The organism is Isoptericola sp. 178 (assembly GCF_030586525.1).
Lineage (GTDB): Bacteria > Actinomycetota > Actinomycetes > Actinomycetales > Cellulomonadaceae > Isoptericola > Isoptericola sediminis.
This window is the reverse complement of the sequence record NZ_JAUQYN010000002.1, coordinates 56,590-113,670: the sequence shown is the minus strand read 5'-3', so window position 1 is coordinate 113,670 and position 57,081 is coordinate 56,590. Positions and strand designations below refer to the sequence as shown.

Here is a 57,081-nt window from a genome sequence, read left to right as displayed (position 1 = left end):
GACGGCCGGTACCGCGGAGGCGAGGAAGAACAGCGCCGCCAGGGTCAGGAACACCAGGTGGGGGCGGAACATGATCGAGCTGCGCACGATCGCCCGGGCGGACCGCCCCATGTGCTGCCAGATGTTGCGGAACAGCCGCGACTCGCGGGTCTTGGCGTTGGTGACCACCGGCACCGAGACGATCCGCAGGTGCTTGTTGCCCGCCTGGATGATCGTCTCCATGGTGTAGCTGAACTGCGTGATGACGTTCAGGCGCAGCAGCGCGGCGCGCGAGTAGGCGCGGAACCCGCTGGCGGCGTCGGGCAGCGAGGTGTTCGCGGCGGCGCTGACCACCCGCGACCCGAGGCGCTGCATGCGCTTCTTGAACGGGCTGAAGTGCTCGATGGTGGCGGTCTGGCGGTCGGCGACCACGATGTCGGCCTCGCCGGCGAGGATCGGCGCGGCGAGGTCCCCGACCCGGTTCGAGGGGTACTGGTTGTCGCCGTCGGTGTTGACCACCACGTCGGCGCCGTGGGCCAGGGCGAAGTCGACGCCGTCGCGGAAGGAGCGGGCCAGCCCCATCGTGGCGGTGTGCCGCAGCACGTGGTCGACGCCGAGGTTGCGCGCGACGTCGGCGGTGCCGTCGGTGGAGCCGTCGTCGATGACGAGCCACTCCACCTCGTCGAACCCGTCGACCTCGCGCGGCAGGGTGGCCAGCACGAGCGGGAGGGTGTCGGCCTCGTTGAGGCAGGGAATCTGCACGACGAGCTTCATCGAGCCCTCTCCGGTCCGACGGCGGTGGGCAGCGCCGGGGCGCTGACGTGCGCGAGTCTAGCCACGCGGGTCCCGCGCGGCGGGGTACCACCGCCACGCGGCGACCAGCCCGGCGACGAACCCGAGGACGACGACCACGAGCGCGACGGCGATCACGGTGCCGCTCAGCGGGCTCCACGCGGCCCAGCGCTCCCACGCCTGTGCCGCGGACTCCCCCGGCCCCCGGTACATCGCCCCGAACGCCCACACCAGTCCCGCGGCACCGGCCACGGCGGCGAGCGTCGTGAACCCAGGGACGACGACGGCGGTCCAGCGTTCGCGGCGCAGGCACAGCTGCCACAGGGCGACGGCCAGCAGCGTCGCCAGCGCGGCCAGCCCGCCGAACACGTAGCGGCCCTGCAGGGCGACGAGCACGCCGGTCTCCGACCAGCCCTGCAGGGCGTTGCCGACGACGCCCACGGCCAGCGCGAGCGGCAGCAGCGCGACGGTCACGGCCCCGCGGCGCGCCCCGGGCAGCGCGACCGCGACCAGTGCCGCCACGACCAGCACCGTCGAGCCGACCGCGACGAAGGTGCCGGGCAGGTGGATCTCCAGCCAGGACAGGTTGCCGAAGAACGCCTGGGCGGTGCGGCCGACCGCCTCCTCCAGCACCTGGTCCGCCGGCACCCGGGTCATGCCGTCGTAGTCGCGCGGCAGCCCGACGGGCTGCACGGCGCCGTCGACGATCCAGTTGCGGGCCCACCACCAACCCCCGACGACGAAGGCGACCGCCAGGGCGACGAGGCCCCGCCCGCTGCGGGCGAGCACCGACGGGCCGGCCCGCGGGCGGGATCGCGGCCCCGGGGCGAGCAGGTAGGCGGCCACGACGGTCGGGATCGCGAACGCGAGCATCACCTTGGTCAGCAGGCCGACCCCGAGCACGAGCCCCAGGCCGACGGCGGTGCGCCAGCGTTGGTCCCCGGTGACGACGCGGGCGGACAGGTAGGTGACGCCGGCGCCGGTGAGCACCACGAGGGCGTCGTTGTTCGCGGCGCCCAGGATGTGCCCGACCTGCGGGATCAGCAGCGGGAACGGGGCGGCGAGCAGCGCGGCGGAGCGGGACCCCGTCAGCCGGCGGGTGGTCGCGGCGGCGAGCGGCACCGTCGCGGTGAGCAGGGCGACGTCGAGCAGGCGCAACGCGAGCAGGGCGACGTCCCACCGGGCGTCGGCCGTGCCGGTGAGGCGCAGGACGCCGGCACCGAGCACGTAATAGGCGGGCGGGTGCTGCGTCATCTGGTCGACGGTGGCGCTGCTGCCGGGCGGGGGCAGCGCGTTGCCGACGTCGATGCGGACGCGCTCGTCGGCCGGGACGGGTGTGAGGTCGACGAACTGGGTCTCGTCGGGGCGGTACCGCCAGCGTCCGGGCAGGTCGGCCGGGTAGGCGGCCTCCTCGACGGCCTGCTCCGTCACTGGCGCGAACCGCGCCTCCCCCGGCGCCGGCCAGCCGCCGCCGTAGGCGATGCGCACGGCGCTGTTGAGGTGGTTCTGCTCGTCGGGCGACCGGAAGCCGGGGGTGAGCACCGCCCAGGCCACCGACCACAGGGCGACGACGAGGGTCAGCAGGGCGAGGGTGCGGCGGTAGGCACGCTCGGCCGACGGCGTGTCTCGCGTCACACGGTCATTGTGGCAGGTGGCCTGCCTCATCACCTACGTGTCACCGGCCCGCTCCCGCAGCTCGGCGTCGACGATCGCCTCGAGCTCGACCTCGCTGGGCAACGCCGCACGGGCATCGGCCGGCAACCCGCGGTAGTCGGCGACGGCGACCGGCACCGCCGTGGAGGCCAGCGAGTACTGGACGGTGGCACCGCTCTTGCCGGTGCACAGGAGGATGCCGACCGTCTGCGCGTGGATCCGAGGATCGCGGAGCTGGTCGTCGACCGCGGCGACATAGGCCCCGAGCTGCCCGAGGTGCCCCGGCTCGAACGACGAGACCTTGAGCTCGACGACGACGTAGCGGAGCTGCCGGGTGTGGAACAGCACGAGGTCCATGACGAACTCGGCGCCGTCGTCCAGCAACAGCCGGTACTGCCTGCCGACGAGGGCCATGTGGCGCCCGAACTCCAGGAGCGTGTCCTGCAGACGGTCCATCAGGGCCTGTTCGATGTCACGTTCCCGCTGCGACGAGGCGAAGGCGAGATGCTCGAACACGTACGGGTCCTTGACGAGCTGCTGGGCGAGCTCGGAGTCCGGCCCGTCGAGGGCGTCCGCGACGTGGGACGGCGCTGCTCCGAGGGCACCGCGCAGGTCCATCGCGATCTGGTGCTCGAGGACGGCGCGGGACCATCCCTCGGCGCCCGCTCTCTCGGCATACCAGTCGCGCTCCTCACGTGTGGCGAGGCGGTCCAGCAGCACGGCGAGGTGCCCCCACGGCAATCGTGCAACGGCCTGTTGCACAAATTCGGTCTCGGTCGGCCAGACCTCTGCGGCCCTGCGCATGTAGAGCAGGTTGCGGCGTGACCAGCCTCTCTGCTCGGGGAACTCGCGCTTGAGGTCGGCGGCCAGGCGATCGACGACCTTGCTCCCCCACCCGGATTCCTGCTGACGTTGCAGGATGTCGCGACCGATCGACCAGTGCAGCCTCAGCACCTCCGTGTTGGCGGCACGCGCCGCTCGGAAACGTGTCCCGCGCACCCGCGCCTTGAGATCGGCGAGCAGCTCCACGTATCCCGGTGGGTCGTTGTCCATCTCGGTTCCGGTCACACGCTCACCCTTTCGGCAGCCACCGACAGGGAACGCACCGCCGCCCGGGCGGCGGCGATCGTCGCGGCGCGCGGCGGGTGCGCGGAGGCCGCCGCGGCCTCGGCGCGCAGGCGTTCCTGGACAGGCGAGGGCCGTCGGCGGGCGCCCGACCACGGGGGCGCGGCGGCGGGGCCGGGTTCCGCCGCCCGGCGGGGTAGGCCGGCCCCCCGGGGTGGGTGGGGGCGCGCCGGCCGGGGGCGCCGCCCGGCCGGGCGGCCCGACGTCGGGCGCGGGCGTCCTTCGCACATCGGGCGGCGGGCAGCAGCGCGACCAGGACCCGCTTGGTCACCCGCAGCAGGGACGGCACGCCGCGCAGCCCCTGCCGTGCGCCGCGGCGCAGCATCACGACGACGCCGCGATGCTGGAGCCACCGGCGGGCACGGATGACGGTCCGCACCGAGACGCCCGCGCGTTCGGCCGCCTGGGCGTCGGTGGTCTCGACGACGGCGGTGCGCGGGTCGGCGAGGCGGGCCAGGGCGAGCAGGTAGCTGCGCACGCTCTGCGGGGCGTCGCGCAGATCGCCCCAGCCGGCGGCGGCCAGGGCGTCGACGAGGCGCCACAGCGGCGCGTGGGCGTTGAGGCGCACCGGGGGTGGCGGGGGCGCGCTGATATCGTCGGCCGTAGCCATCAGAGAGGTCCTATCTCTCGTGGTGGTCAGGCCCGGTCAGAGGTTGCCGCCTCTGGCACGGGCCGTTTTCGGTTGTGGTGGGCGTCACGCTAGCGCACGACGCCGATGGTCCGGCAGGGGTCGGGGCACGCCGACTCGTGACGGCGCCACTTACCTATACTTCGCGCCTCCCGACTGCCTCTCCTATAATTAACACACCTGTTAATTATGATCGAGGTGAGCGGGGCCCGATGAACACACTCTTCGACGACAGCCCGGTCCAGATCGCCGTGCGTTCGATCCTCGACGCCCTCGACGACGGCCGCCCCGTGGACGAGAGCGTCGAGCGACAAGTCGTCGATCTCAAGGAGGAACACGGCCGCCGGGACAAGAGCGGCGCGGTCGGACCCGGACTAGCGAACAACGAACTGGCAGCCAGGGAGCTGGCCGCTGCGGCCGCCTGCATGGCCAACACTCCCGGCGGCGGAGCACTCATCGTCGGCGTCTCCGACGATGGCGACCTGATCGGCACCGAGCTCGATGCCGACTGGCTGCGCCATCGGCTGTGGGAACTGAGCAGCCGGTCTCTCACCGTTGACATCGGGGTCCGCACCTGTCGCGGCACCAGGCTGCTGGTGGTCCTTGCGCCTCAGGCGTTGGAGCCGATCCGCGTCGACGGCCGGATCCGATGGCGCGTGGGTGCCAACTGCGTCGACGTCGATCCCCACACCTGGCATGCGAAACGGATGGCCGCCCTGCACGACGACTGGTCTTCCGACCCGTCGACCGTCACCGCCGATCAGGTCCGACCGGGCGCCGTGCAGCAGGCTCGGGACATGCTGCAGGCTTCGACAGAGCCGCACGCAGCGGAACTCGCACGACAGCCGGACCTCGACCTGCTCCGCCGGCTGAATGTCGTGACCCCGGACGGATACCTGACCAACGCCGGCGTCATCGCGTTCGTCGGCCGCGGAGACCCGTGTCTCGACTACGTCAAGCGTGAGCACCAGGGCGGCGACAGCCTGACCCGAGTGCGACGCCGCGACCGGTCGCTGCTCGAAGAGCTCGGCGAGCTGCTGGCAGCCCTCGAGGCCAACACGCCGGCTGTGCACGTCCGACGAGGGCTCGTGATCGGGCAGCAGCGAGAGATCCCCCTGCGCGCCGCACGCGAGGCGGTCGTCAACGGTGTCGCCCATCGCGAGTGGGCAAGCCCGGAGCCCACCCTGGTCGAGCAGGTCGGCCGGTCTCTGCGCGTGACGAGCCCCGGCGGCTTCGTGGGTGGCGTGACGCCGGACAACATCATCACGCACCCGTCCAGGTCACGGAACCGTGCCCTCAGCGAGCTCCTCGCGGCACTCCGCGTGGCTGAGAGAGAGGGCGTGGGCGTGGACCGGATGATCGGCGAGATGATTCGACGCGGCCACCCCCGGCCGCAGATCGAGGAGATCGGCGGACCGAATGTTCGCGCGTCGCTGATCGCCGAGGAGGTGGACGAACCGTGGGTCGCCTGGCTCGACGAGGTCGAACCGATCGAGCAGTCCGACGACGTCAACACTCTGCTCGTCCTGCGACAGCTGGTCGATCGTCGATGGACCGACCCGCTACAGAGCTCTCGTCTCATCCAGGACACCGTCGAACGGGCTTCAGGAGTCCTCGCCCGACTCTCACGCGCTTCCGTCGGAGGACGACCGTTGGTCCAGAGGCTCAACGGTGTTCCTGACTCCGCAGACCCTGTGTGGACACTGACGTCCGCCGCGCGGGAGCGCCTCTCCGACCTCGACCAGGAACTGGCGTACACCCGGCCGATACCCCGCCGCGAGACCATCGCCCGGGACTACGTGAGGGAGCGCGGACGCATCAGCTCCACCGAGCTCGGAGGGCTCGTCGACGCATCCCCTACCAACGTCGGGGGAACCCTCCGCATCCTCGAGGACGAGGGCCTCGTGGAGCCCGCCTGGCCCTCTCGCCGGGGCAAGGGGTTTCACTACGTGCTGTCGGCACCCTCACGGAACGCCTCCCGCTGACGACCGGGATCGCGGGACGACGGGGGCCCCCTTGGGAACCACCTACTCCTCGAGGATCTGACGTACCAGCTCCGGTGTGTGCCCCTTGGTCTGGATGGCACCCCGGCGCATCCGCGCAAGTGTCATCACCCGTGCGGCACGCAGCAGCTGCACCTGCTCGAAGAACTCCGTCATCGACCGGTGGGACGTGAAGTTCACGTCCTGGTAGTAGCCCAGCCCCTTGCCCTCGCCGGCATAGGAGGAGAGCTTGAACGCGGTGACGAGCCACTTCCAGCGCTCACCCCACCCGTTCAGCTCCGGTTCGGCCACGATGGCGTTGGCGACGAGACGTTCGCCCTGTCGAGACCGAACCTCGAAGACTGACAGGACGTCCAGCCCATAGACATGCACCCGGGCCAGCTCACGGCCGAGGGTGTTGTCCCGCCGGGCCCGCGGCAGCGGCTCGACGCTCCAGAACCGACCTGCCGTAGCTTCGGGAGCGATCACCGCTGACCGGACGAAGGTCGACAAGAACGCCCTGATCTCCGGCCAGTCCTCGCGGTCCAACAGGCGTCGCAGCTTGGTCGAAGGCGCATGCTCCGAACCGACGTCGGCGTTCCCCTGCACGCCCGACGAGACCTCGCCCCCTCGTACCCATGCGTCCTGATCCTCCGGTCTGACGACGTCGTTCAGTGCGCAGCCCTCACCATCGGAGAGCGTCATCAACAGCTTGTTGCGCAGGTTGCCCGCGCCCTCGAAGTACCAGACCGTCTCCAGCTCTCGCTGGCTCAGGTCCTCCCGCTTCTCGACGCGGAAGTCGAGGCCCACGATCTCCAGCGGATGCCAGTCCTTGACGTGCTGCTTGTACCGCTGGACGACATCGATCGCCTGACCGACATAGGCCGTCCCGTCGGCGAAACGCAGACGGTAGATCCCGCACTTGCTCCGCGAGCCCAGAGCATCCACGAGACTGCGGCTCGACGAAGCCTCCCACTTCACACCGAAATACCCCGGCGAACGACGCACCATCGACGTGCTCCCTCACGCTCAGACCTCAGAATGGCAGCAAGCAGGAATGACGCTACCAACGGGCGCGCGTCCATCCGCTTCCAGGAGTGGGCGAATTCCAGAGGACGTCAAGGTATTCGTGAGATCACGCGTGACATCATCGGCACCATGCGCGGCATCATCCTGGCCGGTGGGTCCGGCACGCGGCTGCACCCGATCACGCTCGGGGTCAGCAAGCAGCTCGTGCCCGTCTACGACAAGCCGATGATCTACTACCCGCTGTCGACGCTGCTGCTCGCGGGCATCCGGGACATCCTCGTCATCACCACCCCGCACGACGCCGAGCAGTTCCGGCGGCTGCTCGGGGACGGTTCGCAGTTCGGTATCTCGCTCGAGTACGCCGTGCAGGAGGAGCCGAACGGGCTGGCGCAGGCGTTCGTGCTCGGCGAGAAGTTCCTCGCCGGCGGGCCGGCCGCGCTCGTGCTGGGGGACAACATCTTCTACGGCCAGGGCCTGGGCGATCAGCTCCAACGCTTCACGGACGTCGACGGCGGCTCGATCTTCGCCTACCGCGTGGCCGACCCGACGGCGTACGGCGTCATCGAGTTCGACGACGACGGGATCGCCCGGTCCATCGAGGAGAAGCCGACCCGGCCCCGCTCGAGGTACGCGGTGCCGGGCCTGTACTTCTACGACGCCGAGGTGGTCGACGTCGCCAAGGACCTCACGCCGTCGGCCCGCGGCGAGTACGAGATCACCGACATCAACCGGCACTACCTGGACCAGGGACGCCTGCACGTCGAGGTGCTCCCCCGCGGCACCGCGTGGCTGGACACCGGCACGTTCGACTCGCTCATCGACGCCAGCGACTTCGTCCGGACGGTGGAGCAACGCCAGGGCCTCAAGATCGGCGCCCCGGAGGAGGTGGCGTGGCGACGCGGGTTCCTGTCCGACGACGAGCTCCGCGTGCGGGCCGAGCCTCTCGTGAAGTCCGGCTACGGCACCTACCTGCTCACGCTGCTCGACGGATAGCCGACCTGCTGAGCCTCGCGCACATCGGCGATCCCCGCGAGGACCGACGGCGCGGCGACGTCCCACCGGTCGGCCCAGTCCCCGATCGGTTCCACCCCGACGCGGCGCAGCGCGTCGTGGCCGAGCACGGAGAACTGGGGGCGGCGCGCCGGTCGCGGGAACGCCGCGCTCGGGACCCGGTCGACCGGGACCGACGACCCGGCAGCCGCCAGGACGCGTCGTGCGAACCCGTGCCACGACGTCCGGCCGGACGCGGTGCCGTGATACGTGCCCGCCGGTGCCCGGGCGCCGACCAGCCGCACGATCAGCTCGGCCAGGTCCCGGGACCACGTGGGCTGGCCGACCTGGTCGTGGACGACCGCGAGCCGGTCGCGCTCGGCGGCCAGCCGGGCGATCGTGCGGGGGAAGCACCGTCCGTGGGCACCGTAGAGCCAGGCGGTCCGCACGATGAGGTGGTCGAAGGCCTCGTCGCGCACGGCCCGCTCCCCCGCGGCCTTCGAACGCCCGTAGATCGACTCCGGCGCCGTGGGCGCGTCCTCCGGGTACGGGGCGGCGTGGTGGCCGTCGAACACGTAGTCGGTGGACAGGTGGACCAGCCGCGCACCGGCCAGCCGGGCGGCCCGGGCGACGTGAGCGGCGCCGACGGCGTTGACGGCGATCGCCTCGGACTCGTGCGTCTCGGCCGCGTCGACGTCGGTCCAGGCGGCGGCGTTGACCACGACGTCGGCCCCGGCGAGGGCGCGCCGGGTGGCGTCGGCCTCGGTGATGTCCAGGTCGGCGTGCGTAAGCGCCCGCACCGCGGCACCGGCGTCCGTGAGGACGTCGACGAGGTCGCGGCCGAGCATGCCGCCCGCCCCGACGACGGCCCAGCGCTGCGCCTGCTCGAGAGGAGCCATGCGTAGCATCCTAGGGTCGGGACCATCGACACCGGGAGGCCGTCCGTGCAGTTCAGTGAGCTGGGAGTGCCCGGCGCGTACGAGATCACGCCCCGTCAGCACGGCGACCCGCGCGGCGTCTTCCTGGAGTGGTTCAAGGCGTCGACGTTCGCCGATCACCTGGGCCACGAGCTGGACCTGCAACAGGCCAACTGCTCGGTCTCGGCGGCCGGTGTGCTGCGCGGCATCCACGTCACCGACGTCCCGCCCGGGCAGGCCAAGTACGTCACGTGTCCGCGCGGCGCGGTGCTCGACGTCGTCGTCGACCTCCGGGTCGGATCCCGGACGTTCGGCCGCTGGGACTCCGTGCTGCTCGACGACGTCGACCGGCGCGCGATCTACGTCGGCGAGGGCCTGGGCCACGCCTTCCTGTCCCTGGAGGACGACTCGACGGTGATGTACCTGTGCTCGGCGGGCTACGACCCCGCGGCGGACCACGGGGTGCATCCCCTGGACACGGCGATCGGCATCGCGTGGCCGACGACGGCCCGCGACGGGTCGCCGATCACCCCGCAGCTCTCTGACAAGGACGCGGCGGCTCCGACGCTGGCCGAGGCCCAGGAGCAGGGCCTGCTGCCCGCCGTCGAGGTCGTCGAGGACTACCTGGCGACCCTCCGGCGCCGCTGACCCCTCACTGGCCGGTCCGGGCGTACTTCGCCTCGACCGCGGCCTTGCGGGGACGCCACCACGCCTCGTTCTCGCGGTACCAGTCGACGGTCGCTTCCAGGCCGGAGCGGAAGTCGGTGTACCGGGGCGTCCAGCCGAGCTCGTCGCGCAGCGTGGTCGCGTCGATGGCGTACCGCAGGTCGTGGCCGGGCCGGTCCGCGACGTGGTCGAAGTCGTCGGCGTCACGGCCGAAGATCTCGAGCAGCGTTTGCACGACCTCGAGGTTGTTCCTCTCGCCGTCCGCACCGATGAGATAGGTCTCGCCGATGCGGCCCCGGTCGATGATCGCCCACACGGCGGTGTTGTGGTCCTCGACGTGGATCCAGTCGCGAACGTTCAGCCCGGCGCCGTAGAGCCGGGGCCGCACCCCGTCGAGGAGGTTCGTGATCTGGCGCGGGATGAACTTCTCGATGTGCTGGTACGGCCCGTAGTTGTTCGAGCAGTTCGAGATCGTGGCCTGCACGCCGAAGGACCGCACCCAGGCGCGCACGAGGTGGTCGGAGCCGGCCTTGGTCGCCGAGTACGGGCTCGACGGGTCGTACGGTGTCTCCGGCGTGAACTTCGCGGGGTCGTCCAGCGACAGCTCGCCGTAGACCTCGTCGGTCGAGACGTGGTGGAACCGCACGTCGTGCCTACGCACGGCCTCGAGCAGGGTGAACGTCCCCACGAGGTTGGTCTGCACGAACGGCGTCGGGTCGTCCAGGGAGTTGTCGTTGTGCGACTCCGCCGCGAAGTGGACGACGACGTCCGCGGCCCCCACCAGGCGATCGACCAGGTCGGCGTCGGTGACGGAGCCGTGCACGAACTCGATCTGCGCGGCCACCGGCTCCAGCGAGCTCCGGTCGCCCGCGTAGGTCAGGGCGTCGAGCACCGTCACCTCCGCGTCCGGGCGGTCCCGGAGGGTCTGCAGGGTGAAGTTCGCGCCGATGAAGCCAGCGCCGCCGGTGACGAGTACCCGCACGCGTCCACTCCTCACTGCTGGTGTGGAGCCAGGCTAGCGGTCGACCGAGGGCGAATCGTGACCATCTCGTTGACCACGTGGCGGCATCGGAGGGGATCCGGTCACGCCATACCCTCTAAGATGCACGCGATGAGTGCCCCGGTCCCCACACCGCAGCCGACGTCGTCCGCGACGTCGGCCGATGTCGCGGATCTCTACAAGGAGATCTTCACGGGGCAGCAGAAGGCGCTCGAGGTCGTGTCGACCGACCGTCTCACACAGGTCGGAGCGCGTCCACCGATCTCGAGATACCTGAGCCAGCTCTGGGGCCGTCGACACTTCCTGTGGGCCGAGGCCCGCGCCAAGGTCACCAGCGGAACCCGGGAGACGCTGCTCGGCCAAGCGTGGCTCGTCATCAACCCCATCCTCAACGGCCTCGCCTACTACCTGATCTTCGGGCTCATCCTGGGCACTCGTGACGGCATCCCGAACTTCCTCGGCTACCTCATCGTTGGGGTCTTCCTCTTCCAGTTCACCACGCAGTGCGTGACGAACGGTGCGAAGTCGATCCAGAGCGGACGCAACCTCATCCGCGCCTTTACGTTCCCCCGCGCCTCGCTGCCGATCTCGGTGGTGCTGCGGAGCATCCTCAACCTCGTGCCGACGCTGGCAGCGATGCTTCTCATCATCGCTCTGGCCCCGCCCGGGGAGGCGTGGACCCCGGCCGCTCTGCTCTTTCCTGCCGTGATCGTGCTGCAAGTCATGCTGGCGACGGGGCTCGCACTTTTCTTCGCCCGGATGACCACGGTGGTGCCCGACCTCGGTCAGCTACTCGGCGTTGGCATGCGGATCTGGCTCTATGCCTCCGCCGTCTTCTTCTCCATCGACCGGTTCGAAGAGTATCCGTGGATCGTCGGAATCATGGAGACCAACCCGATGTACTTGGTCCTGGACGCAGCCCGGGACTGCCTGCTCTATGCGACCGTGCCCGACGCTGGCACGTGGATCGGACTCGCGGCCTGGTCGGTCGGCGCGCTCGTCCTCGGGTTCCTCTTCTTCTGGCAAGGAGAGGAGTCCTATGGTCGTGTCTGACGTCGACCCCTTCGCGCACGCGACGGTGGCGGTGCAGGACGTCCATGTCCGCTACCGCGTCCCGTCGACGGATGCCGCCGAGCGGCGCCGGGGGGCCAACTTCGTCAAGCGCGCGGCACGCACGATGCTCGGCAACGACCCCAAGGTGCTCGTCCGCGCACTGTCCGGCATCTCGTTCGTCGCCAAGTCCGGGGAGCAGATCGGGCTGGTCGGCCAGAACGGCTCCGGCAAGAGCACGCTGCTGCGCATCATCGCCGGTCTGGAGAATCCCGCCAAGGGCCGCGTCCTCGCGGAGAGCACGCCGGTTCTCATCGGCGTCAACGCCGCGCTGGTGCCGGACCTCTCGGGTGAGCAGAACATCCGCCTCGGTTGTCTGGCGATGGGGCTCACCCCCGAACAGGCGGAGGAGGCCGTGCCGGACGTCACGCAGCTCGCGGGCCTCGGCAAGTCGATCTATCTGCCGATGAAGACCTACTCCTCCGGGATGGGTGCCCGCCTGCGGTTCGCCATCGCGACCGCTGCCAATCCGCACATCCTGCTGATCGACGAGGCCCTGGCCACGGGTGATGCCGCCTTCCGTGAGCGGAGCGAAGCTCGTATGCAGCGTCTCCGGCAAGGAGCCGGCACCGTATTCCTGGTCAGTCACGCCGCCCAAACGATCGAGGAGACCTGCACCCGGGCCATCTGGCTCAATCATGGACGCCTGGTCCTCGACGGCCCCGCGGAGGACGTCGCGCTCCGCTACCGCAAGTGGGCGTGGGCCGTCGCGAAGCAGAAGCCCGAGGAGGCGAAGCAGATCATCGAGACGGCCTTCTCCGAACGCGAGCAGACCTACGTCCAGGTGGAGGAGAGCGTGCAACCTCGGCTCTATACCCCTCGCCACGTCCGATCACGGCGGACCTCCACGCCGTCAGACGATCGAAAGGGCCAGTGATGCTTCCACGCATCATGACCGTCTACGGCACCCGCCCAGAGGCCATCAAGGTCGCCCCCGTCATTAAGGCGTTGGAGGCCAGCGAGGTTCTCGATTCGGTCACCGTCGTGACCGGCCAGCATCGCGAGATGCTCGACCAGGTCAACGAGGTCTTCGACATCTCACCAGACCACGACCTCGACATCTTCCAGCACGGCGCATCACTCTCGACCATCGTGGCGAGAGTCCTGGAGCGTCTTGACCCGGTCCTCGAGGCCGAGCGACCGGCCGCCGTCATCGTCCAGGGTGACACCTCCACGTCGACAGCGGCGGCGCTAGCCGCATTCCACCGCGGGATCCCGGTCGTCCACGTCGAGGCCGGCCTGCGATCGGGGAACATCCTGTCGCCGTTCCCCGAGGAGGCGAACCGCAAGATCACGTCACAGATCGCAGCCCTTCACCTGGCGCCGACCGCCAGGAGCAAGGACAACCTCCTTCGGGAGGGCGTGTCGGAGCGCGACGTCGTGATCACCGGCAACACCGTCATCGACGCGCTCCTCATGACTGTCGAGAAGAAGACGCCGTTCACCGACCCGGCGCTGGAGGATCTCGCGGACTCCGGACGACGCGTTCTGCTGGTGACGACGCACCGCCGGGAGAACTGGGGCGACGCCATGGAGGGTGTCGGCCGTGCCCTGGCACGCCTGGCGCGGTCTTTCCCGGATGTACAGATCGTCCTGCCAGCCCATCGAAACCCCATCGTGCGCGAGGCGGTCCTTCCTCACGTCGCAGGACTGGGCAACGTCACCGTGACGGAACCGGTTCCCTACGGAGAGTTCACACGCATGGTCTCGATCGCCACCGTCGTCCTCACCGACTCGGGTGGCGTGCAGGAGGAGGCTCCGAGCCTGGGGAAGCCCGTGTTGGTCATGCGCGAGAACACCGAACGACCAGAAGCTCTCGACGCCGGGACCGTCCAGCTCATCGGCACCGACGAGGAGCGGATCTTTCGATCTGTCGAGAAACTCCTCACTGACGCCGAAGCGCACAACGCGATGGCTCGTGCGGTCAACCCCTACGGCGACGGAAATGCGGCTGCAAGATCAGTCTCAGCCATCAAGGGCATGCTCCGCCTGGATTCTCGACCCGCAGACTGGCACACAGAAGGAATCAAATGAGTAAGACCCGCGTCTTCATCTATGGATCATGCGTCTCCCGAGACACCTTCGACTACCTCCCCTCCGAGGATTTCGAGTTGGCGCAGTACGTCGCACGTCAGTCAGCACTCAGCGCCTATACAAATCCCGTCAGCCTGATCAGCCCGCCGGAACTCGCATCCTCGTTCCAACAACGCATGATCAGCGGGGATTTCTCTTCGAACCTACGCTCCGTCATCTCGGGTCTGCAGGACGTCGATCTCGTCCTCATGGACCTGACCGACGAGAGACACGGCGTCTACATCCTCCCGGACGGGACCGTGGTCACACGGTCCATCGAGCTCATCGAGTCCGGACTCGAACACCACCTCCCGCCCGGGAGCGCACATATCCCGTTCGGCACACCCACGCACTTCCAGTACTGGAGCGACGCGATCGACCAGGTCGCACAGATGTTCGCAGCGCACCTCCCCAGAACAGGCATCGCGTTGCTCGACATTCCCTGGGCGACCGTGTCCGACACCGGACAGGTGACGCCGGCAAGTTTTGGAGTCTCCGCGGAAGACGTCAATCCCGTCATGGCCGAGTATGTCGACCATGCGACTCGCGCATTGTCGGCACAACGGGTCTCGGTTGACCGGAATGTTGTCCACTCCGGAAGCGACCATCCGTGGGGAGAAGCTCCGTTCCACTACAGCCGGGGCGTCTACCAAGAAGCCGTGCGACAGCTTCTTGGAGGATCACCGGACGGCGACCGACTGGGAGCCTCCGGACCGCTCCCGGCAACCGAGGTTCGTAGCCGGGACGACGAGGCACCCGCGCCCGAAGTGCCAGCAACGCGTATGAGCATCGGACCTAACATCATCCTGGCCGGGACACAGAAGGCTGGGCTGGAATGGCTGAAGAACAACATTGCCAAGCATCCAGAAACATTCGCCGAAACGAGCAAGGCGTCGAATCTCTTCAGTAAACCTCTCCCTGCTGCAGTGAAGGAACTTCGCGAGGCGGAAGAACTCTACGCTGAAGGAGCCGAAAAACGATACCGCATCGAATGCTCTCCCAGTTACTTCCGCCATGGTGACGGTACAGCTATCTCAGTCCCCGAGAGCGCGACAGCTGAGATGATCCGGGATTTCGCCCCTATTGATTCGCGGATCGTACTCGTCTTGCGCGATCCGATCGAACGAGCGGCGACTGCATTCTGGTCTCAATTCGCTGCCGGAAAGTTTGACCTACCGCAGAGCATCTTCACTCTGGATCCGAAGCTCGGAATCCTGGACTATGGATTCTACGAACGTCACTACCACCACTGGGCATCGGTCCTAGGAGCTGACCGCATCGAGGTCCTGCTTTATGACGACTTGGCTGATAACCCGAAACGGTTTATGGAGGATGTCCTCCAACGCCTAGACCTAGAACCCAGCCCGGGCTATTGGGACAACATCTCGCGCAGCGTTCCGAGCGATAATCGCCAATGGATGCAGCCGTTCAAGGCAAGATGGCCGATTTCGGAGCAGGAACTCTCTGTCCTCTCGCGACTTTATGACAATGATATCGAATTCATCTCAGACCTGACGGGCCGCGATCTATCCAACTGGAAGGCTTCGGAGACCAAGCACTAGCCGATCCGCGAAGTCAACTCCTGCAGGGTCGGTCACGACCCCACCCCTTTTGGATCCTCCCTAGCCGTAACGGGACACAGTCGCGACGAAGCAGGCGGTCAGGACTCGCAGCGCGGCACGTGGGTTGATCACGCCCGCGACGTGGCATGCGGTGTAGCGGCGGGGGAACAGAGGGACGGGACGGGCGCGCCTCGGCGTTCCCATCCCGTCCCCGTCCTTGACCTCACCGCTCTGCACTGTTTTCCATCCGGCCGAGACCTAGTCATCCGCCAGAAATCTGGCTCCGCGACCGAAAAACGAATGCCAGCTTCCGCATCTTCTAGACCTCCGTGAATGAAGTGCGCCGGGCGGTCCAGGCTTCGCTCACCCGGAAGTGCGGAATACAGCGCATTCCGCGCCAACGCCAGCCGTGGACGATCAAGACCCTCGATCTACTCTTAGCAGGAAGAAGCCTTGATCGAAACCGTCATGCTCGAATAAGCCGGTCCCTCGCCCTCTCCCACATCCTACCCAAGACGTAATCCTCCTCGTCCGAGGCGACGAAGTACTTTCCGAAGTAGAAGGCTCCCGGCACTAGGGTCAACTCGCCAAGCAGCGGTCCCTCAATGTGGTCGTACATGTCGACACTAACAAACGGAGCCGGAGTCGCAATCGACGCTCTTGTCGCGAGGTTCAGCAACTCTCGCCAGTTCGTAGGCCGAACTGGATCCCTCTCCAAATCAAGGTACTTCTCGTTCGTGGACACTCGGCTCAGATCCATCGGGTCAAAGTTCGAATCGAACCAGGAGATCCGCGTCTTTGCGTTGTTGCGGTCGAAACCAACGACGAATGCAATCTCGCCCTGGAACGTGTACGCCTTGTAGTCCATCGGAATGCGAAGGCCAGAGGAATCAACGATCTTCTTCTCGACAATCGTCATTCTGTTTTTGCTCTTCGAGCCATCGAATAGCTCTTGCTGCTTCTCGACAATCTCATCCAGAGAGATCTTCTTGTCTCGCATGGACTCGTAATAGCCATCGTCCAGTCGCTCGAGCACCATCACGCCTCGTGACGACGACTCATACGTCGGCTTCAGAACGAATTCTGTGGGAAGGCCAACGAGGTCAATCGCCTCTGGCGTTTCGAAACGCCGGAGCACTTCGACTGTAGGAATCCGCAGAATATCCATGAACTCTGCACAGCGGATCTTGTCATGAACAAACCAGGGGACGCCGGGCTCCCGGCCGTTTCCCCTATCCTGCAATAGTTCTGTGAACCGTGCCATTGTGGCTCCATTCTTCGTCGAGCGGCCATCATCGTTGCCTCCGACGTGATCGCATGGCGACCAGCGTCATAGGACTTCAGTCAGCGCGACCCTCAAGATTTCGTCCGTTCGGTCCTGGGTGTACTTCAGTCGAACGAGCTCCCGCCCGGACTTGGCCAGATCGGAGTAGCGGCCAGGATCCAGCAGGTCGCGCGGGGAGAGCGGCTCCGCCAGACGGCCGACCGGCAGGTAGTCGCCGAAGTTGCAGGAGACAGCAGCGTCGATCTGCTCCACGTCCGGTATCCCGATCGACGCACGGGCCCCGGCGCCGTAGACCGGCGTACCTAGGGCCACGCTTTGAAGTGCACTGCGACCGGCCCCCACGGAGACGAAGGCTTCGCTCAAGATCGCCGGAACTTCGGCCGGATCCATCCACCCGTGCATCTCAACTGTGCACCGTTCGTCGTCGCGAACTCCGCGATGGAGATGGTAGTCGAACTCGTATCGCAGCGGACCGTCCCCGACGACGTCGAGCGTGATGTGTCCGTCATAGACATCGCGAACGGACGCTACAACCTCCAACGCCGCCTCGATCATGCCGAATTTGTCGTGCGAGAGCCTTGAGACCAGCGCGATCGAAAGATGATCTGCATTCGCCTCGGGCTCGCGCGATTCGAGCTCAAGAAGGTGGCTCGGCGCGCCGTTCGGGATGACCTGAAGTTTGCTGGCTGGCACGAAGCAGTAGCGGACAAGCATTGCTGAGATCGACGGGGAGGTGGTGAGGATTCGAGCGGCGCGCTCATGCCAGACAAACGCACTGTCATGTGCATAGCCATGAAACATAGGCACGAAAGGGATGTTGGACTCGGCTGCGACCGCCATGCCGAGGACGCGCGAGCGGAAAGGCTGCGCGAAAACCAGGTCGGCATCCCATTGAACTGCGGAGGACATCGTGCTTCCAGACGAGTCATGCCAGTCCACGTCGAGGGTACTGATCTTCATCGAACGCGCTACGTCCGTGACGCGTCCGGGCGTGCCGGCGAAGAGCACCTCGTGCCCGGCGCGTTTCAACATGTCCGCCGCGGCCAGCGCATACTCATGGAGTCCGCCCCACTCCGCCACCGTGAAGACGGGCATGAAGATCTTGCTCATGGCTTCACCGACCTTTCCAATCGATATCCGGCCGCAGCGAGGACACGGTCTCCGACCCAGAACGTGTGGTCGGAGACATCCGCGTCCAGCACGACAGTCCCGACATCGAGCCGCTCCGAAACAAGGAGGGCGCATGCCAGATCGGCCAACCACGGCGACGGGCATTCCGTCATGTGCGCGAAGAATCGGCTGCTGCTGGGTATCCGAACCGCTTCCCTCGACAGCTGGTGGCCTATGTACTGATCACCGTCCAGGAGCTCCAGGCGATATTCGGCCATCGACCGGTGCGAACAGGGCTCTCCCTGCTCGGCGAGCACCAACACGTTGGGCCCCCGCGCAGGTGGGGACTCGTTGCCGACGACCTTGATCGGCTGCACTTGCCGTCCCTCCCTGACCTCGTGCAGGGCCTGTGCCAGGCTGGGACTCATGCCCTCCGGTGCGCGAAACTGCCTCCCCATGACATGGCCGTAGGCAAGGATGGCGGCCGCGGCCAGGGTGTCACCGTCGCCGCCGCCCATGGGACTGTCGACCCACAACCACAGGTCACCGAGGTGGGGCTCGCCACCACCTCGGCGCTGTACGGATAAGCCATAGCGGCCGTCGGGATCACGACGTTCTGAGATATGCACCATTGATCAGTCCTTCGACCGCGTGACCTCGAAGACACCCCACGCGGGATGCTTCCTACCGATGGACGACATGATCTGACTTGACTTCGATCGTGTCGTCGGCCAGAGAACAAGGCGACGCACGGTTGTGGACGACCGCACGAAGACGGCGTGCCCCCCGCTCTCGGGCCCGATGGCACGCCACTTCTCCTGATCGGCCTCCGGGACGTCGGCGATCACGAGACAGTCAGTCGCATCCGCGGCGTACAGATGGGTGTTGCGCACGATGTACTCGAGGAGGACGTCCTCGGCATCGGCATCGACGTCGTTGAGGTCCGCACCGTCCCGGAACGAGTGAACCACCTCGACCGACGCCCGGTTGCGCCGGATCAGGGCGACGTCCTTCAAAGACAGGTCGTCAAGAACAGCCAGTTCCTTCGAGACGTTCCCCTCCTGATCGAGGTAGCCGCAGACAACCTCGACCTTGCCCTCGAGTCCAGCATCGGTGATCGCCTTGAATGCGTTCCTGCTGACCACGGCCTGCCGAAAAACGAGATGGTCCGGCAGCTCGCCCCCGAACGTGGAGGCAGCATCCTCGCGACCCGGAATGACCGGCCAGGGGACCGAGCCTTGCTTGGCGACCGCCGCGGCCAGGTCTTCCGTCGAATGGCTCGCCCGTGAGAGACCTCGGCGAATCACCGCTGCGGCCTTCTGAGAGGTTGCATCGGTGGCACTGACCTGGCCGTCGTGTACACGACGCAGGGTCGCCACGCCCCCGAAGTGGCGCCACCTCGCGCCCAATCGCAAAGACCGGAGGGCGACGTCGTGGTCGACCGCCGACGAGAGGCGCTCGTCGTACTGCAGCGCTTCCAGAAGCCGGCGCCTCACGAGCCATGTCGGATGCCCCGGGCTCTGTCCGTTGTGCATGACCACCTCGGGAGCGAACCAACGGCGGGTCAGATGGACGATGAACTCTCCGGAGAGATTGTCGAAGTTTGCCCAGGCACCGTAGGAACCAGAGTCCCCGGCTCGCAGCGACTGCATCTGCCGTTCGAGTCTCTCCGGCATCATGATGTCGTCGTCGTCATGGACCGCGATCCAGTTGCCACGAGCGACCGAGGTGGCGAAGTTCCGGGCCGAAGCGATCCCGCTCTTCTCCCGCTGGAACACGCGGAGGCGTGGATCGTCGATCTTCCCAAGAACATCGAGGGTTCCATCGTCCGATCCGTCGTCCACGATGACGAGCTCGAGGTCGGGCATCGTCTGCCCGAGCACGGAGTAGACCGCATCGGCGATGTAGTCCTCCCGGTTCCGCGTGGCGATGACGACGGACACGATCGGGCGCTTGGGCGCGGAGGCCCACACCGGGAGGTTTGCGAAGATCCGATCGGTGGGCGGCTGGCTCTCCGCGATCGGCTCGTGGAGTTCCTCACGGCACACGGCGTTGAAGTCCAACGAGGTGTCCGTCGCCACCCCGTCGTTCGCAATGCGTTGGACGAAGTCCGCGATGATCAGACCGGTCGACTTCAGGTACTCATTGAACCCTCGAACGTTCTCGTGGCTCTCGCGCGTGAAGTAGAGGAGGCACCTGGGATCGAGAGGATCCTCCGAGGTCGTCCGCGGGCCTTCCGCGGTGCGGACAGCGGTGCGGTGCGCACCGACGTGGGCCAGTCGCCCGAAGCCGGCCACGACCGCAGGCACCGAGCCTGACGTCAGAGGGCACGTCACGACGACCACCTGCGCGCCATCCCCGGCGTAGCGGACAGCGGAATTCACCCTCCGCGCGAAGTCCCAGTCGGCTCGTGCGGCCACCGGGATCACTCTCGGACCACTGACGGGGCACGCCGTGTCGCTGTCGTGCAGCACGCAGACAGATGTCTCCGCCTGCCCATCCAGCCTCGCCACCTCTCGGACAAAGGTGGAGATCTCCTGCTCGTGCCAGTAGCTGGCGTCCAGCAGTATCAGGCGCCCGTTCATTGAAGGTCCTTACTCAAGCGAAAACGTAGATCCAGGGCTGCACGAGAATCACGGCAGATGACGTCGACATACTCGATAGGGCATTCGCTGGCGGGCCCGGACCATGAAACAATTCGTATGCAAAAGTCTTTTACACTCCGGAGTAGCGGCTTGCCCCGGCTCAGGGTGACGGTGTCGCCGGACGACGCCACGGCGACATACTTGAAGTGCGAATCGAGCGCTTTGGACACTCCCCATCCCGGGATGACGAGATCCTCTCTGCCCCCGGGCCTTTGGAAGTGAGCTTCGGCCACGAACGCCTTCGGGTCGGACACCTCGCGCGCGTAACGCAGCTGGATCTCCAGCACGGACACCGCTGTGAAGGCACTGCCACCGAAGTTCCAAGCCTGGTGCCCAGGCGCTCGAGGCGTGCGGGGAAGGCGCGGACGCAACTTCGCCAGGTCCCTCATCTTCGCACTCCTCTGCAGCTCAGCAGTTCCGACCTCACCACCCGGGACAACCTAGTCCCGTCCATAGATGTCGCGCGTGTAGACCTTGGACAGCACGTCATCAAGCTCATCGCTGTGTCGGTTGGCGACGATGAGGTCGGCGCGTCGCTTCATCTCTCGAAGGTCCTCCACGACCTCGGATCCAAAGTGGGTAGGACCAGGCATCTCCGGCTCATAAACGAGAATCTCGACACCCTTCGCCTTGAGCCTCTTCATCACGCCCTGGATCGCGGACTCCCGGAAGTTGTCGGAGCCGCTCTTCATGATCAACCGGTAGATGCCTACTGTCCTTGGACGTCGGCGCAGGATCTCTTCGGCGATGAAGTCTTTTCGCGTGGTGTTGGCCGACACGATTGCCGAGATCAGATTCTGCGGGACGTCCTGATAGTTTGCCAACAACTGCTTGGAATCCTTCGGCAGACAGTAGCCTCCGTAGCCGAAGGAAGGGTTGTTGTAGTGACCTCCGATCCGCTGATCCAGGCTGACGCCTTCGATCACCTGGGCGGTATCTAGTCCATGGCTCGCCGCGTAGGTGTCCAACTCGTTGAAGTAGGCGACACGGAGCGCGAGGTACGTGTTGGCGAAGAGCTTGATCGCTTCCGCCTCCGTAGCGTCGGTCAGGAGGACGGGCGCGTCTTTTCGAACCGCTCCCTCTGTCAGCAGGTCTGCGAAGAGCTTCCCGTCGGGGCCACGGTCACCGACCACGATCCTCGAGGGATATAGATTGTCGTGGAGGGCGTGGCCCTCCCGCAGGAATTCAGGCGAGAAGACGATCCGTGCTCCTGGGTGCTCGACCCTCAGCTGCTCGGTGAAACCGACCGGGACGGTCGACTTGATAACGACGAGAGCGCCAGGGTTTGCAGCGAGGACGTCCGTCGTGACGGACCTGACCGAACTCACGTCGAAGTAGTTCTGGTCTGGATCATAGTTCGTGGGCGTGGCGATGATCACCAGCTCCGCATCCCGAAAAGCTTCGCCGGCACTCGTCGTCGAGGAAAGCTGAAGCTTCCGACTGTCGAGCCAGTCCTGGAGTTCGGGGTCGACGATCGGAGACTGGCGGCGATTGATCAGTTGGACCTTGCGCTCGTCGATGTCGACGGCGATGACCTCGTGATGCTGAGCCAGGACGACCGCGTTCGACAATCCGACGTAGCCGGTTCCCGCAATGGCAATTCTCATGAGATGTCCGCTGAGGCCTTCACTACTTGACAGGGTTGACGAAGTCTTCGAACGACGGCCCGTCCTGCGCAGTGACCCTGGGGTCACACGCGACTCCGGAGAATGCATCGTGCGCGACGAGAAGGGCGATGGTCGAACTGTTCTCGATCGCCGCGTCGAGCTTCACCAGTTCAACGTTCTTGCGGTTCGCCAGTTCTGGCGGGAGCCTGTCGATGTTCGGTTCCACGATCCGAACGACCTTGTCCGGGTGCTCGTCCGCTACCCTTGCAGCGATGTATCGCGCCGGCGACTCCCGGAGATCGTCGATGTTGGGCTTGAACGAGAGGCCGAGCAAGCTGACGGAGGTCGAGTCGTGACCGACGATCGCCTCATGGATCTTCGAGATGACCCATTCCGGCTTGCTGTCATTGACGGCTCGCGCAGCCGCGATAAGCCGAGCCTCCTCAGGCGCGGCACCGATGATGAACCACGGGTCCACGGCGATGCAGTGACCGCCGACTCCGGGCCCTGGCTGCAGGATGTTCACCCGCGGGTGGTGGTTGGCCAGCTTGATCAGTTCCCAGACATCGATGTCCAGTCGGTCCGCGATGAGCGAGAGCTCGTTCGCGAACGCGATGTTGACGTCGCGGAACGAGTTCTCGACCAGCTTCGCCATCTCGGCCGTGACCGCGTCCGTCAGCAGGATCTCTCCCTGGCAGAAAGTCGCGTAGAGGTCCTTGGCGTGCTGCGCCGCGTCCGGCGTCAGTCCGCCGACGATCCGGTCATTCGTGACGAGCTCGATCATGACCCGCCCTGGAAGCACCCGCTCCGGGCAGTGCGCCACGTGGATCGTCGGGCGGTCGTCGGAGCCATCGAGAGAAAGGTCGGGCCGAGCAGCCAGGATCCAGTCAGCCATCTGCTGCGTGGCCCCGGGGGGCGAGGTGGACTCGAGGATGAGGAGCTCGCCACCGTCGAGCACGGGCGCCACGGCCTCGGCGGCCGCCTGGATGTACGAGAGGTCGGGCTCGTGGTCATCCTTGAACGGTGTCGGAACGGCGATGATGAAGGCATCGGCCGGCTCGGGCTTGTCCGTGGCCCGCAGGGTGCCGAGTTGCACCGCGCCGCTGACGTAGGTCGCGAGATCCGGCTCGACGAACGGCACGTCGCCTCGGTTGATCGCCTCCACGGTGGCAGGGTTGACGTCCACCCCGACCACCTTGATGTCCTTGGACGCCAAGATCGCGGCAGTGGGGAGCCCGATGTAGCCGAGCCCCACCACACCGACGGTGTTGATCTCCATTCCCAGATTCCTTCTCAGATCATCACGTGCTGATCGGCACGCCCATAGAACGCCACGTCACCGCTCGCGAGCAGCTCGGCATCGGTCACCGTCCACGTGTGCCGGCCCGCCCCGGAACGCATCTGGACGAAGTTGTATCGGTCGGCGGAGTAGACCCGTGCGCCACCATCGATCGCGGCTCGCAGGAACCCGGTGTCCTCGCCGGTCGAGGTCTCCGCGAAGCGAGCGCGCGCCGCGAGGTCACGGCGAGCCACGATCGTCGGCCCCATCACGAAGTCCGTGTACCGGTGCTCCCGCTCGGCGAACCGCAGCAGCGTCGCGTCCTGGGACCCCAGGTACAGGTAGTGCGCCTGCTTGCCGACCACGTCAGCCGCGGCGTAGTCGAGGGCGTAGAGCTGGTCGCTCAGGTACTGCGCGCCGTACAGGTCGTCATCGTCCATCTTGGCGACGACGTCGCCGTCGGCGACGTCGACCAGCCGGTTGAGGCAGGCGCCGAGCGGCACCTCCTGGCCGGCCTGCAGCAGCACCAGGTCCTCGACACCGGCCTCCTTGGCGCGGAGCCGCAGCGCGTCCTCGTCCTCGCTGAAGCCGTGCGTGAGCAGCGCGAGCTGGACCTCGACGCCCTCCTGCGACCCGACCGAGCGCAGCACGTGGTCGAGCTGGTGCGGACGGTTCGTGGAGACCAGCGCGGTCACCCGCGGCCGGGGAACGGCGGCTGAGTCCGCCAGACCGGCGTCGTGCAGCACTCGCTGGGCCCGCGCACCGTAGGTGTGCTCGCGCCAGATGCGTCGCTGCCCCCGGTGCACGGCACGGTCCCGCAGCTCGGGCGAACGGACCAGCGCGCGGACGGTGGCGGCGGCCTCGTCCCGGGTGGAGACGTCGAAGACCTCGTCGCTCGGGAAGAACTCGCCCGTCGCGGCGCTCGGCGTCGTGACGACCGGCGTGCCGCACGCGGTGATCTCGAAGATCCGCCGCGCGCACATGCTCGGCGAGTCCACCACCGAGTTCACGTTGAGGAACACCTTGTAGTCGCGGTACGCGGAGAGCATCTGCGGGTACGGGAGCGATCCCACCACCCGCACGGCGTACGGCTCGGGGAACTCGTACCGCTCGTCCTGTCCCGTGAACCGGGAGAAGATCTCCAGGCCCCGCTCCATCCGCGGAGAGACGTCCAGTGCGCCCCCGAGCAGCAGGTGCATCTGCTCACGCCGCTCCGGGTACTTGTGCGCGAACCACGTCCCCGCGAAGGCGACGTCCCGCTGCGGGCCCGCGCCGTGCCGGCGCACCGGGTTGTGGATCGCCGGCTGAGCGCCGAACGCCAGCACCCCGACGCGGTCGTGGCCCAGCGCCTCGCTGTACGCGGCCAGCCGGTTGACGTCCGTGGTGTACACCCGGTCGAAGAGCCGCGCGGTGTCGAGGAAGTCCTCGAAGTGGACCGGGTCCTCCTTGTTCCAGAAGACCGTCGGGATGCCTCGCTCGCGGCACGCCGCGAGCATCTCCGTCACGGCCGGGCGGGGCGCCGTCGGACCCGTGAGGTGGAACTTCCACGCGCCGCCGTTGCCGGCCCAGGCCGACTCGACGAAGACGAGCTCGAGACCGTCGAGCTGCTCGGTCCACGTGGACGGCTTGAGCAGCACCTGGTCCCACTCGGAGCCGAATGCGAGGCGGGAGAAGTCGTCCAGGACGACGCCGACGCGCAGGGGTCGGGCCGGCGGGCGCTCCGTCGTCGCCCACGGCTCGTAGGCGAGGCCGGTGTCGGTCGCCGTCGCGCCCTGCGCCGTGTGGTCACCGAGGATGCGCCGGCGGCGCAGGAACACCCGGACCTGCTGCGGTCCGCCGTGCCGCAGGTGCCAGGCAGCCTTCCGGGCGGTCGTCCACCACCCCGCCCGTCGTGCCCGCATCGTTCTCCCGCTCTCAGCCCTCGGATCGTCAGCCGGGGCACATGTTATCTGCCGTGGGAACGCTTCTGTACACCTCCGGTCACAAGGAGGTCACAACCGAGTCAGGACAGAGCGTCCTGAAGCGGTTCGAGCAGGAAATACACGACAAAGAGCAGCGAGGAGACCCACATGAGCGGGTGAATCCTGCGCGCCTTGCCCAGCGCGAGCTTGATAACCACGAACGCGATGAACCCCGCCCCGATGCCGTCCGCGATCGAGTAGGTGAACGGCATGATGATCATCGTGAGGAACGCCGGGATGGCGATCTCCATGTTCCGCCAGTTGATGCCCGCGACCTGGGCCATCATGAGGAACCCGACCAGCACCAGGGCCGGCGCGGCCGCCTCGTAGGGCACCAGCGCGACCAGCGGGGACAGGAACGTCGCCAGCAGGAACGCCACACCCGTGACCACCGAGGCGAACCCGGTCTTGGCGCCCTCGCCGACGCCCGTCGTCGACTCCACGTAGGCGGTGTTCGAGGACACCGAGCCGGCACCACCGGCGATCGCACCGAAGGAGTCGACCACCAGGATCGCGCGGGTCCGCGGCGGGTTGCCCTTCTCGTCGAGCAGCTTCGCCTCCGCCCCGACGGCGACCATCGTGCCCATCGTGTCGAAGAAGTCCGCCAGCAGCAGGGAGAAGACCAGCAGCGCGACCGACACCGCCGCGATCTTGTCGAACGACCCCAGCAGCGAGAACTGGCCGAGCAACCCGAAGTCCGGGACCTCGACGACGCCGGAGAAGGCCGGGGCGTTGAGGTTGAAGCCGTTCGGGTTGGAGCCGTCCGGCGCCTTGGCGCCGATGCTCAGCGTGTTCTCCAGCACCACGGCCAGCGCCGTCGCCGTGAGGATCGCGATGAGCAGGGCACCGCGGATCCGGCGCACCCACAGCACGATGGTGAGGATCAGCCCGACGACGAACACCAGCATCGGCCAGGTGGCGAGGTTGCCCAGCGCCACCGGGGTGCCGTCACCCGGCACGACGAACCCGGCGTTGACCAGACCGATGAGCGAGATGAACAGGCCGATGCCGACGCTGATCGCCGTCTTGAGCTCGACGGGCACCGCGTTGAACACGGCCTCCCGGAACCCGGTCAGCACCAGCACGAGGATGATCAGGCCCTCGATGACCACCAGGCCCATGGCGTCCGCCCAGGTCATCTCCGGCAGGCCGGCGATCGAGTAGGCGACGACGGCGTTCAGGCCCAGACCCGCGGCGAGGCCGATCGGGAAGTTGGCGAAGACGCCCATCGCGATCGTCACGATGCCGGCGATCAGCGCCGTCGCCGCGGCGACCATCCCGAGGTTCGGCGCGTCGCCACCCCCGAGGAACTGCCCCGTGCCGTCCGGCACGGTGCCGATGATCAGCGGGTTCAGCACCACGATGTAGCTCATCGCGAAGAACGTGACCAGGCCGCCGCGGACCTCGGCCCCCATGCTCGACCCTCGCTGGGTGATCTGGAAGAAGCGGTCGATCGCGCTGAGACCCTCGGTGGGCGCGCTGGTCTGGTTCGCCATGGGCACACATCGTGCCAGAGCCGTGCCGGTCGACGGGACACGGTCCGGACAGTTCGGGCGTGACGCCGACCTCGTTCCGGGCCCGCGACGTACGATCGATCCGTGCCCTCCGTCATGACGCTGCTGCTCCACCCGGAACGCCGCCGTCCCACGCCCGGGCCGCCGGCGATCGACCTGTCTCGCGTCACGCTCCTCGGGATCGCATGCTGGGTGGTGGCCCTGGTGGTCACCGGCGTGCTCGCCGCGGTCGACCTGGTCCCGGTCGACGTCGTGATCGTCTGCGGGGCCGGCATCGTGCTCGGGCTGCTCGGCCTGCCCTGGGCCCGCCGCCACCGCGGCGACTGACCGTCAGCGCCCCAGCGCCTCCATGAGATCGGCAGCGAGGAAAGCCACGGAGGCCGACACCTCCTCCGGGTTGCCGACACCGGCTTCCGCCCGTCCCGCCATCACCGATGCCTCAGCTTCTGGCCCTGTGGCCAGCAGACTCCCCACGTGCTGCAGGGCCAGTTCTGTCACCTCGGCACTGACGTCGTCCGCCAAGAGTCGCGTGAACGGGTCCGTGAGCTCGTCCGTCTCGAACTGACGGAAGAGTCGGTAGACGTCGTGGGCGTCCTTGTCGTTCGACCGCGGGCCCCCGAGACGCTCCGCGATCTTGTGCATCTTCGCAACCATCAGCGCCGCGGGACCAGCCACCTTCAAGGTGACCTCACGCGGGTCATCGGCCGCAAGCGCACTCACGGACATCAGATGATTGTCGACGAGCGCTGCCTCGAGGCCGACTGCCCGACGGGCTGCCCGGTTCCCGTGGGGCGGAATCCGTGCCCCCCGCCGACCTCCGCTTCCGGCCAGCGCTTCGGGAACCATGAGGTCGACAAGTACCCCGTCCGACGTGACCCACGAGCCAGGCTGATCGGTCGGCACGAACCCCGCTTCCTTCATGGCGTCTTCGATCAGCGGGTCCTCGTGGAGTAGCCGAGGGTCGAGGACGACATCGCTGTCCTTCGTCGCCTCGGCCAGTGCCACGCGGAGAGACCCTGTGTGCAGGTAGACCGCCTGAGCCCCGATGACGATGACAGATCCGCGCTGGGTGCCCAACGCCTCCGCGGCGTCGAGCAACGCCGACCTTGAACGGACCAGGAGATCAGGGGACTCGCCATTCATCTGTGTTCCTCTCCAACCACGTCATGAGTGCCTCTGCCTCTGACGGCGCTCGACCCGGTCCGTTCATGAGGTCAACGGCGACCTGCGTCGGACACGACAAACGCACCCCGTCCAGTGTTCGGGAACCCGCAGTCATGACCACCGGATAGGCGGGTCTGGCGACGAGCACGTTGACACCCGTCTCCGACTCCCGAAGACCTACGCTTCCTGCCAGTCCATCGGGATTCTCTGCATAGATCCACAACGAACGAGCCGGCGCATAGCTTTCCCACGCAGACGCAGCAAAGGAACCCGTCACGGCGTAGCCGCCCGTTGTACCCTGACTCAGCTTGTGCAGCACACTTTCTACTCCGCGCGGAGCAGTCCACCGCGTGATCGCATTGGTCTCGAGAAACTGGTAATCGGAGGCCCAGCGCCGAAGCATGTTCGGCCAGTCTTCGACCGCGATCTCGCCATCCGAAGTGCGCTGGACGAGCCCCTCGGCCTCGAGGAGTTCGACGACTCGATAGACGGACCCTGTTGACGCTCCCGACTCCTTGATGAGCCGACTGATGCGCCACGGCCCGACGCGATCAGCAAGTGTTCGGACGACTCGTGCCGCCGGCTCTCCCTTGAGGGTGTCGCGCCGACGCCCTGGGCCGCGCCACGGGTCGGCGGTCGCCCCCTTGTCAGAGACGAACAAGCCGGGCAGCGTCAGACTGACACGCATGTTGCCCGTCGCGTCGACATATCCGATGCCTTGACGTTCGAGCCCCTCGCCGACCTGCGTCGAGACATAGCGTGCCGCGACCACGACCGCATCGGCGTCGTAGCGGTCCCTGATCCTGGTCGCGCGGTTTGCGACGTCGACCAGGTCGCGCACACCGAGAGCAGGTTTCAGGACGACACCGATCCCGGCCCGGCGCCCATCAGGGGATTCAATCTCCCATGAGGTGTCGGCCGAGAGGCCCTTGAGCGGAGCCTCGGTGAGCGCCCACCTCGACGGCAGTCGAGTGCGAAGGAGTTCTTGTGCACGGCGGGCTACCTCGTCGCCGCCAGGTCGCCGTGCCTCTTGTCCACGCTGCACATTCAGACAATACCTCGGTTCCGTCACCAACGGAACACCTGAATTAACCGAACATCCCCGCCATGCGGCGGATCAGCCCCAGGCGGTCGTGGCCCAGAGCGCCACCGCGCGCTCCGGCTCGCGCAGCACCGCCGAGAGCAGGGCCACCCGGTCCGGGCGGCCCAGCACGTCCGCCAGCCCGGCGGCCAGCCCGGCCGGCGACGTCGCGTGCACACGACTCTGGGCGTCCACCCACCACGGCACCGGGCGACCCGCCACGGACAGCCGCTCGTGCTCGAACCAGACGGCCGGCAGGCGGTGGTCCAGCGTCGCGAGCCGCGGGTCCAGCTCCTGCTCGGTACCGAGCTGGTCCGGGGACGGCAGCCCGTCCTGGCCCGCCAGCGGCAGGTCCAGCAGCTCGGCCAGCCCCTCGGCCTCGCTCTCCGGCGCGGGCACCACGGCGCCGAGCGCCGCCCAGCGGGCGGTCCCGGCCACCACGACGTCCTCGGCGGGCTGCACGACGACGTCGCTCGCGTCGAGCACGGGCAGGCGGTCCGGCAGGGGGTCCAGCGCAGTCGAGCGGTCCGCGGCGTCCAGCCGCTCCGCCAGACTCGTCAGCCCGCGCCACACCACCAGGGCGTCCCGCAGCGGCAGCGGCGAGCCGACGGCGGGCAGCCGGTCCAGCGCGGCCGGCCAGTCCGTGGGGTCGAGGTCGCCGAGGGCGTCCGCCCCGCCCAGGGCGCGACGCACCGCGACGTCCAGGCCTGCCACCGCCCGCGGTTCGGGCGGCAGCAGCGGGACGCCGTCGTGCAGGGCGAAGGGGGCGCCGAACCGCTCGCGCAGCCACCACGCCGAGTACGAGGGCGCCGCGGCCCGTCCGCGCCGGACCGGGGTCAGCAGGGCACGGCGCGTGTCGGGGTCGCCGGCCAGCCGGGCCAGCACCCGCGGCCAGGCGTCATCCGCCACGGCGTCGAGGTCGGCCACCGCCACCAGGTCGCCGACGGCCACGCCGGGACCGAACCGCGCCGTCAGCAGCCGCAGGTAGTCCGACCACCCGCCGAGCCAACCCGCGGCGTCGTCCGGGCCGCCGTCGTCGTCGGCCTCGTCCGGATCCGGGGTGATGACGTCCGGGACGATGTAGACGTCCGGGTCGGTGCGGGCACCCGCCGCGGTCAGCACCGGAGCGCCGTAACGGGCCACGTACTCGGCACCGACCGGTGCGAGACCGTCGAGGACCTCGGCCGCCCACGTCCCGGGCAGCGTGGCCTCGCGCAGCGCGACCAGCTCGCCGTCCGCCGTCGGCACCGGCAGCTCACCCGTCCAGAACGGGGCGTCCGCTCCCCCGGTGAGCCGCACCAGCGCCAGCGCCGACGCGACGACCTCGCGAGCGCCGTCGTCGCCGTCGCCGTCCAGGACCGCCTCGGCGGCGTCCAGCGCGGCACGGCGGACCTCCGGGTCCTGCAGCATCCGGTGGGCGTCCGTCGCCACCGCGCCGGCGCGCACCAGCAGCGGGTGGGCGACGTCGGGGTGGACGACGCGCAGCCCGAGCACCCGGGCCGTGGCTGCCAGGGAGGCCTCGTCGCCGTCGTCCACCGACCCCTCCGGCAGCACGACGGCGCTGCGCACCCCGGCCACGCGGCCGTCCGCCAGCGGGACGCGGGCCCCGGCGAGCGACTCCAGCACCCCGGGTTCGTTCGCGTACGGCGCCAGCGAGTCCAGCAGGTCGTGCCACCGGGCGGCGGGCAGCCCCGCCGGCAGGTCGTCGACGAGGTCCGCCAGTGCGACGACGTTCGCGCCGAGACTGCGCACCGTCGCCTGGTGCCGTGCCGGGACGCGCACCAGCCCGGGCAGCACCGGGGCGAGCGCGGCGACCAGGTCCGCGTCACCGCCGGCGTCGCCGGCGACGACCAGCGCGTCCTGCGGCGCCTCGAGCGCGGCACCGCCATCCTCCGCGCCGGACGCGCCGAGCAGCGGGGTGCCGCGCAGCGCCGCCGTCGCGGACTCGCGCACCGCGGCGTCCAGCTCGGAGCCCGGCAGGCCGGTCGGCACCAGGTCCAGCGGGTCCGGCGCAGCGGCCCGGTCCGTGGCGCGGTCCGCGGCCAGCGAGCCGAGCAGCTCGGCGTAGGCGGCACCCGCCTCGGCGGCCAGCCGGTCGGTGGCCGGGCCGGGCAGCACGCGACGGCGTCCGGCGTCGACCGGGAACGTCGCGAGCAGCACGGCCGGCAGGTCGATGACCACGTCCGTGGGCGTGGGCGCGTGCAGCACGCGCCGCCCCTCCTGCAGGGTCCAGACCAGCGACCAGTCCGTGCGCCGGTGCTCGCGCGGCAGGTCGGCGACGTCCGCGGCGGTGAACCGTCCGCTCCGGCCGAGCTGCGGGGCCGCCGTGCGGGCCGAACGGTCCCAGGTGTGCTCGTCCTCGGTGCCGGACGCCGTCGTGACGACGACAGCGAGGTGGTCGACGGCGGGGAACGCCAGCAGCAGCACGTCGTCGAGCTCGGCGAGCTGGCGGCGCACCGCCTCCACCGCGGCGGCGTCGCGCAGCCGCAGCTCGACCACCGTGTCCGCGGCGGAGCCGGCGTCCAGCGCGGGCGCCGGGAACGGCAGGCGCAGCACCGGCAGGTCGTCGCCGCGCCCCGCGACGTCGGCCGCGAGCCGCTGCCGGTCAGGGCTGACGTCACCCGAGGTCAGCGTGGCCAGCGCGGTGCGGGCCTCGTCCAGGTCGAACCGCACACCGCCGTCGCGCGAGGCGATCGTGACGTCGTCGGACACGCCGCGCACGGCCGCGAAGCCGACGCCGAACCGCCCGACCTCGCCGGGGGCGCCGTCCTTCGCCGAGGCGCGCAGGGAGGCCAGGGAGGCCACCCCGTCGGCATCCAGGGCGTGGCCCGTGTTCGCCACGCGCAGCACGCGCGCGCTCGTGTCGAGGGCGATCTCCACGCGGCCGGGGACCCCGGCGCGGGCCGCGGCGTCGGCGGCGTTCTGCAGGAGCTCGACCACGACGCGGTCCCGGTAGTGACCGCGGGCGTGGTCCTCCTCCGAGTTCGCGTCCTCACGGAAGCGTGTGGCGGACCCGAGCCACGCCTCCGTGACCGCGTGCCGCAGCGCGGCGGTCCCGAAGACGTCTGTCGTCACGCGCGCTCGTCACCTTCCGGCTCGTCGGACCGGTCCGGCTCGTCGGACCGGTCCGGCTCGTCCGGACCCGGCGTCCCCAGGTCCACCTGCTCGACGGTGGACTCGTCGATGATCGGGTCCGGGTCCGGCCACTCGCTGCGGCGCCGGCTCACGTCCGTCTCGGAGTGCGCCCCGCACCCGTGGTCCAGCGAGACGACCTTGCCGTCGTCGGGCGACCACGCGTTGGCGCACACCCCGAAGAGCTGGCCCAGCGGGCCCTGCAGCGGCACCAGGAACCCGCAGGTCGTGCACTCGGCGTCCGAGGCGACCGCCCCGCGGGAGGTCGGGCCCTGCGAGCCGCGGTACCAGCGCTCGGCGGCCTCGTCCCGGCCCTGCGGGGACAGCACCCGCTGGCGGGCCAGCGCGAGCTCCTCGATCGCGACCTCCTCCTGCTCCTCGTCACCGGTCGGCGTCCAGCCCGGCTCCAGGCGCGGGTCGTCCGCGCGGAACGGCAGCTTGTCGCCCGGGCGCACGTCCCCGGGGCGCAGACGCTCCGACCAGGGCACCCAGGCCGGGGCGAGGATCGCGTCGTCGCCCGGCAGCAGCTCGACCTCGCAGACGGTGGCCGTGCGGCCGCGCGGGACGCGGGCCACCGTCACGGTCCAGTGCCAGCCCTGGTAGCCGCGCATCCCGGCCGCGAACCGGTGGGACATCAGCCGCTCGCCCTCGGCGACCGTCCCCAGGTGCTCGCCGACGTCGTCCGGTCCGGACGCGACCTCCAGCGCCGCGGCGCGCGCCAGCTCGACGGCGCCCAGCAGGACGGCGTCGTTGCGGGCGCGCGAGCTCACGCGGCGTGCCTTCGCGGGCGCCTCGGCGGATGCCATGATTCGTCTCGCTCTCAGGAATCGAGGTTGTCGGCGACGGCGCGCAGCATCGTGGCGACGCGCTTGCCCGCCTCGCCCTCCGGGTACTTGCCGCGCCTGAGCTGGTCTCCCGTGCGGTCGAGCACACGCATCAGGTCCTCGACGATGCCGGCCATCTCCGACGGCGGCTTGCGCTTCGCCTTCGCCACGGACGGCTGCGGGTCGACGACCCGCACCGACAGGGCGGACGGCCCACGGCGCCCGTCGGCGACGCCGAACTCGACGCGGGTACCGGGCTTCGGGCTCGGCACGTCGGCCGGCAGCGCGGAGGCGTGCAGGAACACCTCACCGCCGTCGGCGCTGGCGATGAAACCGAAACCGCGATCCGCGTCGTACCACTTGACCTTGCCGGTGGGCACCTGAACCTCTTCGTGCTCGTCGTTGCTCTGACCCGACGGATGCCGGGCAATGTCCCAGAGTACCGGCGTGGGGCCGGGCCCGTCGCATCCGTGGACGACGGTGTCCGCCCCCTCCGGTCCGGGGCACGCCGCGCCCGGCCGTGCCACGCTGAGCGCACCGAGGAGAGCACCGCTCTCGGATTGGAGGGTCGGTCATGGCCCGTCATCTCGTCGTGGGGGCCGGTGCCGTCGGCCACCAGGTCGCCGCCCTGCTCGCCGCCGCCGGCGAGGAGGTCACCGTCGCCACCCGCTCCGGGCGGGACACCGGCCTGACGGGCGTCCAGCACGTCGCCGTCGACGCCGCCGACCCCGACGCGCTGTGCGCCGCCGCCGGGGAGACCGACGTGCTGTACAACTGCGCCAACCCCGCCGACTACACCCGGTGGGACGAGATCTGGCCCCCGCTGGCCGCCTCGCTGCTGACCAGTGCCGAACGGCTCGGCGCCACCTACGCGATCACCGGCAACCTCTATCCCTACGGCCCCGTCGACGGCCCGATGACCGAGGGGCTGCCCGACGCCGCCACGGACCACAAGGGCCGCCTGCGCGCCCGGATGTGGGCGGACGCTCTGGCCGCCCACCGGGCCGGCCGCCTCCGCGCCGTCGAGGTGCGCGGCTCCGACTACGCCGGTCCCGGGGTCGGGGACAACGGGCACCTCTCCCGCGTGCTGCCGGCGGCCCGCCGCGGCCGCGCCGTCGGGATGATCGGCCGCGTCGACCAGCCGCACACCTTCACCGACGTGCGCGACGTCGCGCGCACCCTCGTTACCGCGGCCGCCGACCCCGACGCGCACGGGCGCGTGTGGCACGTGCCGTCGAACCCGCCCGTCACCCAGCGCCAGGCCGTCACCGACGCGCTGGCCGCCGTCGGGCAGGACCCCGTGAAGGTCCGCGCGCTGCGCGGGCCCGTCCTCGCGGTGGCGTCCTGGTTCTCCCCGCTGGTGCGCGAGCTGCGGGAGCTCCGCTACCAGTGGGAGCGGCCGTACGTGCTCGACTCGACGGCCGCCCAGGAGCGGTTCGGGATCGCCCCCACCCCGTGGCCGGAGGTGTGCCGGGCCACGGCCGCCGACTGACGTCGTACTGTGGGCATGAAATCTGCAGCTCTGCCCTTGGTCGACACGTGGATTTCATGCCCACAACCCGCGGGGGCCTGGTCCCGGTGCTCGGCGATCGGCGTAGCATCGAACAGATGGCCGTCACGTTCACCGAGTGGGTGCGCACGCGCACGGACGACGAGCTCGTGACGCTGCTGCGCGCCCGACCCGACCTCGGCACCCCCTCCCCCTCCACGCTGCGCTCCCTGGCCGCCCGCGCCGCCAGCCGCACCAGCACCGAACGCGCCGTGGCGCACCTCGACGCCGGCACGCTGCAGGTGCTCGAGTCGCTGCTCGCGTTGTCGGACGGCGGCCCCCCGGTGGGCGCCGCACGGATCGCCGCCGCACTCGGCGCGCCGGACGCCGTCGGCCCGGTCGCCCGCGTCCTCGACGACGCCCGTGACGCCGCCCTGGTCTGGGACGACGGCGACGGCGTGCATCCCTCGCCCGGCCTCGAGGAGGTGCTCGGCCCGTACCCCGCCGGACTCGGCCCCGCCCGGGACGGCGACGGTCCGACGGTCGACGTCGCGGCCCTCTCCCCCGCCGCCCGGCAGGTCCTGGACGCGCTCACCTGGGGACCGCCCGTCGGTGTCGTCCCGCCGGAGGGGTCGGCGGCGCGCGTCGCGGTCGACGGTCTCGTGACCGACGGGCTGCTGGCGCGCTCCGACACCCGGCACGTCCTGCTCCCCCGCGACGTCGGACTGGCGCTGCGCGGCGGCCGCACGCACCGCACCCCCGACCTCGACCCGCCCCGACCCGCGGGCACGGTCGTCCCCGACGCCACCGTCGACGCCGAGGCCGCCGGCGCCGCGTTGGAGATCGTGCGCCAGGTGGCCCACGTCGTCGTCGCCTGGGACGACACCCCGCCGTCGACGCTCCGCGCCGGCGGGCTCGCCGTCCGCGACCTGCGGCGCACGGCCCGGCTGCTCGAGACCGACGAGGCCACCGCCGCGACCGTCGTCGAGCTCGCCGCGAGCGCCGGCCTCGTCGCGGACGACGGCGACGCCCCCGCGTCGTACGTGCCCACCACCCGGGCGGACGGCTGGGAGGAGGCGGAGGACGCCGACCGGTGGGCGACGCTGGCGACGGCCTGGCGCCGGTCCCGGCGGACGCCGTGGCAGGTGGGAACCCGTGACGAGAAGGGCACCGTGCGGGCGCCGCTGTCCGCGGACCTGCAGCGGCCGTGGGTGCCGCGGCTGCGCGAGCAGGTGCTCGCCGTCCTGGCCGCTCAGCCGGGGGTGGCCCTCGGGGTGGACGACGTCCTGGAGGTGCTGCGCTGGCGGTCACCGCGGGCCGTGCCCCCCGAGGCGGCCGTGGCCGGGCTGCTGCGCGAGGCGGCGCTGCTGGGCGTCACCGGGGCGGGGGTGCTGTCCTCACCCGGCCGCGCAGTGCTCGCCGCGGGCGACGACCCCGGCGAGGAGGACCTCGCCGAGGCCATGCGCACGGTGTTCCCCGAGGAGGTGCACGAGTTCCTCCTGCAGGGTGACCTGACCGGCATCGTGCCGGGTCGCCCGGGGCCCGAGCTGGCCCGGCTGATCGACCAGGCCGCCGAGGTCGAGTCCCGCGGGGCCGCCACCACCGTGCGGTTCACCACCGGGTCCGTGACACGGGCGCTCGACCACGGCCGCAGCGGCGAGGACCTCCTCGCGGAGATCGCGCAGCGCTCGGCGGTACCGGTGCCGCAGCCCCTGGAGTACCTGGTCAAGGACACCGCCCGCCGGCACGAGGCGCTCCGGGTCGGGTCCGCGCAGTCCTACGTCCGCACGGCCGACCCGGCGACGCTCGCGGGCCTGGCCGACGACCCGCGGCTGGCCTCCCTCGGACTGGTGCGACTGGCCCCGACCGTGCTGGCGGCGTCGGTGCCGGCCGCCGAACTGCACGAGGTGCTGCGCGAACGCGGTCTGCTCTCCGCGCTCGAGGGACCGGACGGCCGCCCGCTCGGCCGGGTCCGGCGCGGGGCACGCCTGGACCGGGACGCCTGGTCGCGACGACGCGGCGGCGGGTCGGTGCGCGGCATGACCGACGCCGGGCGGCGCGAGCTCGTCGCACGGATCCGCGGCACGAGCCGGGGCGGCACGTCGGCGTCGGCGGGCTCCCCCGACCCCGGGGCGTCACCGGCCGGCGCCGAGCCCGGGTTCGGGTCCGTGCCCGGGCCCGGGCGCGGGGGCAACGCGGCGTCGCCGTTCGGCGAGGGCGTCGGCGTCGGGCGGGCGGTGCGCGAACCCGGGGACGTGCAGGCCGAGCTGAGCGAGGCGCTGCGCGACGGACGGACGGTCTGGGTGGAGCTGGTCGGCGGGTCCGGGGCGCTGGAGCGGCGCGAGCTGCGGCCGATGCGGCTCGAGGGCGGGCGGCTGCGGGCCCTGGACCCCGTGCGCGAGGCCGAGCTCACCATCGCCGTGCACCGGATCGCCTCGGTGCAGCCGACCGACTGAGCCTCTCGGTCCGCCGACCGGGTCCGCCGTGGGAGTCGCCGATGGTCGGTCGGGACGACCAGCTCGGCACGACCCGGCTCCGGGCGACACTCGATCTGGGGCCTGTGCGCTCCGCAGGATCCACGGCACCGTGGCGCGCGCCGATCACGGATAGCGTGAATCTCACGCCATCCGTGACTGGTGCGTACGCAGCAGTCACGGTTCACGGACCGCCGACAGGTACGGAATCGACATCCGCCCCCTCGCGCCGCTCACCGCCCGCAGGAACACGACGGGCGGCCGGTGCGTTGGCATCCTGGACGCCTGCCCCGCGGAAGGACACGCATGCCCGACGGCCCCCTGATCGTCCAGAGCGACAAGTCGATCCTGCTCGAGGTCGACCACGCGCGCGCCGAGGAGGCGCGCCGCGCCATCGCGCCGTTCGCCGAGCTCGAGCGCGCCCCCGAGCACGTGCACACCTACCGGCTGACCAACCTGGGGCTGTGGAACGCCCGGGCGGCCGGTCACGACGCCGAGCAGGTCGTCGACACGCTCATCGAGTACTCGCGCTACCCCGTCCCGCACTCGCTGCTGGTCGACGTGGCCGAGACGATGGGCCGCTACGGCCGCCTGACCCTGCACTCGCACCCCACGCACGGGCTCGTGCTGGAGTCCACCGACGCCGCCGTGCTCGCCGAGGTGCTCAAGTCCAAGCGGACCACCGGCCTCGTGGGCGAGAAGCTCGACCCGAGCAGCGTCGTCGTGCACCCCTCCGAGCGCGGCAACCTCAAGCAGGCCCTGGTCAAGCTCGGCTGGCCCGCCGAGGACCTCGCCGGGTACGTCGACGGCGAGGCGCACGCGATCGACCTGCGCACCACCACGACGCCCGTCTACCCGGGCGAGGAGGCCGCCGACTGGACGCCGCGGCCCTACCAGCAGCAGGCGGTCGACGGGTTCTTCCACGGCGGGTCCGGCGTCGTCGTGCTGCCCTGCGGCGCCGGCAAGACGATCGTCGGCGCCGGGGCCATGGCCGAGGCGAAGACGACCACGCTGATCCTGGTGACCAACACCGTCTCCGCGCGGCAGTGGCGCGACGAGCTGGTGCGCCGCACCTCCCTCACCGAGGACGAGATCGGCGAGTACTCGGGCTCCCGCAAGGAGATCCGCCCCGTCACGATCGCGACCTACCAGGTGCTGACGACCAAGCGGAAGGGCGTCTACACCCACCTGGAGCTGCTGGACGCCCGCGACTGGGGCCTCATCGTCTACGACGAGGTGCACCTGCTGCCCGCCCCGATCTTCCGCATGACCGCCGACCTGCAGGCCCGCCGCCGGCTCGGCCTGACGGCCACGCTCGTGCGCGAGGACGGCCGCGAGGACGAGGTGTTCTCGCTCATCGGCCCCAAGCGCTACGACGCCCCGTGGAAGGACATCGAGGCCCAGGGGTACATCGCCCCGGCCGACTGCGTCGAGGTGCGGCTCACCCTGCCCGAGCACGAGCGCATGCTCTACGCCACCGCCGAGCCGGAGGACAAGTACCGGCTCGCCGCCTGCGCCCCGGGCAAGAACCGCGTCGTCGAGCAGATCGTGGCCGACCACCCCGACGACCAGGTGCTGGTCATCGGCCAGTACATCGACCAGCTCGAGGAGCTGGCCGCGCACCTCGACGCGCCGCTGATCACCGGGTCGACCACCGTCCGCGAGCGCCAGAAGTTGTTCGCCGCGTTCCGCGCCGGGGAGATCTCCCGGCTCGTGGTGAGCAAGGTCGCGAACTTCTCCATCGACCTGCCCGAGGCGTCGGTGGCGATCCAGGTCTCCGGATCCTTCGGCTCCCGGCAGGAGGAGGCCCAGCGCCTGGGCCGGGTCATGCGCCCCAAGCAGGACGGCCGCACGGCGCACTTCTACGCCGTCGTCGCCCGCGACACCGTCGACCAGGACTTCGCGGCGCACCGCCAGCGGTTCCTCGCCGAGCAGGGGTACGCCTACCGCATCGTCGACGCCGAGGACCTGGACACCGTCCAGTAGCCGGAGCGGGTCTAGCCGGTCGTCACCTCGGCCACGGCCATCAGGAGGATCACGGCGACGGGGACGCCGAAGGCGAGCAGGACGCAGAGCGCACCGGCGGCCGTCAGGCCGCGCATCTCCTCGGCGCGGTCGGCCGGGTCCCCGGCGCCGGCCCGGGACCCGGCCCGCCGCGCCGTCCGACCGTCCGCGAGACGCTCCCGCCGGTGCAGGACGGTCCCGCCGACGGCGAGGAGGGCCGCCTCCAGCAGGGAGAGCACGAGGACGAGTCGTGCCACCGCGACGGTGTCGGGCTCGCGCACGAGGTCCGCGACGGCAGGAGCGAGGACCACGGCGACGGCGACCGCGACCAGGGTCCAGCCGACGCCGACCACGGCGACGATCCGCTCCTGCAGCGTCCGGCGCTCCGGCCCACCGCCGGGCATGCCCAGCCACACCAGGCGCACCGGGCCGTGGTCCGTCAGCGTGACGACCGACTCGCGGGCGACCAGCAGCAGGATCCCCCCGACCCCGAAGAACACCACGAAGGGCGCCGCGGACAGCAGCGTGGGATCCGTCCGAACCGCGGCCGACACCGCCGTGAGCACCATCGGAGCATGGTGGCACGACCCGGCACCACCGCGTTCGAGGACGCCCCGGCCCTCGGCGCGCAAGCGACCGCGGGCCGCCCTACGGTGCCAGCATGGCCGACGACGCCGCCGCGGACCGCGAGACCGCGCCCCCTGCCCCGGACGACGGCACCGGGGAGGGGACCGACCGTCCGCTGCAGCACGACACGAGCCGACCCCCGCGCTGGGTACCGCGCGTGCTCGTCATGGGCGCCGTCGCCGTCTTCGCCGCCATCTGGGTCTGGGGTGCGATCCAGCAGCTCAACACCGTCCTGGTCTACCTGCTCATCGCGGGGTTCCTCGCGCTCGCCCTCGAACCGGTCGTCGTGTGGCTCGTGCGGCACGGCTGGCGACGGGGAGCCGCGGCCGCCGCCGCGTTCTTCGGCTCCGTCATCCTCGGGATCGGCATCCTGGCACTGTTCGGCAACCTCTTCATCCAGCAGCTCGTCCAGCTCGTCAGCACCCTGCCCGACGTGTACGTGGCGGCCCAGCAACGTCTGCAGGCCAACCTCGACGTCGACCTGCCGTCCTCCGACGACCTGCTGCAGCAGCTCGTCCAGGAGTACGGCTCCGACGTCGCCTCCGGCACCCTCGCCGTCGGCACCACCATCGTCGGGTTCGTGTTCGCCGCCCTGACGATCGGCCTCGTCACCTACTACCTCCTGGCGGCGGGCCCGCGGTTCCGGGTGGCGGTGTGCCGCTGGCTCCGCCCGGACCGGCAGACCGAGGTGCTGCGCCTGTGGGAGATCACGCAGGTGAAGGTCTCGGACTTCATCAGCTCCCGGGTGGTGCTCGCAGCGCTGTCCGCCGCGTTCACCGCCGTGTTCCTGGTGATCCTGGGCACGCCGTACGCCCTGCCCCTGGCCCTGTTCACCGGCCTGGTCTCGCAGTTCATCCCCACGATCGGCACCTACATCGGCGGGGCGCTGCCGGTGGCGGTCGCCCTGACGTCGCAGGGGGTGCCGCAGGCGGTCGCCGTGCTGGCGTTCATCATCGCCTACCAGCAGCTCGAGAACCTGTACTTCTCGCCCAAGATCTCCGCCCGCGCGCTGGAGATGAACCCGGCGGTCAGCTTCGTCGTCGTGCTCGCCTTCGGCGCCGTGTTCGGGGCGCTGGGCGCGTTCCTGTCGCTGCCGATCGCCGCCACCATCCAGGCCGTCGCCAACACCTACCTGACCCGGCACGAGCTCGTCGACTCCGACATGCTGCGCGACCCGGGCCGGCAGCCGCCGAAGGGGTCACGCCGGTCCCGCAACCTGCGTGCCGCCCAGGAGGCCGCGCGCACCGTCGACGAGCGCCGGGCCGACGGTCTGGAGTGAAGCGCCGGCCCGGCGCCACGCGACGTGGTCAGCCCATCATCTCCTCGTAGTCCGCGACCTGGTCGGCCGGCGGCGCCTCGATGCTGACGTCCTTGCCCCAGTCGGAGTAGGTGGTCGTCAGCACGACCTCCTGGCCCTCGACCGTCATCGTCATGTCGAAGGACACCGGCAGGCCGTCCCCGTCCAGCCGGAACACCATGTCCACCGGGGTCTCGTCCATCTCGTCGAGCGTCGACGGGTCGACGCCGAGCAGGGCGGGGTCGAAGGCCTCCGCCGCGTCGATCGTCACCGCGTAGACGTCGAGCTCCGTACCCCCGACCTGCTCCGTCCCGACGTACTCGAAGGACTCCACGGCGTCGGCCATCATCTCGGCCTGCGCGGCGGGGTCCGCGTTCTCCAGGAGGTCGAGCGCCTGGGCGACACCGGCCTCCTCCTGCGCCTCGTCGAGGTCGATCGCGACGTACTCGACCTCCCCGGCGCTGAACCCGCTCATGTCCATGTACATGGTCGAGTCGACGATGACGGCCTCGACCGTCATCCCCATCGCGTCGGTGGTCATGCGCATCCGCATCTCGTCGAGCGTGGCACCCAGGACGATGTCCGCGTTCTGGTAGACGCCGTCCATCCCCGCGAGCTCGACCGCCTCACCCGCGATACCGCTCTCCACGTGCACGGTGGAGTGCCCTTCCTGGGCCTGCGCCATCCGCTCCGAGAGCTCGACGACGTCGCCCGCCACGGGGCGCCCGCCGGTGGCCTCCTCGGCGGTGGCCGCGGCCTCGGCGGCCGACACCGCGGGGTCGACGGCCTCGTCGTCCGCTCCCGCACAGGCCGACAGCGTCAGTCCGACGGCGCCCGCCGTCAGCAGGGCGGTGATCCTGGTCCTCAGCACGTGTCCACTCATTCCGTCGTCGGTCGGCGGGTCCCCTGACCCGACCCACGAGCATCGAAGCAGGCCCAGGTCACGTCCGGGTCACGGCGGGAACCGCCACAAACCTCACCCGCTGCGGGATTGCGTCGCACCCCCGGTCGCGCCACGATGCAGACCGTGACCCCGTCCCTCCCGGCCGCGCGGCGACGTCCGGTCTCAGCTGCCGTCGCCGTCATCACCCTCGCCTCCGCGGTAGCCGCCTTCGTCGCCCTGACCGCCGGTCCGACGCACGCGGTGGGACCCGTCGCCGCCGAGGCCCCGCTGTCCGAGCTCGACGGGGACATCACCGACGTCGCGGGTGTCCTGGACGAGGAGGGCACCGCCGAGGTGCAGTCCGCGCTCGACGAGCTCGCCGCCGACACCTCCTACCAGCTGTTCGTCGTCTACGTCGAGCGCTTCGACGGCCTGGACGGCCGGGAGTGGGCCGACGCCACGGCGAACCGGGCCCGGCTCGGCACCGACGACCTCCTCCTCGCCGTCGCGACCGAGGACCGGCTGTACGGCATGAGCTGGGACCAGAACGTCGACCTCACCGACGGCCAGCTCGACGCTGTCCGGGACGCCGCCGTCGACCGGCTGCGGGACGACGACTGGGCCGGCGCGACCGTCGCCGCCGTCGACGCCCTGCTCGCCACCACCGGGGGGTCCGGCGCCACCACGGGCACCGGCGCCGGGCAGGACGACGGCGGGGGGATCCCCGACGTCGTGCTCTGGGCCGCGATCGGCCTGGTGGTCGTCGTGGGTGGGTTCGTCCTCGTGCGCCGGGCACGCCGTCGGGACGCCGAGCTCGCCGAGCGCGGCGCGGCTGCCGCGGCCGCCCGCCGTCGCCGCGCCGCGGAAGGGGCCCGCCGTGTGGTCGGCGCCGCCGGTCGCCGCCAGTCCGCAGGCCCGGACCTGGAACGGTTCGCCGGGCTCGGTCTGGAGGAGATGCGGCGTCGTGCCGGCAGCGCCCTCGTCGCCGTGGACGACGCCGTGAAGACCTCCGAGCAGGAGCTCGCGTTCGCCGAGGCCGAGTTCGGCGTCGAGGAGACCCGCGAGTTCCGGGACGCCCTGGAGACCGCGCGCCAGGAGGTCGCCGAGGCGTTCCACCAACGGCAGGTGCTCGAGGAGACCCCGGGCAACGCCCTGGGCGAGCACGCCGAGCTGGCCGCGATCATCACCCGGTGCGAGACCGCGGCCGCGTCGCTGGACGCGCAGACCGACGCGTTCGACGAGCTGCGTCGCATCCGCGCCCGCGCGCCGGAGATCCTCGACGAGGCCGAGCAGCGCGCCACCGAGATCACCGCCCGCGTCGAGCTCGCCCGGCACACCCTGGCGGGGCTGACCGCGACCTACCCGGACACGGCCCTGGCCTCGATCCGCACCAACCCCGACCAGGCCGAGACCCTGGTCGCCAACGCCCGCGAGATGATCGAGTCCGGCCGTGCCGCCGTGCGCCGGCGTCGCCGGGCCGTCGCGGTCGCCGACGCCCGGGCCGCGCAGAACGCGCTCGGTCAGGCCGTCACCCTGCTCGAGGCCGTGGCGACCGCCGGCGACGACCTGGCGACAGCGGGTTCCAGCCTCGACACGGGCATCGCCTCGATCACCCACGACATCGGTGACGCGGACCGGCTCGCCCCGGACGACGTCCGGGTCCGCGACGCAGCCGCCGAGGCCCGCGCCGCCGTCGACCAGGCCCGTGCCGCCAAGGACGGCGGCGACCCCCTCGCCGCCCTGAGCCGACTCGCCGCCGCCGAGGCCGCCCTCGACGACGCGCTGGCTCCCTCGCGGCACCGTTCCGAGGCCGACGCCCGCGCCCGCGCGCTGCTGCGCGACGTCCTGGGGCGCACCGAGTCCCACCTGCGCTCCACCCGGGACTACGTGACGACGCGACGCGGCGCCGTCGGCCCCGACGCCCGGACCCGGCTGGCGGAGGCCGAACGCCTGGTCGCCCAGGCCCGCGAGCAGCAGGCGAGCGACCCCCAGGCGGCGCTGGCCACGGCGCAGCAGGCCGAGCGCTACGGCCAGCAGGCCGCGCAGATGGCCCAGCAGGACACCGGCGGGTGGGACGCCGGCCAGGGCACGGTCGGCTCGCGCCGTGGCGCCGACATCGGGGGCATGATCCTCGGGGGGATCCTCATCGACTCGATGATGCGCGGCGGCCGACGGCGTGGGCGCATGGGCGGGTTCGGCGGCTTCGGGGGCGGTGGCCGCGGCGGCTTCGGTGGAGGCTTCGGGGGCGGTGGCCGCGGCGGCTTCGGTGGAGGCTTCGGCGGCGGTGGCCGCGGCGGTGCCGGAGGCCGTTTCTGACCCGGCCGGCGGGAACCCCAAGGCCTCCACCGACGTCGGACCTAGTGACGGGCAACCTGGCACCAGAAAGGCACCTCAATGAACCAGAAGCAGAGCATCCTCGGCCGGATCGGCCAGCTCGCGAAGGCGAACATCAACGCGCTGCTGGACCGCGCCGAGGATCCGCAGAAGATGCTCGACCAGCTCATCCGCGACTACACGAACAACATCGCGGAGGCCGAGCAGGCGATCGCGCAGACCATCGGCAACCTGCGCATGGCCGAGCAGGACTACCACGAGGACGTGCAGTCCGTGCAGGAGTGGGGCGCCAAGGCGCTGGCGGCCTCGCGCAAGGCCGACGAGCGGCGGGCCGCGGGTGACGCGGCCAACGCCGACAAGTTCGACCAGCTCGCCAAGGTGGCGCTGCGCAAGCAGCTCGACGCCGAGAGCGAGGTCAAGACCGCCCAGCCGATGATCGAGCAGCAGCGGGTCACGGTGGAGAAGCTGAAGACCGGGCTGGCGCAGATGAAGGACAAGCTCGTCGACCTCAAGTCCAAGCGCGACCAGCTCGTGGCGCGCCAGAAGGCCGCCGAGGCGCAGCAGACCGTCCAGGGCGCGATCAGCTCGATCAACGTCATGGACCCCACCAGCGAGCTCAACCGGTTCGAGGAGGCCGTGCGGCGCGAGGAGGCGCACGCGATGGGCCAGGCGGAGATCGCGGCGTCGTCGCTGGACTCGCAGTTCGCCGAGCTGGAGGGCTCGATGGAGGACCTGGAGCTGGAGGCCCGTCTCGCGGCGCTCAAGTCCGGGTCGCCGCAGCCGGGCCAGATCGAGTCCTGACCGCCGCCGCGGGTCAGCTCCAGGCGAGTCAGAACCACGCCGGCCGAGTCAGGACAGCTCCGGCCGAGTCAGGGCTCGGGTGCGACGGGTCAGGATGCCGACCGGTCGCACCCGAGCCCTGACCCACGGCCCGAGGCCCTGACCCACGGCGCGGCGGTGCGTTCAGGCCGCGGGTGCCTCGACGGGCTCCGGCACCTCCGCGACGACGGCGGCCTCCTCGTGCTGCCGACGGGCGGTGACCGCGGCGCGCACGTGGTCGAGGAACGCGCCGGCGAGCAGCTCGCCGGACCGGCGCAGCTCGTCGTCGTGCTCGACCGCGCACGCGTGCACGGCGGCGGTCTCCACCTCGGTGTACCCGAGCGCCCAGCGGACCGCCGTCGTCGGCCCCGCCTCCGGGTGGAACTGCACCCCGAGCGCGGACCCCCAGCGGAACGCCTGGTAGGGGTACATCTCGGACCACGCCAGCCACTGCGCGCCCTCCGGCGGCTCGATGACGGCGTCGGCGTGCATCTGCACGAACGAGGTCGCGACGCCCCGGCCGTCGAGGTCCTCCGCGGTCTCGGCACCCGCCGCCCGGGCGAGCGGGGCGAGCACCGGGTCCTCGAGCGCCTCGGCCCGCCAGTACACCGGCAGGACACCGGCCTCGCGACCGGGCGGGGCGCCCACGGCCACGGTGCCGCCGCCGGCGACCGCCAGCATCTGGGCGCCGAGGCAGACGGCCAGCGTGGGCAGGTCGGCGGCGACGGCGTCGGCCAGCAGGGACCGGACCGCGGGGAGCCACGGCGCGGCGTCGTCGGCGTAGGCGTTCATCTGACCGCCCAGCACCACGAGGCCGTCGCCGCACTCGTCGAGCGTCGGCACGGGGTCGCCGTCGAAGAGACGGACGACGCGCAGGTCGCCGAGCAGCCCGCGGAACCGGTCGACGGGGACGTCGGAACTGTGCTGCAGCACGGTGACACGAGGCACCGCTGAGAACTCGATCTCGGACACGAGCGCTGAGACTACTCCGCACGGCCCCGTCGGTCACCCCCCCATCGACCGGCCCCCCGCGTACGCTGTGCCCATGGCCTCCCCCTTCTCCGAGCCGACCACCGTTCCCGCGCGCGGGACCGCGCGCACCACCTACCTGCTGGTGGACGGCGAGAACATCGACGCCACCCTCGGCATGAACGTGCTCAACCGGCGCCCCAACCCCGAGGAGCGGCCGCGCTGGGACCGCATCACCGGCTTCGCCCAGCGCGTCTGGAATCAGGACGTCGTCCCGCTGTTCTTCCTCAACGCCACGAACGGCCAGATGCCGATGTCGTTCGTCCAGGCGCTGCTGGCGATGGGCTACCGGCCGATCCCCCTGGCGGCCAGCGGTGACGAGAAGGTCGTCGACGTCGGTATCCAGCGCACCCTGGACGCCATCGCCGACCGCGACGCCGACGTGCTGCTCGCCAGCCACGACGGCGACTTCCTGCCGCAGGTCGAGCGGCTGCTGGGTCAGGACCGCCGCGTCGGCCTGCTGGCGTTCCGCGAGTTCGTCAACATGCAGCTCGCCGGGCTGTCCGAGTCCGGCCTGGAGATCTTCGACCTCGAGGGCGACGCCAACGCGTTCACGAGCCCCCTGCCGCGCGTGCGGATCATCCCGATCGAGGAGTTCGACCCGCTGCGCTTCCTCTGACGGTCCCCGGCCGGGCGGGCGTCAGCCGCGCGGTTGCTCGGCCGGCGGACGCTCGCTGCCGCGTCGCTCTCCCGGCAGGCCGGCGGACCGCCGCGTGACCGTGATCGCCCACAGCGCCGCGGCCGCCAGCAGGACCGTCAGCACCATCACCACCCACAGGAACCCGGTCGCCACGACGACCAGGACCGCCACGGCCAGCACGGCGAGGCGCAGCACGTCCGCGTGCGTGGCGACCCACCGGCCCAGGCGGCCGTCCTGCCCCGTGACCGTGGCGACCCACGGCCACCGACGTCCGGCGTCCACCAACCACCGCGGCCGGCCCAGCAGCGCGCCGACGACCACCGTCACGGCGGCGACGACGGCGACGAGCCAGAAGATCTCGTGGACCTCGCCGGCCACGGACTCGAACAGCACGGTCGCGACGCGCTCGCCGTCGGGCGTCCGCGCCACGTCCACCACGACGCCGCGCAGCCGGGAGATCAGCGCGGTCACGATCACCACGCCGACGAGCACGCCGATGCCGAGCTGGACGGCTCCCCGGCGCCGGTCGGGCGAGATCCACAGAGTGGCCACGACGGCGACGAGCGTCAGCACGACCAGCAGCCACCCGGCCCGGTCCGCCGTCGTCACGGCGCCCTGGAGCCCGTCGAAGGTCGCACGGTCCATGAGCTCCACCTGGCCGATACCCTCCGGCAGCTCCACCCCGAGGGCCTCGGAGAGCTGGGCGCGAGCCTCTGGCGCCCTCTCGGAGACGGCGTCCGGGAGCGTGATGTCGCCGAGCACGTCCTCCAGACCACCGAGCGACTCACGCACGGCGTCGGCGACGAGGGGCAGCGTGTTCAGCATGACCGCGTCGTCGGTCAGGTAGACGTTCGGGTGGTCCGCGACGTCGGCGCGGGCCAGCGCCACGACTCCGGAGTGCGCCCGCTCCACGAGATCCGGCACCCGGTCCGCGACGGCGTCGGACGTCACCACCCGCTCCACGGCCGCGTCGATGCGCTGCTCCAGGGGCTCGACGATCAGCGGCGTGATCGCCGCGAGCGTCGGTCGGTCGACATCCCCGGAGAGCGCGTCGAGCAGCGGCCCCGGCGCGAGGTCGCCCCGCGCCACGAGCGCCGCCACGAGGGCGGTGTCGAGCTGGGCCAGCCGGTCTGCGACCCGGGCGTCCAGGTCGAGGGCGAGCAGCACCTCGTCGGAGACGCGGTCCGCGAGCGCGTCGGCGAACGCCGGGTCGTCCAGGGCGGGCCCCACGGTGTCCATGAACCGGTCGGTGTCCAGCACGGTGCGGTGCGCCCACACCACGAGGGACGAGGCCACCACGAGCAGCATGGTGACCACGACCATCGCCCCGGCGACCCAGCGGCGGACCACGGGAGCCCGCGACGACCGCACCGGCTGCTCGGGCGTCGAGTGCTGCGTCACGGGGACGTCCTCCCTGGTCGGGACTGCTGGGCCGAGCCTACCGAGGTCGTCCCCGGCCCGCCGGACGGACGGGTCGGCCGTCCACGGCGCCTGTCCAGGTAACGTCCAGCAAGTCGGCGCACACTGGAGCCATGGCTACCACCGACGCCGACGCCCCCGAGGCACGGCTCGTCGTCGTCGACGACGAGCCCAACATCCGCGAGCTGCTGTCCACCTCCCTGCGTTTCGCGGGCTTCGAGGTGCATGCGGCCGCCGACGGCGCGAGCGCCCTGCAGCTGGTGTCGGACACGCAGCCGGACCTCGTGGTGCTCGACGTGATGCTGCCCGACATGGACGGCTTCACCGTCACCCGGCGCATGCGCGCGACGGGCCGGCACACCCCCGTGCTGTTCCTGACCGCCCGCGACGACACCCAGGACAAGGTCCAGGGGCTGACGGTCGGCGGCGACGACTACGTGACCAAACCGTTCAGCCTCGAGGAGGTCGTGGCGCGGATCCGGGCGGTGCTGCGGCGTACGGCGGGCGGTGAGCCGGAGGACGACGCCGTGCTCCGGGTCGGCGACCTCGAGCTCGACGAGGACTCCCACGAGGTGCACCGCGCCGGCGTCGAGGTCGACCTCTCCCCCACCGAGTTCAAGCTGCTGCGCTACCTGATGCTCAACGCCGGGCGGGTGCTGTCCAAGGCGCAGATCCTCGACCACGTGTGGCAGTACGACTGGGGTGGCGACGCCAACATCGTCGAGTCCTACATCTCCTACCTGCGACGCAAGATCGACCACCTGACCGTCCCGGGACCGGACGGCACCGACGTCGAGCTGCCCGCGCTGATCCACACCAAGCGAGGTGTGGGCTACCTGCTGCGGACGCCGCCGCGATGACGGACGCGCACCCCGACGGCGCGCGCCGGTGGGGCTGGCTCGCCCGCACGCCCCTGCGTGTCCGCCTGGTGGCGATCACCGTGCTGCTGCTCGGCGCCGGTCTCGTGCTGGCGGGGCTGACGGCGCGGACCGTCGTGTCGAACTACCTGATCGACGAGCTGGACGAGCAGCTCACCCAGTCGGCCCAGGGCGTGGCACGCCTGACGACGCTCAACCCCGGTGAGACGACCCAACGCATCCCGAGCGACTACGCGGTGACGCTGCACAGCTGCAACGGGCTCGACGGCGGCCCGGTGGGCTGGACGCAGACCCTGGACCGGTTCGGCGAGCCGCAGATCCCCGACGAGTCGGTCGAGACCGTCGTCGCGCGGGGCATCGACCCCTTCACCGTGGACTCCACGGGTGGCAGCGACCCGTCGCAGTGGCGGGTGGTCTCCATCCCCTGCAGCCCGTTCCGCGGCGCCGAGGTCGAGGGCGCCGCCTACGTCGCGCTGCCGCTGTCGAACGTCGAGGAGACGAGCGAGTACCTGGGCAAGGCGTTGCTCTGGATCGGTCTGGGCATCGTGGTGCTCGGGGGCGCCCTGGCGTTCTGGCTGGTGCGCCGCTCCTTCCGGCCCCTGCGTCGTATCGAGTCCACGGCCGCGGCGATCGCCGACGGCGACCTGTCCCGCCGCGTGCCCGAGGACCAGCCCGCCAGCACCGAGGTCGGCTCCCTGTCCCACTCGCTGAACGCGATGCTCACCCAGGTCGAGGCCGCGTTCGCCGCCCAGGAGGCCTCCGAGCAGCGGATGCGTCGCTTCGTCTCGGACGCCAGCCATGAGCTGCGCACGCCGCTGGCCACGGTCAAGGGCTACGGGGAGCTGTACCGGATGGGTGCCCTCGACAGCCCGGACAAGGTCGAGGACACCATGGGGCGCATCGAGGACTCCGCGCGGCGCATGGGGTCCCTGGTCAACGACCTGCTGGTGCTCGCCCGCCTGGACGAGCGCCGGCCCCTGCGCCAGGAGTCGGTGGACCTGGTCGCGCTGGCCCGGGACACCGCCCAGGACCTGCACGCCCTGGACCCGGAGCGTATGGTCAGCGTGACCGGGCTGGGTCCTGGCGAGGCGGCACCGTCGTCGCTCCGCGTGACGGGCGACAGGGACCGGTTGCGGCAGGTGCTGACGAACCTCGTGGGCAACGTCGCACGGCACACGCCGGTGGGCTCCCCGGCGGAGCTGGCCCTGGGCACGACACCCGACGGTGACGCCGTCGTCGAGGTGCGCGACCACGGCCCCGGCGTCTCGAAGGACCAGGCGGACAAGATCTTCGAGCGCTTCTACCGCGCGGACTCCTCCCGCAACCGCGAGTCCGGGGGCTCGGGTCTGGGGCTCGCGATCGTGGCCGCGATCCTGAGCGCCCACGGCGGCCGGTCCTCGGTGCACGAGACACCCGGCGGTGGTCTGACGGTGCGAGTTCACCTTCCGCTCCCCGGGGACTACGATGCGTGACGGCCTGGTTCCGGTTCGCCTGCGCAGCAACGTCGCTGGGGCGGCGTAATCTGGAACTACGGCTGGTCACAGCATCCGGCCCCTAGACGAAGGTCTTGATAGCGATGGGCGTGCTCCACGCCGACGCACCACAGTGGTTCCTCTCCGCGTTCGTCCGTACGTGTCACGGCGCCGGCGCCACCGCCACGGAGGAAGAGATCCGCGCGGTCGGGTCCGAGCTCATCGACCGGTGGTCGGAGACGGACCGGCACTTCCACAACCTGCGTCACCTGGCCGCGGTCCTGCACCGCGTCGACGAGCTCGCGCACGAGACGCACGAGCCCGACCTGGTCCGGCTGGCCGCCTGGTACCACGGCGCCGTCTTCGACGCCGACCGCAAGGTCGCGTACGCCACGCGGGGCGGTGAGCAGACCACCCTGAGCGCCGATCTGGCGCGCGAGCAGCTCGTCGAGCTCGGGGTGGCCGCGCGGCGGGCCGACCGTGTCGCCGAGCTCGTCGAGTCCATGGCGCGGCACAAGGCCCTGCCCGGCGACTTCGACTCGGCGGTCCTCAACGACGCCGACCTCGGCATGCTCGCCGCCGAGCCGCAGCGCTACAAGGAGTACGTCGCCGCGATCCGCGCCGAGTACGCGCACATCCCGCTGCCGGACTACCTCGACGCCCGCATCAAGGTGATCTCCAAGCTCCTCGGACGGCCCCAGCTCTACGTCAGCCCGCTCGGGCTCACCTGGGAGGAGCCGGCGCGGCAGAACCTGGACGCCGAGATGCACCGGCTGGTCAAGGAGCGTCGCCGGCTCGAGGCGCAGACCCCGGCCGGCCCCGCCCGTCAGTAGCCGCCCGGCGCACGCACTGCTCCCGCGAGTCAGGACCGTCCTCCGCGAGTCAGGGCGGTCCTGCGCGGGTCAGGGCGGCCCCTGCGCGAGTCAGGACCGTCCTCCGCGAGTCAGGGCGGTCCTGCGCGGGTCAGGGCGGTCCCTGCGCGAGTCAGGACCGTCCTCCGCGAGTCAGGGCGGTCCTGCGCGGGTCAGCCGCTCGTCCACACCCTGTGGACGACGGCGGCCTGCTGCGCCCCCGCACACCTAGCGTCGTGGCGAGCCCGGCCCTCCCGGGACCCACGACGAAGGAGCAGCACGTGCGATACGAGGTCGACAGCGATCGGGTGGCGCAGGCCGGGGCGGCGGTGAACGGGTCCGTCGGGGCGATCCGCGCCGAGGTCGGCGCCCTGATGCGGCACCTGCAGGACCTGCAGGCGAGCTGGCACGGCAGCGCGGCGACGTCGTTCGCCGGGGTGATGACGCAGTGGCAGTCCGCCCAGACGCAGGTCGAGGCCGCACTGGACTCGGTCACCGCCGCGCTGCAGGCGGCGTCCCAGACGTACTCCGACGCGGAGAACCAGGCCACGCGTCTGTTCGCCACCCGCTGACCCACACCACGGCCTTCCCCCATCGTTGTGGGCATGAAATCTGCGGGCCGGACGTGGTCCGAGGGCGCAGATTTCATGCCCGCAACGTCGAGGGGCTCCACGCACGACGGCGGCCGGCCACCTCCGCAGAGGTGACCGGCCGCCGTCGTTCGCAGCGAGGCGCGGTCAGGACCGCGCCGGACGCGCAGGGATCAGAAGCCCATGCCGCCCATGTCGCCCATGCCGCCGTCACCGGCCGGGGCCGAGGCCGGCTCCGGCTTGTCGGCGACGACCGCCTCGGTGGTGAGGAACAGCGCGGCGATGGACGCGGCGTTCTGCAGCGCCGAGCGCGTGACCTTGACGGGGTCGTTGACGCCCGCGTTCAGCAGGTCCTCGTACTCGCCGGTCGCGGCGTTGAGGCCGTGACCCGAGGGGAGGTTGCGGACCTTCTCCGCCACGACGCCGCCCTCGAGGCCGGCATTGATGGCGATCTGCTTCAGCGGGGCCGAGATCGCCGCGTTGACGATCTGCGCACCGGTCGCCTCGTCGCCGTCCAGCTCGAGCTTCTCGAACGCCACGGCACCGGCCTGCAGCAGGGCCACGCCGCCACCGGCGACGATGCCCTCCTCGACGGCAGCCTTCGCGTTGCGGACGGCGTCCTCGATGCGGTGCTTGCGCTCCTTGAGCTCCACCTCGGTGGCCGCACCGGCCTTGATGACGGCCACGCCGCCGGCCAGCTTGGCGAGGCGCTCCTGGAGCTTCTCGCGGTCGTAGTCGGAGTCCGACTTCTCGATCTCGGAGCGGATCTGCTGGACGCGACCCTCGATGAGGTCGGCGTCGCCGGCACCCTCGACGATCGTGGTCTCGTCCTTGTTGACGACGACCTTGCGCGCCTGGCCGAGCTCCTCGAGCGTGGCGTTCTCCAGCTTGAGGCCGACGGTCTCGGTGATGACCTGACCACCGGTGAGGATCGCGATGTCCTGCAGCATGGCCTTGCGGCGGTCGCCGAAGCCCGGGGCCTTGACGGCGACGGACTTGAAGGTGCCGCGGATCTTGTTCAGCACCAGGGTCGCCAGGGCCTCGCCCTCGACGTCCTCGGCGATGATCAGCAGCGACCGGTTGGTCTTCATGACCTGGTCGAGCAGCGGCAGCAGGTCCTTGACGTTCGAGATCTTCGACTCGACGATCAGGACGTACGGGTCCTCGAGGACGGCCTCCTGGCGCTCCGGGTCCGTCTCGAAGTAGCGGGCCAGGAAGCCCTTGTCGAAGCGCATGCCCTCGGTGAGCTCGAGCTCGAGGCCGAAGGTGTTCGACTCCTCTACGGTGACGACGCCTTCCTTGCCGACCTTGTCGAGGGCCTCGGCGATGAGCTCGCCGATCGCCGGGTCGCCCGCGGAGATGCCGGCCGTGGCCGCGATCTGCTCCTTGGTCTCGACCTCGGTGGCGGCGTTGAGCAGCTGCTCGGTCACCGCGGCGGTGGCCTTCTCGATGCCGCGCTTGACGGCGATCGGGTTGGCACCGGCGGCGACGACGCGCAGGCCCTCGCGCACGAGCGCCTGGGCGAGCACGGTGGCGGTGGTGGTGCCGTCACCCGCGACGTCGTCCGTCTTCTTGGCGACCTCCTTGACGAGCTCGGCGCCGATCTTCTCGTAGGCGTCCTCGAGCTCGATCTCCTTGGCGATGGAGACACCGTCGTTCGTGATCGTGGGGGCGCCCCACTTCTTGTCCAGGACGACGTTGCGGCCCTTGGGGCCGAGCGTCACCTTGACGGTGTCGGCGAGCTGGTTGAGCCCGCGCTCCATGCTCCGACGAGCTTCCTCGTCGAACGCAATCATCTTGGCCATGGGGACTGATCCTCCGCTGTGGCGTGTCGTGGTCTGCCGGTGCCCGCGACGGACGACCCGTCCGCGTGCGTTCACATCACGCACGCGACCGAGCCTCACCGATGGACCGAGTGGGTCACTCCGGTCGGCTGTCACTCGACAGTCGAGAGTGCTAAGACATTATTGGCACTCTCACCCCGAGAGTGCAAGATGTTCGCCCCCGGCGCACAACGGCGCTGCTCAGCGGTGCCCGACGTCGGGACGCCCGGCCCGCACGCCCTCCCGGAACGGCGAAGGCCGGCACCCGCGACGCGAGCTGCGTCGCCGGGCACCGGCCTCGAGCCGTCCCGCTGAGCCCTAGGGCATGTTGTGAACGATGACCAGCACGTCACCGCTGGCGACGGCCACCTGCGTGACGTTCTCGGCCGGGATGCCGAAGGAGTTCGCCACGGCGAGCGCCGTGTCCTCGTCCTCGGCCGTCGCGTACCAGACCGTGTCGACAGCGGGCGGGGTCTGGTCCGACGGGAAGTCGTCCGGGGTGACGTCGGTGTAGCCCTCGGCGATCAGGACGTCCGCGTTGGCTCCGGCCAGCCCCCCGGTCGTCGTCGCGTTCAGCACGCGGATGAAGGCGTCGTAGTTGGGCTCCGGGGCCGGCTCCTCCGCCGGCTCCTCGGTCGCCTCACCCTCGCCCGACTCCTCGCCGGAGCCGTCACCGGACTCCTCGCCGGAACCGTCGCCGGACTCCTCGCCGGAACCGTCGCCGGAGCCGTCACCGGACTCCTCGCCGGAACCGTCGCCCTCGGACGTCTCACCCTCCGCGGAGGACTCGGGCGCCGCGGACTCCTGCTGCGCGGCCGGCGGGTTCTCGCTGCCGCCCGGGTCGTCGGACAGGAACCCCACGACGCCGACCGCCAGACCGGCGAAGACGACGGCGACCAGCAGGAACGGCCAGGCCGAGCTCCACCCGCTGCGGGGCTCGCGGTGGACGCCGACGGGCGACCCCTCGGGACCGCGGACGTCGAACTCGTCAGGCGGGTACGGGTAGTGGCTCTTCGTCACGCCGCACAGGGTAGCGGGTCGGGATGGGTGGAAGGACAGAGCTTGTTCAGCACGCGGCCAAACCTGTTCAGCCGCACCGCGTCAGCCCCGCGAGCCGTCGAGACGGCGCGAGCTGCGGGCCCGCTGACGTGTCGCGCGGAGCCGCCGCAGCCGCTTGACCAGCATGGGGTCGTGGGCCAGCGCCTCCGGGGTGTCGATGAGCGCGTTGAGCACCTGGTAGTACCGGGTGGCCGACATGTCGAACAGCTCGCGCACGGCCTGCTCCTTCGAGCCGGCGTACTTCCACCACTGCTTCTCGAAAGCCAGGATCTCCCGGTCGCGGTCGGACAGCGCCTCGGCGGCGTCCGACGCCGGAGCCTGCGTCGTGGTGTCGACCTCCTGGACCAGCATCTCGCTCATGCGGCCCAGTATGGGTCACTCCGGGCGCCACCTCCGGCAGCCCGGCCCCGCGCGTCGCCCCTCGCCGGCGCCCTGCTAGCGTCGCCGTCGTGGAGACGACGCCGGACCCTGCCGCCACCGCCCCGTCCGCACCGACCGGCGCACCGCCGTCGGCCGCCCCGGCCCCGAGCGATCGCCCACCGCTGGACCGGGTCATGGCGCCGGACTGGGCCGCGGCCCTGGCCGACGTCGAACCGCAGATCCACGCGATGGGCGACTTCCTGCGCTCCGAGGTGGCGGCCGGGCGCCAGTACCTCCCGGCCCCCGCCGACGTGTTCGCCGCCTTCCGGCGCCCGCTCGCCGACGTCCGGGTGCTCGTCGTCGGCCAGGACCCCTACCCCACGCCGGGCCACCCCATGGGCCTGTCCTTCTCCGTCCAGCCGCACGTCCGCCCGCTGCCGAAGTCGTTGGTGAACATCTTCACCGAGCTCGCCGACGACGTCGGCGTCCCGGCTCCGGCGAACGGCGATCTCAGCCCGTGGGCGGACCAGGGTGTGATGATGCTCAACCGGGTGCTGACCGTGGAGCCCGGCCGCCCGGCCTCGCACCGCGGCAAGGGGTGGGAGCAGGTGACCGAGGCCGCGATCAAGGCGCTCGTGGCACGCGGCGGACCGCTCGTCGCGATCCTCTGGGGCCGTGACGCCGCCTCGCTGAAGCCCTGGCTGGGCAGCACGCCCACCGTCGAGTCCGCCCACCCGAGCCCGCTGGCCGCCTACCGCGGGTTCTTCGGGTCGGCACCGTTCTCCCGGGTCAACACCCTTCTCGAGCAGCAGGGAGGGACGCCGGTCGACTGGCGGCTGCCCTGAGCAACTGATCCCGCGAGGGGTGCAGAATGGCCCCGTGAGTTCGCACGACAGCATCCCCCCGTGGTCCCGCTACGTCGCGATCGGCGACTCGTTCTCCGAGGGACTCTGGGACCCGTACCCGTACGACGACGGCACGCGAGCCCCGGCCGGCACGGAGACGACGGCGGTGCAGCGCGGCTGGACGGACCGGCTCGCCGACCACCTGGCCGAACGCCGCGGCGACGAGGTCCTCGAGTACGCCAACCTCGCGATCCGCGGCAAGAAGCTGCGCCAGATCGTGGACGAGCAGCTGCCCGTCGCGCTCGAGATGCAGCCGGACCTCGTCTCGCTCGTCGGCGGCGGGAACGACATCCTGCGCCCCCAGGCCGACCTCGACGCCCTGACGGCGACCTTGGAGGACGCGGTGAGGCGGCTGCGCGCCTCCGGCACCGACGTCCTGATGGGCACCGGGTTCCGGGCCGGCGGCACCCTCAGCTTCACCAGCGGGCGGGTCGGTCAGTACAACGCCACGATCTGGTCGATCGCCCGCCGCCACGGCGCGTACGTGCTGGACAACTGGGGCCTGAAGTCCCTGTTCGACCTGCGGATGTGGTCCGACGACCGGATCCACCTCACCGACGAGGGGCACCGTCGCGTCGCGAACGCGGCGCTGGTGGGTCTCGGCCTCGCACCGGACGACGAACGCTTCGACGACCCGATGCCCGCCGTCACGGCGCCGCGGCTGCGCCAGCGGGCCCGCGAGGACGCCCAGTGGGCGCGGGCGCACGTCGTGCCGTGGGTGCAGCGGCGGATCCGGGGCACGTCGAGCGGTGACGGCCGCACGCCGAAGTGGGCCTCGCCGAAGCCGTGGCCTCCGTCGGAGCGCTGACCGCGCCGGAGGGTCGGGTGCTCACCGCACGGAGGCAGCTCCCGGCGCGCGAGTATCGGTGGCGGGGTCCACGGTGAAGAGACGGCCACCACCGTCGACAGGGCGCTGCAGACGGCCGCAGCGCCCGGATTGGACCGACCATGAAGTTGCCCGAGGCCACCGAGGAAGACGTCCGGGTGCAGATGGACGACCTGTGCCGAGCCGGCGCCGTC

The 57,081-nt window shown here is 70.6% G+C and carries 50 protein-coding genes (2 of these 50 cut by a window edge); 22 read left to right on the top strand and 28 right to left on the bottom strand.

Annotation, left to right across the window (positions count from 1 at the left end; genetic code table 11):
• The 4 genes in view from Q6349_RS05140 to Q6349_RS05125 are tightly spaced (at most 57 nt apart) and all read right to left on the bottom strand, a layout consistent with a single transcriptional unit that may run on beyond the window.
• Positions 1–753 carry the 5' portion of a glycosyltransferase family 2 protein gene (locus tag Q6349_RS05140; protein WP_304603171.1) on the bottom strand. It extends 195 nt beyond the left edge of the window, so only the first 753 of its 948 coding nucleotides appear in the window; its start codon is at positions 751–753; the stop codon falls past the left edge of the window.
• 57 nt (positions 754–810) lie between these two features.
• Positions 811–2,406 carry a glycosyltransferase family 39 protein gene (locus Q6349_RS05135; RefSeq protein ID WP_304603170.1) on the bottom strand — a complete coding sequence of 532 codons (1,596 nt, stop codon included), beginning with the start codon at positions 2,404–2,406 and terminating at the stop codon, positions 811–813.
• Positions 2,407–2,439: 33 nt separating this feature from the next.
• Entirely contained in the window at positions 2,440–3,477 is a 1,038-nt protein-coding gene (locus Q6349_RS05130) for a YhcG family protein (protein WP_370375606.1), read from the bottom strand.
• A gap of 19 nt (positions 3,478–3,496) precedes the next feature.
• Complete coding sequence (locus Q6349_RS05125) at positions 3,497–4,159, bottom strand: hypothetical protein (protein WP_304603168.1); 663 nt, start codon at positions 4,157–4,159, stop codon at positions 3,497–3,499.
• A gap of 230 nt (positions 4,160–4,389) precedes the next feature.
• On the opposite strand from Q6349_RS05125, the gene Q6349_RS05120 reads away from it, so the two are divergent.
• A complete protein-coding gene (locus tag Q6349_RS05120; RefSeq protein WP_304603167.1) occupies positions 4,390–6,162 on the top strand; it encodes an ATP-binding protein in 1,773 nt (590 codons plus the stop codon).
• 42 nt (positions 6,163–6,204) lie between these two features.
• Here the strand turns inward: Q6349_RS05120 and Q6349_RS05115 are convergent, their stop codons facing one another.
• Complete coding sequence (locus Q6349_RS05115; RefSeq protein ID WP_304603166.1) at positions 6,205–7,170, bottom strand: GIY-YIG nuclease family protein; 966 nt, start codon at positions 7,168–7,170, stop codon at positions 6,205–6,207.
• A 147-nt stretch (positions 7,171–7,317) separates the two neighbouring features.
• Here Q6349_RS05115 and rfbA point away from each other — a divergent pair, with 147 nt between their 5' ends.
• The gene (rfbA, locus tag Q6349_RS05110) at positions 7,318–8,181 is read left to right on the top strand and encodes a glucose-1-phosphate thymidylyltransferase RfbA (protein WP_304603165.1); all 864 of its coding nucleotides are present in this window, start codon (positions 7,318–7,320) and stop codon (positions 8,179–8,181) included.
• On the opposite strand, the gene rfbD is transcribed toward rfbA, so the two are convergent.
• Positions 8,154–9,077, bottom strand: coding sequence for a dTDP-4-dehydrorhamnose reductase (gene rfbD, locus Q6349_RS05105; protein ID WP_304603164.1), 924 nt, complete (start codon positions 9,075–9,077; stop codon positions 8,154–8,156). The genes rfbA and rfbD overlap by 28 nt on opposite strands.
• Before the next feature lie 45 nt (positions 9,078–9,122).
• Here rfbD and Q6349_RS05100 point away from each other — a divergent pair, with 45 nt between their 5' ends.
• Positions 9,123–9,743, top strand: a complete 621-nt coding sequence (locus Q6349_RS05100; RefSeq protein WP_304603163.1) for a dTDP-4-dehydrorhamnose 3,5-epimerase family protein — start codon at positions 9,123–9,125, stop codon at positions 9,741–9,743.
• A gap of 4 nt (positions 9,744–9,747) precedes the next feature.
• On the opposite strand, the gene rfbB is transcribed toward Q6349_RS05100, so the two are convergent.
• A complete protein-coding gene (gene rfbB, locus Q6349_RS05095; protein WP_304603162.1) occupies positions 9,748–10,743 on the bottom strand; it encodes a dTDP-glucose 4,6-dehydratase in 996 nt (331 codons plus the stop codon).
• 129 nt (positions 10,744–10,872) lie between these two features.
• Between rfbB and Q6349_RS05090 the strand changes: the two genes are divergently transcribed.
• From Q6349_RS05090 to Q6349_RS05075, 4 genes are read left to right on the top strand one after another with little or no spacing between them, the layout of a single operon-like run.
• Complete coding sequence (locus tag Q6349_RS05090) at positions 10,873–11,814, top strand: ABC transporter permease (protein ID WP_304603161.1); 942 nt, start codon at positions 10,873–10,875, stop codon at positions 11,812–11,814.
• The gene (locus Q6349_RS05085) at positions 11,807–12,748 is read left to right on the top strand and encodes an ABC transporter ATP-binding protein (RefSeq protein WP_304603160.1); all 942 of its coding nucleotides are present in this window, start codon (positions 11,807–11,809) and stop codon (positions 12,746–12,748) included. Before Q6349_RS05090 ends, Q6349_RS05085 begins: the two co-directional genes overlap by 8 nt.
• Positions 12,749–12,762: 14 nt before the next feature.
• Complete coding sequence (gene wecB, locus Q6349_RS05080; protein WP_304603159.1) at positions 12,763–13,905, top strand: non-hydrolyzing UDP-N-acetylglucosamine 2-epimerase; 1,143 nt, start codon at positions 12,763–12,765, stop codon at positions 13,903–13,905.
• On the top strand, positions 13,902–15,506 hold the full coding sequence (locus Q6349_RS05075; RefSeq protein ID WP_304603158.1) for a DUF6270 domain-containing protein: 1,605 nt from the start codon (positions 13,902–13,904) through the stop codon (positions 15,504–15,506). The genes wecB and Q6349_RS05075 overlap by 4 nt, the downstream gene beginning before the upstream one ends.
• A gap of 466 nt (positions 15,507–15,972) precedes the next feature.
• Here the strand turns inward: Q6349_RS05075 and Q6349_RS05070 are convergent, their stop codons facing one another.
• From Q6349_RS05070 to Q6349_RS05030, 9 genes are all read right to left on the bottom strand, one after another.
• Positions 15,973–16,770, bottom strand: a complete 798-nt coding sequence (locus tag Q6349_RS05070) for an ATP-grasp fold amidoligase family protein (RefSeq protein WP_304603157.1) — start codon at positions 16,768–16,770, stop codon at positions 15,973–15,975.
• A 66-nt stretch (positions 16,771–16,836) separates the two neighbouring features.
• Entirely contained in the window at positions 16,837–17,901 is a 1,065-nt protein-coding gene (locus tag Q6349_RS05065; RefSeq protein ID WP_304603156.1) for a glycosyltransferase family 4 protein, read from the bottom strand.
• Positions 17,898–18,533, bottom strand: coding sequence for a hypothetical protein (locus Q6349_RS05060; RefSeq protein WP_304603155.1), 636 nt, complete (start codon positions 18,531–18,533; stop codon positions 17,898–17,900). Before Q6349_RS05060 ends, Q6349_RS05065 begins: the two co-directional genes overlap by 4 nt.
• A 3-nt stretch (positions 18,534–18,536) precedes the next feature.
• Positions 18,537–20,486 carry a glycosyltransferase family A protein gene (locus tag Q6349_RS05055; RefSeq protein WP_304603154.1) on the bottom strand — a complete coding sequence of 650 codons (1,950 nt, stop codon included), beginning with the start codon at positions 20,484–20,486 and terminating at the stop codon, positions 18,537–18,539.
• On the bottom strand, positions 20,483–20,833 hold the full coding sequence (locus Q6349_RS05050) for a hypothetical protein (protein ID WP_304603153.1): 351 nt from the start codon (positions 20,831–20,833) through the stop codon (positions 20,483–20,485). The genes Q6349_RS05055 and Q6349_RS05050 overlap by 4 nt, the downstream gene beginning before the upstream one ends.
• 153 nt (positions 20,834–20,986) lie before the next feature.
• The gene (locus Q6349_RS05045) at positions 20,987–22,153 is read right to left on the bottom strand and encodes a nucleotide sugar dehydrogenase (protein WP_304603152.1); all 1,167 of its coding nucleotides are present in this window, start codon (positions 22,151–22,153) and stop codon (positions 20,987–20,989) included.
• A gap of 22 nt (positions 22,154–22,175) precedes the next feature.
• Positions 22,176–23,432 (bottom strand): UDP-N-acetyl-D-mannosamine dehydrogenase, encoded by a 1,257-nt coding sequence (wecC, locus tag Q6349_RS05040; protein ID WP_304603151.1) that lies wholly within the window; start codon positions 23,430–23,432, stop codon positions 22,176–22,178.
• Positions 23,433–23,446: 14 nt separating this feature from the next.
• Positions 23,447–25,333 carry a glycosyltransferase gene (locus Q6349_RS05035; RefSeq protein WP_304603150.1) on the bottom strand — a complete coding sequence of 629 codons (1,887 nt, stop codon included), beginning with the start codon at positions 25,331–25,333 and terminating at the stop codon, positions 23,447–23,449.
• Positions 25,334–25,434: 101 nt separating this feature from the next.
• Positions 25,435–26,889, bottom strand: coding sequence for an NCS2 family permease (locus Q6349_RS05030; protein ID WP_304603149.1), 1,455 nt, complete (start codon positions 26,887–26,889; stop codon positions 25,435–25,437).
• 102 nt (positions 26,890–26,991) lie between these two features.
• On the opposite strand from Q6349_RS05030, the gene Q6349_RS05025 reads away from it, so the two are divergent.
• Positions 26,992–27,234: a DUF2530 domain-containing protein gene (locus Q6349_RS05025; RefSeq protein WP_171247057.1), complete on the top strand. Its 243-nt coding sequence runs from the start codon at positions 26,992–26,994 to the stop codon at positions 27,232–27,234.
• A gap of 3 nt (positions 27,235–27,237) precedes the next feature.
• On the opposite strand, the gene Q6349_RS05020 is transcribed toward Q6349_RS05025, so the two are convergent.
• From Q6349_RS05020 to Q6349_RS05000, 5 genes are all read right to left on the bottom strand, one after another.
• Entirely contained in the window at positions 27,238–28,050 is an 813-nt protein-coding gene (locus Q6349_RS05020) for a GSU2403 family nucleotidyltransferase fold protein (protein ID WP_304603148.1), read from the bottom strand.
• Positions 28,031–28,912, bottom strand: coding sequence for a helix-turn-helix domain-containing protein (locus tag Q6349_RS05015; protein WP_304603147.1), 882 nt, complete (start codon positions 28,910–28,912; stop codon positions 28,031–28,033). Before Q6349_RS05015 ends, Q6349_RS05020 begins: the two co-directional genes overlap by 20 nt.
• Positions 28,913–29,188: 276 nt before the next feature.
• Positions 29,189–32,227, bottom strand: a complete 3,039-nt coding sequence (locus tag Q6349_RS05010; RefSeq protein ID WP_304603146.1) for a sacsin N-terminal ATP-binding-like domain-containing protein — start codon at positions 32,225–32,227, stop codon at positions 29,189–29,191.
• Complete coding sequence (locus Q6349_RS05005; protein ID WP_304603145.1) at positions 32,224–33,090, bottom strand: DUF3027 domain-containing protein; 867 nt, start codon at positions 33,088–33,090, stop codon at positions 32,224–32,226. The genes Q6349_RS05010 and Q6349_RS05005 overlap by 4 nt, the downstream gene beginning before the upstream one ends.
• A 14-nt stretch (positions 33,091–33,104) precedes the next feature.
• A complete protein-coding gene (locus Q6349_RS05000; RefSeq protein WP_171247054.1) occupies positions 33,105–33,488 on the bottom strand; it encodes a cold-shock protein in 384 nt (127 codons plus the stop codon).
• Positions 33,489–33,682: 194 nt separating this feature from the next.
• Between Q6349_RS05000 and Q6349_RS04995 the strand changes: the two genes are divergently transcribed.
• The 3 genes from Q6349_RS04995 to Q6349_RS04985 all read left to right on the top strand — a co-directional run bounded on the left by Q6349_RS04995 (position 33,683) and on the right by Q6349_RS04985 (position 39,057).
• The gene (locus tag Q6349_RS04995; protein ID WP_304603144.1) at positions 33,683–34,600 is read left to right on the top strand and encodes an NAD-dependent epimerase/dehydratase family protein; all 918 of its coding nucleotides are present in this window, start codon (positions 33,683–33,685) and stop codon (positions 34,598–34,600) included.
• 116 nt (positions 34,601–34,716) lie between these two features.
• Positions 34,717–37,053, top strand: coding sequence for a helicase-associated domain-containing protein (locus Q6349_RS04990; protein WP_304603143.1), 2,337 nt, complete (start codon positions 34,717–34,719; stop codon positions 37,051–37,053).
• A 324-nt stretch (positions 37,054–37,377) separates the two neighbouring features.
• Entirely contained in the window at positions 37,378–39,057 is a 1,680-nt protein-coding gene (locus tag Q6349_RS04985; RefSeq protein ID WP_304603142.1) for a DNA repair helicase XPB, read from the top strand.
• Between the two features lie 11 nt (positions 39,058–39,068).
• On the opposite strand, the gene Q6349_RS04980 is transcribed toward Q6349_RS04985, so the two are convergent.
• Positions 39,069–39,644 carry a hypothetical protein gene (locus Q6349_RS04980; RefSeq protein WP_304603141.1) on the bottom strand — a complete coding sequence of 192 codons (576 nt, stop codon included), beginning with the start codon at positions 39,642–39,644 and terminating at the stop codon, positions 39,069–39,071.
• A gap of 92 nt (positions 39,645–39,736) precedes the next feature.
• On the opposite strand from Q6349_RS04980, the gene Q6349_RS04975 reads away from it, so the two are divergent.
• Entirely contained in the window at positions 39,737–40,981 is a 1,245-nt protein-coding gene (locus tag Q6349_RS04975; protein WP_304603140.1) for an AI-2E family transporter, read from the top strand.
• 28 nt (positions 40,982–41,009) lie between these two features.
• Here Q6349_RS04975 and Q6349_RS04970 read toward each other — a convergent pair whose 3' ends face one another.
• Positions 41,010–41,870 (bottom strand): hypothetical protein, encoded by an 861-nt coding sequence (locus Q6349_RS04970; protein WP_304603139.1) that lies wholly within the window; start codon positions 41,868–41,870, stop codon positions 41,010–41,012.
• A 147-nt stretch (positions 41,871–42,017) separates the two neighbouring features.
• Between Q6349_RS04970 and Q6349_RS04965 the strand changes: the two genes are divergently transcribed.
• A complete protein-coding gene (locus Q6349_RS04965; RefSeq protein ID WP_304603138.1) occupies positions 42,018–44,198 on the top strand; it encodes a YgcG family protein in 2,181 nt (726 codons plus the stop codon).
• 78 nt (positions 44,199–44,276) lie between these two features.
• Entirely contained in the window at positions 44,277–45,017 is a 741-nt protein-coding gene (locus Q6349_RS04960) for a PspA/IM30 family protein (protein WP_304603137.1), read from the top strand.
• Positions 45,018–45,179: 162 nt separating this feature from the next.
• On the opposite strand, the gene Q6349_RS04955 is transcribed toward Q6349_RS04960, so the two are convergent.
• A complete protein-coding gene (locus Q6349_RS04955; protein WP_304603136.1) occupies positions 45,180–46,007 on the bottom strand; it encodes a type 1 glutamine amidotransferase in 828 nt (275 codons plus the stop codon).
• Between the two features lie 73 nt (positions 46,008–46,080).
• Here Q6349_RS04955 and Q6349_RS04950 point away from each other — a divergent pair, with 73 nt between their 5' ends.
• Positions 46,081–46,683: an NYN domain-containing protein gene (locus Q6349_RS04950; RefSeq protein ID WP_171247045.1), complete on the top strand. Its 603-nt coding sequence runs from the start codon at positions 46,081–46,083 to the stop codon at positions 46,681–46,683.
• A 21-nt stretch (positions 46,684–46,704) separates the two neighbouring features.
• Here the strand turns inward: Q6349_RS04950 and Q6349_RS04945 are convergent, their stop codons facing one another.
• Positions 46,705–48,105 carry a hypothetical protein gene (locus Q6349_RS04945; protein ID WP_304603135.1) on the bottom strand — a complete coding sequence of 467 codons (1,401 nt, stop codon included), beginning with the start codon at positions 48,103–48,105 and terminating at the stop codon, positions 46,705–46,707.
• Between the two features lie 131 nt (positions 48,106–48,236).
• Between Q6349_RS04945 and Q6349_RS04940 the strand changes: the two genes are divergently transcribed.
• The 4 genes from Q6349_RS04940 to Q6349_RS04925 all read left to right on the top strand — a co-directional run bounded on the left by Q6349_RS04940 (position 48,237) and on the right by Q6349_RS04925 (position 51,896).
• Positions 48,237–48,983, top strand: coding sequence for a response regulator transcription factor (locus Q6349_RS04940; RefSeq protein ID WP_171247043.1), 747 nt, complete (start codon positions 48,237–48,239; stop codon positions 48,981–48,983).
• Positions 48,980–50,473 (top strand): cell wall metabolism sensor histidine kinase WalK, encoded by a 1,494-nt coding sequence (locus tag Q6349_RS04935; RefSeq protein WP_304603134.1) that lies wholly within the window; start codon positions 48,980–48,982, stop codon positions 50,471–50,473. Before Q6349_RS04940 ends, Q6349_RS04935 begins: the two co-directional genes overlap by 4 nt.
• A gap of 104 nt (positions 50,474–50,577) precedes the next feature.
• The gene (locus Q6349_RS04930) at positions 50,578–51,306 is read left to right on the top strand and encodes a hypothetical protein (RefSeq protein ID WP_304603133.1); all 729 of its coding nucleotides are present in this window, start codon (positions 50,578–50,580) and stop codon (positions 51,304–51,306) included.
• A gap of 299 nt (positions 51,307–51,605) precedes the next feature.
• Entirely contained in the window at positions 51,606–51,896 is a 291-nt protein-coding gene (locus Q6349_RS04925) for a WXG100 family type VII secretion target (protein WP_304603132.1), read from the top strand.
• Between the two features lie 191 nt (positions 51,897–52,087).
• On the opposite strand, the gene groL is transcribed toward Q6349_RS04925, so the two are convergent.
• The 3 genes from groL to Q6349_RS04910 all read right to left on the bottom strand — a co-directional run bounded on the left by groL (position 52,088) and on the right by Q6349_RS04910 (position 55,147).
• Entirely contained in the window at positions 52,088–53,719 is a 1,632-nt protein-coding gene (groL, locus tag Q6349_RS04920; RefSeq protein ID WP_171247039.1) for a chaperonin GroEL, read from the bottom strand.
• Positions 53,720–54,055: 336 nt separating this feature from the next.
• Positions 54,056–54,757: a LytR C-terminal domain-containing protein gene (locus Q6349_RS04915; protein WP_304603131.1), complete on the bottom strand. Its 702-nt coding sequence runs from the start codon at positions 54,755–54,757 to the stop codon at positions 54,056–54,058.
• An 81-nt stretch (positions 54,758–54,838) separates the two neighbouring features.
• On the bottom strand, positions 54,839–55,147 hold the full coding sequence (locus tag Q6349_RS04910) for a DUF3263 domain-containing protein (protein ID WP_246246557.1): 309 nt from the start codon (positions 55,145–55,147) through the stop codon (positions 54,839–54,841).
• A 191-nt stretch (positions 55,148–55,338) separates the two neighbouring features.
• Between Q6349_RS04910 and Q6349_RS04905 the strand changes: the two genes are divergently transcribed.
• The 3 genes from Q6349_RS04905 to Q6349_RS04895 form a co-directional block, all read left to right on the top strand.
• Entirely contained in the window at positions 55,339–56,001 is a 663-nt protein-coding gene (locus Q6349_RS04905; RefSeq protein ID WP_304603774.1) for a uracil-DNA glycosylase, read from the top strand.
• 34 nt (positions 56,002–56,035) lie between these two features.
• Complete coding sequence (locus Q6349_RS04900; protein WP_304603130.1) at positions 56,036–56,869, top strand: SGNH/GDSL hydrolase family protein; 834 nt, start codon at positions 56,036–56,038, stop codon at positions 56,867–56,869.
• A gap of 140 nt (positions 56,870–57,009) precedes the next feature.
• Positions 57,010–57,081 carry the 5' end (the start) of a hypothetical protein gene (locus Q6349_RS04895; RefSeq protein ID WP_171247036.1) on the top strand. The gene runs 264 nt beyond the window's last position, so 72 of the gene's 336 nt are visible here — the first part of the coding sequence; it begins with the start codon at positions 57,010–57,012; the stop codon falls past the right edge of the window.

What these genes read in the sequence shown, in the direction of transcription:
- Q6349_RS04980 (WP_304603141.1), bottom strand. Translation starts at nt 39,644, where the DNA reads ATGGTGCTCACGGCGGTGTCGGCCGCGGTTCGGACGGATCCCACGCTG.
- wecC (WP_304603151.1), bottom strand. Translation starts at nt 23,432, where the DNA reads ATGGAGATCAACACCGTCGGTGTGGTGGGGCTCGGCTACATCGGGCTC.
- Q6349_RS05045 (WP_304603152.1), bottom strand. Translation starts at nt 22,153, where the DNA reads ATGAGAATTGCCATTGCGGGAACCGGCTACGTCGGATTGTCGAACGCG.
- Q6349_RS04935 (WP_304603134.1), top strand. Translation starts at nt 48,980, where the DNA reads ATGACGGACGCGCACCCCGACGGCGCGCGCCGGTGGGGCTGGCTCGCC.
- Q6349_RS04965 (WP_304603138.1), top strand. Translation starts at nt 42,018, where the DNA reads ATGCAGACCGTGACCCCGTCCCTCCCGGCCGCGCGGCGACGTCCGGTC.
- Q6349_RS04950 (WP_171247045.1), top strand. Translation starts at nt 46,081, where the DNA reads ATGGCCTCCCCCTTCTCCGAGCCGACCACCGTTCCCGCGCGCGGGACC.
- groL (WP_171247039.1), bottom strand. Translation starts at nt 53,719, where the DNA reads ATGGCCAAGATGATTGCGTTCGACGAGGAAGCTCGTCGGAGCATGGAG.
- Q6349_RS05060 (WP_304603155.1), bottom strand. Translation starts at nt 18,533, where the DNA reads ATGGTGCATATCTCAGAACGTCGTGATCCCGACGGCCGCTATGGCTTA.
- Q6349_RS05065 (WP_304603156.1), bottom strand. Translation starts at nt 17,901, where the DNA reads ATGAGCAAGATCTTCATGCCCGTCTTCACGGTGGCGGAGTGGGGCGGA.
- Q6349_RS05120 (WP_304603167.1), top strand. Translation starts at nt 4,390, where the DNA reads ATGAACACACTCTTCGACGACAGCCCGGTCCAGATCGCCGTGCGTTCG.
- Q6349_RS05125 (WP_304603168.1), bottom strand. Translation starts at nt 4,159, where the DNA reads ATGGCTACGGCCGACGATATCAGCGCGCCCCCGCCACCCCCGGTGCGC.
- rfbD (WP_304603164.1), bottom strand. Translation starts at nt 9,077, where the DNA reads ATGGCTCCTCTCGAGCAGGCGCAGCGCTGGGCCGTCGTCGGGGCGGGC.
- Q6349_RS05115 (WP_304603166.1), bottom strand. Translation starts at nt 7,170, where the DNA reads ATGGTGCGTCGTTCGCCGGGGTATTTCGGTGTGAAGTGGGAGGCTTCG.
- Q6349_RS05005 (WP_304603145.1), bottom strand. Translation starts at nt 33,090, where the DNA reads ATGGCATCCGCCGAGGCGCCCGCGAAGGCACGCCGCGTGAGCTCGCGC.
- Q6349_RS05130 (WP_370375606.1), bottom strand. Translation starts at nt 3,477, where the DNA reads ATGGACAACGACCCACCGGGATACGTGGAGCTGCTCGCCGATCTCAAG.
- Q6349_RS05030 (WP_304603149.1), bottom strand. Translation starts at nt 26,889, where the DNA reads ATGGCGAACCAGACCAGCGCGCCCACCGAGGGTCTCAGCGCGATCGAC.
- Q6349_RS04960 (WP_304603137.1), top strand. Translation starts at nt 44,277, where the DNA reads ATGAACCAGAAGCAGAGCATCCTCGGCCGGATCGGCCAGCTCGCGAAG.
- Q6349_RS04990 (WP_304603143.1), top strand. Translation starts at nt 34,717, where the DNA reads ATGGCCGTCACGTTCACCGAGTGGGTGCGCACGCGCACGGACGACGAG.
- wecB (WP_304603159.1), top strand. Translation starts at nt 12,763, where the DNA reads ATGACCGTCTACGGCACCCGCCCAGAGGCCATCAAGGTCGCCCCCGTC.
- Q6349_RS05075 (WP_304603158.1), top strand. Translation starts at nt 13,902, where the DNA reads ATGAGTAAGACCCGCGTCTTCATCTATGGATCATGCGTCTCCCGAGAC.
- Q6349_RS05035 (WP_304603150.1), bottom strand. Translation starts at nt 25,333, where the DNA reads ATGCGGGCACGACGGGCGGGGTGGTGGACGACCGCCCGGAAGGCTGCC.
- Q6349_RS05090 (WP_304603161.1), top strand. Translation starts at nt 10,873, where the DNA reads ATGAGTGCCCCGGTCCCCACACCGCAGCCGACGTCGTCCGCGACGTCG.
- Q6349_RS04985 (WP_304603142.1), top strand. Translation starts at nt 37,378, where the DNA reads ATGCCCGACGGCCCCCTGATCGTCCAGAGCGACAAGTCGATCCTGCTC.
- Q6349_RS04975 (WP_304603140.1), top strand. Translation starts at nt 39,737, where the DNA reads ATGGCCGACGACGCCGCCGCGGACCGCGAGACCGCGCCCCCTGCCCCG.
- Q6349_RS05055 (WP_304603154.1), bottom strand. Translation starts at nt 20,486, where the DNA reads ATGAACGGGCGCCTGATACTGCTGGACGCCAGCTACTGGCACGAGCAG.
- Q6349_RS05020 (WP_304603148.1), bottom strand. Translation starts at nt 28,050, where the DNA reads ATGAATGGCGAGTCCCCTGATCTCCTGGTCCGTTCAAGGTCGGCGTTG.
- rfbA (WP_304603165.1), top strand. Translation starts at nt 7,318, where the DNA reads ATGCGCGGCATCATCCTGGCCGGTGGGTCCGGCACGCGGCTGCACCCG.
- Q6349_RS04930 (WP_304603133.1), top strand. Translation starts at nt 50,578, where the DNA reads ATGGGCGTGCTCCACGCCGACGCACCACAGTGGTTCCTCTCCGCGTTC.
- Q6349_RS04910 (WP_246246557.1), bottom strand. Translation starts at nt 55,147, where the DNA reads ATGCTGGTCCAGGAGGTCGACACCACGACGCAGGCTCCGGCGTCGGAC.
- Q6349_RS04940 (WP_171247043.1), top strand. Translation starts at nt 48,237, where the DNA reads ATGGCTACCACCGACGCCGACGCCCCCGAGGCACGGCTCGTCGTCGTC.
- Q6349_RS04995 (WP_304603144.1), top strand. Translation starts at nt 33,683, where the DNA reads ATGGCCCGTCATCTCGTCGTGGGGGCCGGTGCCGTCGGCCACCAGGTC.
- Q6349_RS05070 (WP_304603157.1), bottom strand. Translation starts at nt 16,770, where the DNA reads ATGGCACGGTTCACAGAACTATTGCAGGATAGGGGAAACGGCCGGGAG.